Origin of the sequence: Pseudomonas sp. R1-1 (assembly GCF_051132135.1) — a bacterium.
Lineage (GTDB): Bacteria > Pseudomonadota > Gammaproteobacteria > Pseudomonadales > Pseudomonadaceae > Aquipseudomonas.
This window is the reverse complement of record NZ_CP071663.1, coordinates 2,013,931-2,071,601: the sequence shown is the minus strand read 5'-3', so window position 1 is coordinate 2,071,601 and position 57,671 is coordinate 2,013,931. Positions and strand designations below refer to the sequence as shown.

Genomic DNA, 57,671 nt, shown 5'->3' with positions numbered 1-57,671 from the left:
AGACTCGCCGACTTCGGCGTTGACAGCCTGATTACAGACTTTCCCGGTTTGGCCACTGCCACCCTTGAGAATTGCTGAAATCGGTCTCCCCGGCCGGCTCAGGCCACCGGCCGGAGCCCGTCAAAAAAGCCGGTTGAGGCCGTCGTACGCGGCTACCCGATAGGCTTCGGCCATGGTCGGGTAGTTGAACGTGGTGTTGACGAAATACTTCAGCGTGTTCAGTTCGCCCGGCTGGTTCATGATTGCCTGACCGATGTGGACGATCTCCGACGCCTGATAACCGAAGCAGTGCACGCCCAGCACCTCCAGGGTTTCGCGGTGGAAGAGGATCTTCAGCATGCCTTGCGGCTCGCCGGCGATCTGCGCGCGCGCCATGCTCTTGAAGAACGCCTTGCCGACTTCGTAGGGGACCTTGGCCTGGGTCAGCTCCTGCTCGTTCTTGCCGATCGAGCTGATCTCCGGAATGGTGTAGATGCCGGTCGGCACGTCATTGACGAAGCGCCAGCTGCCGTTGTCGACGATGCTGCCTGCCGCGGAACGGCCCTGGTCGTGAGCGGCACTGGCCAGGCTCGGCCAGCCGATCACGTCGCCGGCACCGTAGATGTTCTCTACACAGGTGCGATAGTTCTGGTCGACTTCGATCTGGCCACGGCTGTTGACCTTGACGCCGATGTTTTCCAGACCCAACTGATCGGTGTTGCCGGTACGGCCGTTGCACCAGAGCAAGGCGTCGGCCTTGATCTTCTTGCCCGACTTGAGGTGCAGGATCACGCCGTTGTCGACGCCTTCAACGCGGTCGTAGTCCTCGTTGTGGCGCACGGTGATGTTGTTGTTGCTGAAGTGGTAACTCAACGCCTGGGAGATTTCCGAGTCGAGGAAGCTCAGCAACTGCCCACGGTTGTCGACCAGCTCGACCAGCACACCCAGACCACTGAAGATCGAGGCGTATTCGCAGCCGATCACACCAGCGCCGTAAACGATCAGTTTGCGCGGAGTGTGGCCGAGGCTGAGGATGGTGTCGCTATCGTAGATACGCGGATGGTGGAAATCGATATCGGCCGGGCGATACGGGCGCGAGCCGGTGGCGATGATGATGTGCTTGGCGACCAGTTTTTCCACCACGCCATTGCCGCACACCACTTCGATGGTCTGCTCGTCGGCAAAGCTACCGGTGCCGAAGAACACGTCGACGCGGTTGCGGGCGTAGTAGCCGGTGCGCGAAGCGACTTGCTTGGAAATGACTTTTTCGGCGCTTTTCAACACGTCCGGGAAAGAGAACCAGCGTGGCTCACCGATCGCGCGGAACATCGGGTTGGTGTTGAACTGCATGATCTGCCGCACCGAGTGACGCAGTGCCTTGGACGGGATGGTGCCGAGGTGGGTGCAGTTGCCGCCGACCTGGCGACGGCTGTCGACCATCGCGACCTTGCGCCCCGCTTTGGCGGCGTTCATTGCCGCGCCTTCTCCCGCCGGGCCGGAACCCAGTACCACCACGTCGTAGTTGTAGACAGCCATGCGTACTCCTCAGAACAGGCCGCGGTGCCAGCAGCACCGGCGGCTAAATCACGCCGAACGGCGGCGCGAAGGAACAATTGGGGGCCAGTACAGAACCCGGACACAGTCTATAGAAGCGTCAACGCCGCGCACATTAACCCTTGGTCGCGTCGTAGGCTACTTTTGCCTGCACTACAACGCCAGCTTTCGTCTTGTCTTGAGTCAGTTTTTTGCGCCAACCAGCCGCTCGAACGCCGGACTGCTGCGGATGACAAAACCTGTATCGGCACGCTCGACAAAGAATGCAGCAATGTCATGCGTTTGGGCATAGTCCCGCGCCCTTTTCGGCCCGAGAATCAGCAACAGCGTCGATAGTCCATCGGCCATCAACGCTGAAGGATGAATCACCGTGACGGACGCCAGGTCGTGTAGGACGGGCGCACCGCTGCGGGCATCGAAGGTGTGGGAATAGCGCCGACCGTCCTGGAGAAAATAGTTGCGGTAGTCGCCAGAGGTCGAGACCGCGTATCCGTCGATTTCAATGACGCGCTCAGCGACCTGCTGATCATCGCGCGGAGCTTCCAGGGCAATGCGCCAGGGCGAACCGTCGGGTTTTCGGCCTTGTGCCTTCAGTTCGCCCGTGGCTTCGGCCAGGTAATTGTCGATGCCCATGGCGTGCAGCCTGGCGGCGATGTTATCGACCGCGTAACCCGCGGCGAGGCTGTTGAAATCGATTTCGGCGGCTGCGTCCTTGCACAACCGCTCGCCGTCGATGCGCAGATGCTGGTGGCCGACACGTTGCATCACCTCGGCGACGGCAGCGCTGGCAGGGATCTTTTCCTGCCGACCTTGCGGACCGAAGCCCCACAGATTCAGCAACGGCTCGACGGTGAGGTCGTAAGAACCTTCGCTTTCAACCGCAAGCTTTTCGCCGACACCAATCAATTCGAGCACCGACGCCGGCATGGTCTGACAACTGTTGGCCGGCAAAGCGTTGAAACGCTGGATGTCCGAATCATTGCGGTAAGTGGATAACTGACGGTCGACTTCGCCGAGGATAGATTCCACTTCGCGACGAACTTGCGCAGGATCGGCGAGCCCTGCGTGCCGCACGTATTTGACCGACCACGTGCTGCCCATGGACGCGCCGCCGACCACCTCCAGCGTGACGCCATTGCCGCAGCCGGCCAACACCGCCGCCAACATCACAAGCCCCGCCCAGCGTCCAGTTAACAAATCTTCATCTCTGCGCAAAACCATGGCGGCCATTATGAACTACAGCGCCCGCGCGCTCCTGCCGGGCGGCAAGCCTTTTTATAAAATTGAAACAGTGAGTAACCGACCATGTCCACCACCCCGGGCACCGGCAAAGCGATCTTTCGCGTTGTCAGCGGCAACTTCCTCGAGATGTTCGACTTCATGGTCTACGGCTTTTACGCCACGGCCATTGCCAAGACGTTCTTTCCCACCGACAGCGCCTTCGCGTCGCTGATGCTATCGCTGGCGACCTTCGGCGCCGGCTTCCTGATGCGCCCGCTCGGGGCGATCTTCCTTGGCGCTTACATCGACCGCCACGGTCGGCGCAAAGGCCTGATCATCACCCTGGCGATGATGGCCGCCGGTACGGTGCTGATCGCCTGTGTGCCGGGCTATGCGACACTCGGCGTTGCCGCGCCGCTGCTGGTGCTGCTCGGTCGTTTGCTGCAGGGCTTCTCGGCTGGCGTCGAGCTGGGCGGTGTCTCGGTGTACCTGGCGGAAATCTCCACGCCGGGCCGCAAGGGCTTCTTCGTCAGTTGGCAGTCCGCCAGCCAGCAAGCGGCGGTGGTCTTCGCCGGACTGCTCGGCGTCGGCCTCAACCACTGGCTGAGTCCAGAACAGATGGGCGACTGGGGCTGGCGCGTGCCGTTCCTGATCGGCTGCATGATCGTGCCGGTGATCTTCGTCATTCGCCGCTCGCTGGAGGAAACACCCGAGTTCCAGGCCAGAAAACATCGCCCTACCCTGCGCGAAATTGTCCGCTCGATCGGGCAGAACTTTGGCATCGTCATCGCCGGTATGGCGCTGGTAGTGATGACCACGGTGTCGTTCTACCTGATCACCGCCTACACGCCGACCTTCGGCAAGGCCGAACTGCACCTGTCCGATCTCGATGCGTTGCTGGTGACGGTGTGCATCGGCTTGTCGAACTTCTTCTGGCTGCCGGTGATGGGTTCGGTGTCCGACCGGATCGGGCGCAAGCCGCTGCTGCTCACGGCAACCATTCTGGCGATCCTGACCGCGTACCCGGCGCTGTCGTGGCTGGTGGCGAACCCGAGTTTCAGCCATTTGCTGATCGTCGAATTGTGGCTGTCGTTCCTCTACGGTTCGTACAACGGTGCGATGGTCGTGGCGCTGACCGAAATCATGCCGGTCGAAGTGCGCACCACCGGATTCTCGCTGGCCTACAGCCTGGCGACCGCGACGTTCGGCGGCTTCACCCCGGCGGCGTGCACTTACCTGATTCATGTGCTCGACAACAAGGCCGCGCCGGGGATCTGGCTCAGCGGCGCGGCGGTGTTGGGGTTGATCGCGACGCTGGTGTTGTTCCGTGGCAACAAGCATGAACTGCGCACTGCGCAGGCCGCGGTAGCAGGCGGCGTTCGATAGGACGTCATCGCTAGCAGGCTAGCTCCCACAAGGGATTTTCAGAGCGACGCAGATCCAATGTGGGAGCCAGCCTGCTGGCGATGAGGCCAGCTCTGCCACCACTATTCCAAAAAGGCACACAAACAAAAACGCCCCGACCAAAGTCGGGGCGTTTTCGTGTGCCGCTAAGGCTTAGCGCGGGAACGCTGGCGGATTTACATCAGCCATGTCTTCCATCACGCGAACCACCTGGCAGCTGTAGCCAAACTCGTTGTCGTACCAGACGTACAGCACAACGCGGTTGTCCTGAACGATGGTCGCTTCGGCGTCGACCACACCGGCGTGGCGCGAGCCAACGAAGTCGGTGGACACCACTTCCTGCGAATTGACGAAATCGATCTGCTTGTGCAACTCGGAGTGCAGTGCCATGTAGCGCAGGTACTCGTTCATCTCTTCACGGGTGGCGGCTTTCTCAAGGTTGAGGTTGAGAATGGCCATCGACACGTTTGGCGTCGGAACGCGGATCGCGTTACCGGTCAGCTTGCCGGCCAGTTCAGGCAGGGCCTTGGCAGCAGCGGTGGCAGCACCGGTCTCGGTGATCACCATGTTCAGCGCGGCGCTGCGGCCACGACGGTCGCCCTTGTGGAAGTTGTCGATCAGGTTCTGGTCGTTGGTGTACGAGTGAACGGTTTCGACGTGACCGTTGATGATGCCGAACTTGTCATTTACCGCTTTCAGCACCGGCACGATGGCGTTGGTGGTGCAGGAAGCCGCAGACACGATCTTGTCGTCAGCGGTGATTTCACCGTGGTTGATGCCGTGAACGATGTTCTTCAGCTTGCCCTTGCCAGGCGCGGTCAGAACAACGCGGTCGATACCCGGGCACGCCAGGTGCTGACCGAGGCCATCGGCATCACGCCATACGCCGGTGTTGTCCACCAGCAGCGCGTCTTTGATGCCGTACTGGGTGTAATCCACCTCGGTCGGGTTCTTCGCGTAGATCACCTGGATCAGGTTACCGTTGGCGGTGATGGTGTTGTTTTCTTCGTCGATGGTAATGGTGCCGTTGAACGAACCGTGTACCGAATCGCGGCGCAGCAGGCTGGCGCGTTTGGTCAGGTCGTTTTCGGCGCCTTTGCGCACGACGATGGCGCGCAGACGCAGGCCGTCGCCACCACCGGTTTTCTCGATCAGGATGCGCGCCAGCAGGCGGCCGATACGACCGAAGCCGTACAGCACGACGTCGGTGCCTTTACGTGCGGAAGCGTTCTGCTGACCAACCACGTCAGCCATTTCTTCACGAACGAACTGCTCGGCGCTGCGGCCATTGACTTCGTTACGGAATTTGAACGCCAGCTTGCCCAGATCCACCGAAGCCGCGCCGAGCTTGAGCTCGCTCATGGCTTTGAGCAGCGGGAATGTTTCGTGGACGGAGAGTTCGCTGTCGTCGGAAGAACGGTGGCGAGCAAAGCGGTGGGCTTTGAGAATCGCGATGACAGACTGGTTGATCAGACTGCGGCCATAGATCGAGCTCACCACGTTGTTATTGCGGTAGAGCTGACCGATAAGCGGAATCATCGCTTCTGCGAGTGCTTCACGGTCGATCCATTCACCAAGACACTGGTCGGGCTTCTGAGTCACGGTAACCTTCCACATGTAGGGGCAGAAAAAAGGGGCTACATTATGCCGCCGACAACCTGCCGTAGCAATGCGCGCTTGTCGCGCAATCGGTAACAAATTTCCGTTCAAAAAAATTACGCCCCGCGCCAGCCCAGTAAATACGCGGCCTGCAGCGTAGTCAATTTTTCGACGAGTGTTAGACGATGTCTGTAACCCTCCGTAACACCACCCGGTTTCGGCACTACATAACCCTATAAAAACTGCTCGTTTTTATGGTTACCACTACATTTCGTCAAAACAGCGAAGATAGACGCAGTCTGCAACTGACAGCCGGCACCGGACGCCGCTACAATTACCGACTTTGTCGCAAAGCCTGGAGCTCAACCTTCCGTGCCTGTTCTGCGTCTACCGCTACTCCCTGCCGAGGCAGGCAAACAGCACTGGGGCAATCTGCCCGGTGCTGCCCTCAGTCTGGCGATTGCCGAGGCTGCCAGCGCTGCCAAGCGCTTCACCCTGCTACTGACCGCCGATAGCCAGAGCGCTGAACGGCTGGAACAGGAGCTGAGCTTCTTCGCCCCGGATTTGCCCGTTCTGCATTTCCCCGACTGGGAAACCCTGCCCTACGACCTGTTCTCGCCGCACCAGGACATCATCTCCCAGCGTATCGCCAGCTTGTACCGGCTGCCGGAACTGGCGCATGGCGTGCTGGTGGTGCCGATTACCACGGCCTTGCATCGTCTGGCGCCGACCCGGTTCCTGCTCGGCAGCAGTCTGGTGCTGGATATCGGCCAGAAGCTCGACGTCGAGCAGATGCGCGCGCGGCTTGAAGCCAGCGGCTATCGCTACGTCGACACGGTTTATGAGCACGGCGAATTCACCGTGCGTGGCGCCCTGATCGATCTGTTCCCGATGGGCAGCAAACTGCCCTATCGCATCGATCTGTTCGACGACGAAATCGAAACCCTGCGCACCTTCGATCCGGAAACCCAGCGTTCGATCGACAAGGTCGAGTCGGTCAAGCTGCTGCCGGCGCGGGAATTCCCGCTGCAGAAAGACGCGGTCACCCGCTTCAAGGCGCGCTTTCGTGAGCGCTTCGACGTCGACTTCCGCCGCTGCCCGATCTTTCAGGACCTGAGCAGCGGCATCACACCGGCCGGTATCGAGTACTACCTGCCGCTGTTTTTCGACGAAACCTCGACGCTGTTCGATTACTTGCCGCAGGACACCCAGGTGTTTTCGCTGCCGGGTATCGAGCAAGCCGCGGAGAATTTCTGGAACGACGTACGCAATCGTTATGAAGAACGCCGCGTCGATCCTTCGCGTCCTTTACTGCCACCGGCCGAATTGTTCCTGCCGGTCGAAGACTGCTTCGCGCGCCTGAAGAGCTGGCCGCGTGTGGTGGCCAGCCAGCAGGATGTGGAAACCGGTGTCGGCCGCGAACGCTTCCCGGCGCACGCGTTGCCCGATCTGGCGATCGAAGCCAAGGCTACACAACCGCTGGCCGCGCTCGCCGCGTTTCTCGACGAGTTCCCCGGTCGGGTGCTGTTCACCGCCGAATCCGCAGGCCGTCGCGAAGTGTTGCTGGAGTTGCTCGAACGCCTGAAGCTGCGGCCGAAAACCGTCGACAGCTGGCCGGACTTCGTGGCGAGCAAGGATCGGCTGGCGATCACCATTGCTCCCCTTGATGAAGGCATGGCGCTCGACGATCCGGCGCTGGCGCTGGTCGCGGAAAGTCCGCTGTTCGGTCAGCGCGTCATGCAGCGCCGGCGTCGTGAGAAACGCAGCGACGTCAGCAATGACGCGGTGATCAAAAACCTCACCGAACTGCGCGAAGGCGCGCCAGTGGTGCACATCGACCACGGTGTCGGCCGCTATCTGGGCCTGACAATTCTGGAAATCGACAATCAGGCTGCCGAATTCCTCACCCTGGAATACGCCGAGAACGCCAAGCTCTATGTGCCGGTGGCCAACCTGCACCTGATCGCGCGTTATACCGGAAGCGACGACTCGCTGGCGCCGCTGCATCGCCTCGGCTCGGAAACCTGGCAGAAAGCCAAGCGCAAAGCCGCCGAACAGGTGCGCGATGTCGCCGCCGAGCTGCTCGACATCTATGCCCGTCGCGCCGCCCGCGAAGGCTACGCGTTTGCCGACCCGAAAGCCGATTACGCAACGTTCAGCGCCGGCTTCCCGTTCGAAGAAACCCCCGATCAGCAATCGACCATCGAAGCGGTGCGCGAAGACATGCTCGCGCCGAAACCGATGGACCGACTGGTCTGCGGCGATGTCGGCTTCGGCAAGACCGAAGTGGCGATGCGCGCGGCGTTCATTGCCGTGCACGGCGGGCGGCAGGTGGCGATTCTGGTGCCGACCACCCTCCTCGCCCAGCAGCATTACAACAGCTTCCGCGACCGCTTCGCTGACTGGCCAGTGACCGTGGAAGTGATGAGCCGCTTCAAGTCCGCCAAGGAAGTGAATGCGGCCATCGCTGATCTGGCCGAGGGCAAGATCGACATCGTCATCGGCACGCACAAGCTGCTGTCCGACGATGTGAAGATCAAAAACCTCGGGCTGGTGATCATCGACGAAGAACACCGTTTCGGGGTGCGCCAGAAAGAACAGCTCAAGGCCCTGCGCAGCGAAGTCGACATCCTGACCCTGACCGCGACGCCAATCCCGCGCACGCTGAACATGGCGGTGTCGGGCATGCGTGACCTGTCGATTATCGCCACGCCGCCAGCGCGACGCCTTTCGGTGCGCACCTTCGTCATGGAGCAGAACAAGAGCACGGTCAAGGAAGCTCTGCTGCGTGAGCTGCTGCGTGGCGGTCAGGTCTACTACCTGCACAACGATGTGAAGACCATCGAGAAATGCGCCGCCGACCTCGCCGAACTGGTACCGGAAGCCCGTATCGGTATCGGCCACGGGCAGATGCGCGAGCGCGAACTCGAGCAGGTGATGAGCGATTTCTATCACAAGCGTTTCAACGTGCTGATCGCCTCGACCATCATCGAGACCGGTATCGACGTGCCGAGCGCCAACACCATCATCATCGAACGCGCCGACAAGTTCGGCCTGGCGCAACTGCACCAGTTGCGTGGCCGCGTCGGCCGCAGTCACCACCAGGCTTACGCCTATCTACTGACCCCGCCGCGCCAGCAAATCACCTCGGACGCGGAAAAGCGCCTCGAAGCGATCGCCAACACGCAGGATCTCGGCGCTGGTTTTGTGCTGGCGACCAACGACCTGGAAATCCGTGGCGCCGGCGAATTGCTCGGCGATGGCCAGAGCGGACAGATTCAGGCCGTGGGCTTCACGCTGTACATGGAAATGCTCGAACGCGCGGTGAAGTCGATTCGCAAGGGCGAGCAGCCGAACCTCGATCAACCACTTGGCGGCGGTCCGGAAGTCAACCTGCGGGTGCCGGCGCTGATTCCGGAAGATTATCTGCCGGATGTCCATGCACGTCTGATTCTTTATAAACGCATCGCCTCGGCCACCGACGAGGAAGGCCTGAAAGATCTGCAAGTCGAGATGATCGACCGTTTCGGCCTGCTGCCGGAGCCGACCAAGAATCTGGTGCGCATCACCGCACTGAAATTGCAGGCGGAAAAGCTCGGCATCAAGAAAGTCGACGGCGGCCCGCAAGGTGGCCGAATCGAGTTCGAGGCGCAGACGCCGGTGGACCCGATGACGTTGATCAAGCTGATCCAGACGCAACCCAAACGCTACAAATTCGAAGGCGCGACGATGTTCAAGTTCCAAGTGCCGATGGAACGCCCGGAAGAGCGCTTTAATACTGTAGAGGCGCTGTTTGAGCGCCTCCTCCCGAAAACTGTTTAAGGACGCCCAATGCGCCTGTTTCGCTCGCTGACTTTGCTACTGGCTTTGGTAGCACCTGCGGCATTTGCCGACGATACCTATCAGGTCGAAATGATTCTGGTCCGCCAGAATGCCGTACCCGCCATCGTCAGTCGCGCCGCGCCGGAAGACTGGGCCGCTGGCGCGCAGCGCCTGAGCAATGACAGCCAGCGCACGCCAGCGCTGAACGACGTGGTCAGCAAACTCGGCGCCAGCGGCGACTACACCGTACTGATGCACAAAGCCTGGCAGCAGACGCTGGGCGAAACGCCGGCGAAAGTGGCGGTCAGCGACGGGCAGGAGCAATTCGGTCAGTTCCCGATCGAGGGCACGCTGGAAATGAAACTCGGCCGCTTCACTGATGTGAGTGCCGATTTCTGGGTCAATCAGATCGACGCCAATGGCCTGGTCACCGCCAGTGAGCGCCTGAAACAGGACAGCCACACCAAGAATGGCCAGCTCAATTACCTCGACAACGGCCACCTGGCCCTGCTGATCAAGATCACTTCCCTGACCGCACCTGCGCCACGGGAAGCGCCTGAAGTCGTACCGGACTGATCGAAGTCCCTATGTCACCGCCCCTGAGCAAACCGTTGGCACCCTCGTGGGTCAGCCGGTTCAAGGAACAGAGCCTGGAGCGCGGCCGCCGCTATGCCCTGGAAAACCGCGTGCGCATCGCCCAGGTCGGCGATGCGACCATCACCGCCAGTTGCGAAGGCTCTGGCGGCAGTGTCTACCGTCAGACCATTCACTTGCGCGAGTCGGCCAAAGGCACCTTGTTGCTGGTCGACGCCGGTTGCACCTGCCCCGTTCGCAACAACTGCAAACACTGCGCGGCGGTGCTGCTGAAAGTCCAGGACACCCTCGACTACCCCGCCGCCGCCAAAGACGCCGAGTTGCTTGAAAAGCTCCAGGCAGTGCTGGAAAACCGCGGCCCGAAAGCGCCGCCACAAGTGCTGGTCGACAACGTGCAACCGTTGCCACGCCTGTGGCTGGCCAGCGTCGAGTTCAGCGCCTTCGAACCACGCAACGGGCGCATGCAGCGCTATATCCAGCACCGCGCGGCGCTGTCGTTCAGCTATCTGGACGAGTACGTCAGCGGGCAGAAAAACAGCGACATCCTGATCCGTCAGGAGACCCAGACCCTGCGCGTCAAACGCCACCCCGACGTCGAGCAGTCCTACCGCGAGCAGTTGCGCATCCTCGGCTTCCGCATCGCCACAAGGCAGAGCAAAGCCCTGCCGGAAAGCGCTGGCGAACTGTATGAAATGGTCAACGACAGCGCTTGGCTGACCTTCACCCTCAACGACCTGCCGAAGTTGCGCAGTCAGGGCTGGGAACTGCAGATCGACGAAGAATTCGGCTTCGACCTGACCGCCGTGGATGACTGGTACGCCACCGTCGAACAGGCGCCGGAGCGCGACTGGTTCGATCTGGAACTGGGCATCATCGTCAACGGTGAGCGCCTGAGCCTGCTGCCGATATTGCTGAACCTGATGCGCTCGCACGCGGAAATCCTCAACCCGGAACGCCTGGCCCGGCGTCGCGATGACGAGCTGATTCTGGTCAACATTCCACAACGCAACAGCGAACACGGGCCGCTGCAAGTGGCGCTGCCGCTCGGCCGTTTGAAACCGGTGTTGATGACGCTGGGCGAGTTCTATTTACAGGAGCCGGGCGAAACCACCCTGCGCCTGAGCAAGGCGGATGCCACGCGCCTCAATTCGCTGGAAGGCATTCCACTTCTGTGGGAGGGTGGCGAGCAAATCCGCACGTTCGCCCAGCGCTTGCGCGACATCCGCGACTTCAGCGCCGAAGCGCCAGAGGGTCTGAACGCAACCTTGCGCCCTTATCAGCTCGAGGGCTTGAGCTGGATGCAATCGCTGCGGCAACTGGAAGTCGGCGGGATTCTCGCGGATGACATGGGTCTGGGCAAAACCCTACAGACCCTGGCGCATATTCTCAGCGAGAAAAACACCGGGCGCCTTGATCGGCCGTGCATGGTGGTGATGCCGACCAGCCTGATTCCGAACTGGCTCGACGAAGCCGCGCACTTCACGCCGCAATTGAAAGTGGTCGCGCTGTACGGCGCCACTCGCAAAAAGCACTTTGACCACCTCGCGGATTTCGACCTGATCCTGACCACCTATGCGCTACTGCCCAAGGACGTCGAGCGTCTGGCGAAACAGCCGCTGCACGTATTGGTGCTGGATGAGGCGCAATACATCAAGAATCCCAACAGCAAAGCCGCCCAAGCCGCGCGCGAGTTGAACGCGCGCCAACGCCTGTGTCTGAGCGGCACGCCGCTGGAAAACCATCTGGGCGAACTGTGGTCGCTGTTCCACTTCCTGCTGCCGGGCTGGCTCGGCGACGTGAAAAGCTTCAACGCCGATTACCGTGTGCCGATTGAAAAGCGCGGCAGTGAAGTCAGGCTTCAGCACCTCAACGGTCGGATCAAACCGTTTCTGCTGCGCCGCACCAAAGAGCAGGTGGCGACCGAGTTACCGCCGAAAACCGAGATCATCCATTGGGTCGATCTCAACGAAGCGCAACGCGACGTCTACGAAACCATGCGCCTGGCCATGGACAAAAAAGTCCGCGACGAGATCACCCGCAAAGGCGTGGCGCGCAGCCAGATCATCATTCTTGAGGCACTGCTCAAACTACGTCAGGTTTGCTGCGATCTGCGCCTGGTCAATGACGCCACCCTGCCCGCCCGCGGCAGCACCTCAGGCAAGCTCGACAGCCTGATGGAAATGCTCGAAGAGTTGTTTGAGGAAGGCCGGCGGATTTTGCTGTTTTCCCAGTTCACCTCGATGCTCGCGCTGATCGAAGACGAACTGAAAAAACGCAAAATCGCCTACGCACTGCTGACCGGTCAGACCCGTGATCGGCGCACGCCGGTGAAGGAATTTCAGAGCGGCAAGCGTCAGATCTTTCTGATCAGTCTGAAGGCCGGCGGTGTGGGCTTGAACCTGACCGAGGCGGACACGGTGATCCACTACGACCCGTGGTGGAACCCGGCGACCGAGAATCAGGCAACAGACCGGGCGTATCGGATCGGCCAGGAAAAACCGGTATTCGTCTATAAGATGATTGCCCGCGGCACGGTGGAAGAGAAGATTCAGCACCTGCAAAAGGAAAAATCCGACCTCGCAGCGGGCGTGCTCGACGGACGCAAGGCCGGGGACTGGAAGTTGCAGAGTGATGATATTGAAGCGCTGTTTGCGCCGTTGCCGGACAAAATCGACAAGCGATGAGATTTGCATCGCTGATTAGATAGCTTTCGCTGGCAAGCCAGCTCCCACAGGGTTATGAGCTGTACACAAAATTGTGATTCAACTCGATACCTGTGGGAGCTGGCTTGCCAGCGATGGGGCCATCCGATATTGCGCAATCACTCAGGGCTCAACCCTTGGAAACAGGCAACGGCGCAAACAGCGCCTCGATATCGCCCTGCTCCAATTTGAAACCACCCGTCGTTCCACCTTCCAGCACCGCCCCGGCCAGCGCGGCTTTCTCCTGCTGCAATGCCTGGATCTTTTCCTCAACGGTGCCTTTGGCAATCAGCTTGTAGACGAACACCGGGTTGTTCTGCCCGATTCGATACGCCCGATCGGTAGCCTGATTTTCCACCGCCGGGTTCCACCACGGATCAAAATGAATCACCGTGTCGGCGGCGGTCAGGTTCAAACCAGTGCCACCGGCCTTGAGGCTGATCAGAAACAGCGGCACCTTGCCGCCCTGAAAATCCTTCACAGGTGTGCGCCGATCAGTGGTATCGCCGGTCAGCAGGGAATAGCCGATCCCGCGCTGCTGCAACTCCTGCTCGATCAACGCCAGCATTGAAGTGAACTGCGAGAACAGCAGAATCCGCCGCCCTTCGCCGAGCAACTCTTCGAGCATTTCCATCAGACTGACCAGTTTGCCGCTGCCGGAACGCAGCGCCTTGGCCGTCAGCGGCGTGTTGATCAGCCGCAAGTCGCAACACACCTGACGCAACTTCAGCAGCGCATCGAGAATGATGATCTGGCTGCGCGCAACGCCACTGCGGGCGATTTCGTCGCGGACCTTTTTGTCCATGGCCACGCGCACGGTTTCATAGACATCGCGCTGACCATCGCTGAGTTCGACCCAATGCACGATTTCGGTTTTCGGCGGCAGCTCGGTAGCGACCTGATCTTTCTTGCGGCGCAACAGGAACGGTTTTATCCGCGCGGTCAGGTGCTGCATGCGCCCGGCATTGCCGTGTTTTTCGATCGGCGTGCGGTAGTCGCGATTGAAGGTTTTACTGTCGCCCAGCCAACCCGGCATCAGGAAGTGGAACTGCGACCACAGCTCGCCCAAGTGGTTTTCCAGCGGCGTGCCACTCAGGCACAGGCGCTGCCCGGCCTGCAATTCGCGGGCAGCCTGAGCGGCCTTGCTCACCGGGTTCTTGATGTTCTGCGCTTCATCGAGAATCAGCACACTCCACGGCTGCGGTTGCAGCACTTCCAGATCCCGTGGCAGCAACGCATAGGTGGTCAACACCAGATCGTATTCGCTCAGGCTGGCGAAGTCTTTTTGCCGGGCCGATCCGTGCAGCGCCAGCACCTTCAATTGCGGGGTGAACCGCTGCGCCTCGTCCAGCCAGTTGGGAATCAGGCTGGTGGGCATGACCGCCAAGGCCGGTTGTTCAAGGCGCCCGGCCTGTTTTTCCGTCAGCAAATGCGCCAGGGTCTGCAGGGTTTTGCCCAGCCCCATGTCATCGCCGAGAATACCGCCCACCCCCAGCTCGCGCAGGGTCTGCATCCAGTTCAGGCCTTCGAGCTGATACGGACGCAACTGCGCGTTGAGGCCGGCGGGTGCAGCGACCGGCGTGTAAGTCGATTCGCGCAGGCGTTGGGCGAAACTGCGCAGGCGTTCGCCGCCCTGCCAGGTCAGCGGCACCCCGTCGAGCAGCGTCAGACGCGCCGCATCCGGAGGGCTCAAGCGCAAGCTTTCAACGCGATGGCCGCCCAGATACAACTCACTGAGCGTGGCCATCAGCGGTTTGACCCGGCCGTAAGGCAGTGCGACTTTGCCACCGTCGGCAGCATCAATCCGTCCGCCCCTCAACTCAACCAACAACAGCTCATCGTCACCACGCTCTGCCAAGGAAACGGGATCGAGCAGCTGCGGCTGGCTACGCAGCAGATGCAGAAGTATCGGCAACAGGCTGTGGCGCTCGCCATTGACGACGATACCCAACTGCAGATCGAACCACTGCCGACCGGCATCCTCTTCGATCTCGGCGTACCAGTCTTCGACCGGCTCCACGTTGAAATGGAAATTGCTGCTGACATCGATCTCCCAGCCAGCATCGTGCAAGACCGGGATACCCTGCTGGGCAAAGGTCAGCCACGCAGAATCATCGGCCAGCGTGAACATCTCACCGGGAAGATCAATGCTGCTTTTGCGCGAGGCTTTCTTGAAACCGTGTTTTTGCAGTTGTTGACGCAAGGCTTTTTCGGCGGCCGGTTGACGCTGAATCCGCTGGGTTTCGGCACCCGACAGGATCATGACTTCCGGGTTGCGATCTTGCGCCGGATGGCCGTCGTAGGTGAACAGCAAAGCAGCACGGTGCTCTGGCTCGTATTCCCAGCGCGTGTAGCGTTTGCCGCTCGCCAGGATCAGATAACCCTGGGGAGCCACATCCTCGACGATCCGTTCCGTCAGCTTGTGCGGTGGCGCCACTTTGGTCGCAGCGCTCATGCGATGACTGAATTGCAACGCCTGATGCGCCGGGATCTCCGGTGCCAAGGCCAGGTGGCAGGCCAGCTTCTCATCGAGATCATTGAGTAACAGACCGATCTGGCGCTGCTCACGATCCAGATAATAAAGCGGCTCCAATGCGAGCACGTTTTCCACCGGCGCCTCGGCACTTGTCCATTGCGGGCGATAACTGCCGTCAGCCTGCTCAGCCCAGGCAAACTGCGCACTGCGGCTGGCGCCCGCCGTCAGCGGCTGCAAGGTTTGAAAATCAAGAAACAGCCGCGATGTGCGCAGGAGCATTTCCAGCAGTTCGGCACCACTGCTGCCCTCCAGCGGATAGCCGCTGTAATAGGCGTGATGGGAGTGCATCGCCACCAGCAACCGGGCAATGCGCAGATCCTGCTCGGTCAGGTAACCGGGCTGGCGCATCAGCAGGTCCGACAGCGAATATAACGGTTTGACGTCGCGCAGCTCGCCGTTCTTGAGCTGATAAACCTTGAAAATATCCAGCTGCCACTTGCCGGCAACCGGTGAGGCCTTCAGCTGATAAAACAACCGCGTGCTCGCCGCTTGCGAAGTTTTTTCCTCTGCAGGCTGGACGGCCACCGGGATCGTCGAAAGCCAATGCTCGAGTGAGCGACCGAGCTCAACCGTAGCCTGCTGCCCGGAGGCTTCGCGGACATTCATATCCAGACAATAAAGCACCGCCGCACAATGCTTGCAGTCAAAGCCGACCGGACAGGAGCAATAGCAAAGCAGCCCGCCCGCGCCTCGGTGCCTGGCTATGGAGAGGGTTTGCTCATAAGCTGTCTGATTGGACCCGACGCAAAATGCTGTGATTTGCCTGTCATTGACTTCGAGGATCTCGACGCGATCCTCGAGCGCATAAGCGCGAGCCTTGGCCAGCGCATTGCTAGTGAACGTGTCGGTCCACGGCAGCGAAAGGATCTCCTCGATAAGTGCGCTCATGAACAGTCCTTAGCCGGCCAATACCCGCGCCAACGTCGATTTGACCTTGCCCATGCCAGCGTGCAGCGCCTGCTCGATCTCGGCCATGGTGATCACTTCGGTCGTGTTGCCCGCCGCCGGGTTCACAACCAATGCCAGACAGGCGTAATCCAGGTCCAGTTCTCGCGCCAGCGCGGCTTCCGGCATGCCGGTCATGCCAACGATGTCGCAGCCGTCACGCTCCAGACGCACGATCTCGGCGACCGTTTCCAGACGCGGGCCTTGCGTGCAAGCATAAACGCCCTGGTCGCTGTACTCGCAACCTTCGGCGGCGACGGCGGCGATCAAGCGCTGGCGCAGCGCTTCGCTGTAGGGAAAGCTGAAGTCGATGTGGGTGACGTGTTCCAGGTCATCGGCGAAAAAGGTGTGCTCGCGCCCGCTGGTGTAATCGACGATCTGGTGCGGCACGCAGAAATGCCCGGTACCCATGGCCGGATGAATCCCGCCCACCGCATTCACTGCGATGATCGCTTCGGCGCCGGCTTGCTGCAACGCCCAGAGGTTGGCGCGGTAGTTGACCTTGTGTGGCGGGAAGCGATGCGGATGGCCGTGACGGGCGAGGAACAGCACTTCCTTGCCGGCGTACTCGCCAATCTGCACCTCGGCCGACGGCGCGCCATACGGGGTGTCCACCGCCAGCGACTGGCGAATGCTCAAGCCTTCGAGCTGGGTCAGCCCGGTGCCACCGATGATTGCGTAAACGGTCATAGCGAAAATCCTTAATCGATCAGTTGAGCGTCTTTGAGCGCGCCGATGGCGGTGAGCCAACGCGGATCCTGACGATAATCGGTGCTGGCGAAGGCCTGCCCGCGCATGCGCGCAATACGCGCTGACGGCTTGACCTTCATGCGCTGCGCGGCGCTGAGCGCGAGTTCGGCGGCGGCGCGATCATTGCACACCAGGCCCATGTCGCATCCGGCAGTGAGCGCGGCTTCGATGCGGCTGGCGGCATCGCCGACCACGTGAGCGCCGGCCATCGACAGGTCATCGCTGAAGATCACCCCGTCAAACTGCAATTCGCCGCGCAGGATGTCCTGCAACCAGCGGCGAGAGAAACCGGCCGGTTGCGCATCGACTTGCGGGTAAATGACGTGAGCCGGCATTACCGCAGCCAGCTGTTTGCTGAGCCTGGCGAAGGGCACAAGGTCGTTGGCGCGGATCTCTTCCAGGCTGCGCTCGTCGTTCGGGATCGCCACATGCGAATCCGCCTCGGCCCAACCGTGGCCGGGGAAATGCTTGCCGGTGGCGGCCATGCCAGCGCTGTTCATGCCGCGAATGAAGGCTCCGGCGAGCACCGCGGCGCGGGCCGGGTCGCCTTCGAACGAACGGGTGCCGACCACGGCGCTGCGCTGATAGTCCAGATCGAGCACCGGAGCAAAACTCAGGTCAAGACCGACCGCCAGCACTTCGGTCGCCATGATCCAGCCGCACTGCTCGGCCAGGTATTCGGCGTTCGGATTATCGGCAATGGCGCGCATCGCCGGCAAACGCACGAAGCCTTGACGCAAACGCTGCACCCGACCGCCTTCCTGATCCACTGCCAGCAACAGATCCGGGCGAACCGCGCGAATCGCCGCACTGAGCTCACGCACCTGACGTGCATGCTCAATGTTGCGGGCAAAAATGATTAGGCCGCCCACTTCGGGCTGGCGTAACAATTGGCGATCTTCGGCCGTCAGCCAGGTACCGGCGACGTCCACCATCAACGAGCCTTGCAGGCCAGCAGTCATAAAAATTCCTTGGAAACAGAAAACCCGATCGACAGCCAGTCGCTGCCGTGAGCAGCGCTCGGCAGGTCAGTGACTTTTCTGTTGATCGGGTTCAGAACGAGAATCGGCATGGGCGGCTAGCTTAGCGGATCCCCGCTGCCGCGCCCACCCGTGTGCGGTCAAACCTTGGCGGCGACCGGGGTCGATTTGCTGCGCGGACGCAACTGCGCAGTGGCCATGGCAGCATCAGTGACGCCGGTTTCAGCGCGCATGCCGGCGGCGAGGAATGGCACCATCAGGCGCATCACTTGCTCGATCGAGGTATTGACGCCGAAATCGGTCTCGGCAATCGCCCGCAAGGCTTTGATACCGGACATGCTGAACGCGGCCGCGCCGAGCATGAAGTGCACGCGCCAGAACAACTCGATCGGTGGAATGCGCGGTGCCGCTTCATTAACAAGCAACATGTAGCGACGAAATACCTTGCCGTACATGTCTTCGAGATAACGCCGCAAGTGGCCTTGGCTCTGACTGAAGGCAAGGCCGAGCAAACGCATGAAGATCGACAGGTCGTTGCCGCTGCGCGGTTGAACCACCAGCGCCTGCTCGACGAGAATTTCCAGCAGCTCTTCTAAGGTCGGCTTGTTGTCAGGCTTGGCCTGACGCCGCTCCAGCTCTTTGTCGAGGCTGATGCAGAACGGCCCGAGGAATCGCGAGAACACGGCCTGGATCAGCGCTTTCTTCGAGCCGAAGTGATAGTTAACCGCTGCCAGGTTGACGCCGGCCTTGCTGGTAATCAAACGCAATGAGGTTTCTGCGAAACCTTTCTCCGCGAACAATTGCTCGGCAGCATCAAGAATGCGTTCAACGGTTTCCGACTGGGCCATGGCTACTCCGCCTGACAAACACTTGTTTGAAACATACGTTTCAGCCTATGCAATGTCAAGCCTGCCGGTTCGTTTTGGGAATGGTCGGTCAGCTATTTAACCACACAAGCCCGGCGCTTTAAAAAGCGTGCCTGTCGACCGTCCGGCGGCGTGCCGAAAAACGGCGATTGCCAAGATCGCTTCACTGTATATAATCCCAGTCACTGTATAAAAAGACAGAGCGATCATTATGCTAAAGCTGACGCCACGCCAAGCCGAGATTCTGGCCTTTATCAAACGCTGCCTCGAAGACAACGGCTATCCGCCAACCCGCGCGGAAATCGCTCAGGAGCTGGGCTTCAAATCGCCCAATGCCGCTGAAGAACACCTCAAGGCGCTGGCCCGCAAAGGCGCCATCGAGATGACGCCAGGCGCTTCTCGCGGGATCCGCATTCCCGGCTTCGAAGCCAAACCCGACGACTCCACCCTGCCGATCATTGGCCGGGTCGCCGCCGGTGCGCCGATTCTGGCCCAGCAGCACATCGAAGAATCCTGCAATATCAATCCGGCCTTCTTCCATCCCCGTGCCGACTACCTTTTACGCGTCCACGGCATGAGCATGAAGGACATCGGCATTTTCGACGGCGACCTGCTGGCAGTCCACACCACGCGCGAAGCACGCAACGGTCAGGTCGTCGTGGCCCGTATCGGCGATGAAGTGACGGTCAAACGCTTCAAGCGTGAAGGCAGCAAGGTCTGGCTGATTGCCGAAAACCCTGAGTTCGCCCCCATCGAAGTCGACCTGAAGGATCAGGAACTGGTGATCGAAGGCTTGAGTGTCGGCGTCATCCGCCGCTAATAGGAGGCTTTATGCAGTTCCCACATACCCCTCAGCAAACCCAACTGCCTTTGTTCGAAGCGTTTCTTGCGCAACCGTTGGCGCCGATCCTGAAAGACGTGGTCGAGCGCCCATGGACTGCCGAACCTGAAGTATTCAGCGAGCTGTCACTGCGTGGTGCTGCCGGGAACTGTCTGAACCTGCTCGCTCCGATCCTTCGCGAACTCAGCGAAGATCAGGATGCGCGCTGGCTGACGCTGATCGCGCCACCCGCCAGCCTGACCCAAACCTGGCTGCGGGACGCCGGCCTGAACCGCGAACGCATTCTGCTATTGCAACCGCGGGGTGCGCAAAGCGCTCAGCAACTGGCGTGCGAAGCGTTGCGGCTGGGTCGCAGCCACACTGTCGTGACCTGGCTCAATCCGCTGAACGCAAGTTTGCGCCAGCAATTGATCAGCGCCGCCCGTACAGGCGATGCTCAGAGCTTGAATATTCGATTGGGTTGACGGCTGTAACACGCGCTGTGTGAAGCGCAGGGCTTCTCCATGGACAGAGAAGCCGATCTGAAGCGGTAATGCCTGATTATGAAAACAGGCCAGGATCAATGAAGAACCCGCGGCCCCTCTTCCTTATCAAACTCGCCTTCGACCATGCGGCCGGCCATCTGCACGCCGACACTCAGCATCGCCTTGGCGATTTCGACATGCTGACCCTGCAGGAACGCTTTGGCATCCTCGGAGAAATCGAGTGTCACCAAAGAACCTTCGTCCTCAGCCCTGCGCAGTTCGATTCGGCCGTCTGGTAACTCGACAATTTCTAGAAAGGACGTTGGCATAAAGGTCTGTTCTCCACGAAAGGCAGGCATTATATAGACATCATTCGGGCTTCGCTCAGGATCTTGACCAGTAGCATGTTTCAGATTGCCACCGCGCCAATCAATCGCCCTCAGCATTCATTCAGGCCTTCGCGGAACCGGATGGCCAAGCCTTTCAGATTCTGCCGCCAGCTCTCCAGCTCCTCACGACTCAACTCCTCCGGCGCCTGCGCTTCATCCAGATTGATCGCCTGAATCAACGGCTGCGTCACGTCGCCCTTGGGTTTGTGCGGCACTCGCGGTGGCTGAAACAACGCCGAATGCGCAGCCAGCAGTTTTGCCAGCCAGGTTTCCGGATTACCCGCCAACTCGACCATTTCCGCCAGCTCAGGAATCACAATCGACTCCAGCACTTCACGGGTCAGCAACATTTCTGCACGCGGTGCACTTGCCTGCGGCAGGCGATAAAACCCGCCGATCTCATGGCAAAGCCCCAGCAAGGCACCGTAGAGGTGAAAGAGCGTCGATTCACGCCCGGCCTGGATCAGCGCCAGCGAATTCATTGCCCGGCCTTCCTCGGCGCGAGCCAGGGCTTCCAGCGACAGGCCGGCGAAATAGATCTTCTGGTTGGTGCGGGTATAAAGTTCGTGAGCCATGACGGCAGCCTCCACGACGAAATAATTGCTTCACACAGGCCGGACAGTGTCATGGATCAGCCGATCCGACCGCAAGTACAAAACAAAAAGGCCGCCTGTAAACCCGAGGGTTCACAGGCGGCCTTTTCAGTGCCGGACTAACGCTTACTCAGCCTTGGCTTTCGCGCTGCGCTTGTCTTCCACCGTCCACTTGCCACCGTCGTAATACGCTTTCCAACCGGTCGGCTTGCCGTCGACCTCGGTCTGCACGTATTGCTCCTTGGTCTTGCGGCTGTAGCGGATCACTGCTGGCAGGCCATCAGGATCCTTCTGTGGTGCTTCACAGAGGAAGTGATACTTCGGATCGATCTCGTCCTTGTGCGGCAGAATCTCGATCACCAGCGGAGCACGGGTCTCGCGGTTTTTCGGGAACTGACTGGCCGCCAGGAACAGGCCGGATGCACCGTCACGCAGGATGTAGGTGTCGTTGACCTTTTCGCATTTCAGCTCAGGCATCTTCACCGGGTCCATCTTCGGCGGCGCCGCATCACCGCTTTTCAGCAATTTGCGGGTGTTCTTGCAGGTCGGGTTGGTGCAACCGAAGAACTTGCCGAAACGGCCGGTCTTGAGCTGCATCTCGCTGCCGCACTTGTCGCATTCCAGGCTCGGACCTTCGTAGCCCTTGATCCGGTAGCTGCCTTCTTCGATTTCGTAGCCGGCGCAATCCGGGTTGTTACCGCAGATGTGCAGCTTGCGCTTTTCATCGAGCAGGTAGGCATCCATCGCCGTGCTGCAAATCGGGCAGCGATGCTTGCCGCGCAGCACCAGCGATTCCGATTCACCCTCGTCGTCCGCAGCGATCTCGTCGCCGGGAACCAGATTGACGGTGGCCTTGCAACGCTCTTTCGGCGGCAGGCTGTAACCCGAGCAACCGAGGAACACACCGGTTGACGCGGTACGGATCTGCATCGGACGGCCGCACGTGGTACACGGAATGTCGGTCATGACCGGCTGGTTGGCACGCATGCCGTTGTCCGGGTTTTCGGCTACTTCGAGTTTCTTTTTAAAGTCGCCATAGAACTCGTCCAGCACGCTTTTCCAGTCGCGCTCGCCTTGGGCCACGTCATCGAGGTTCTCTTCCATGCCGGCGGTGAAGCCGTAGTCCATCAGGTTCGAGAAGCTTTCGGACAGACGCTCGGTGACGATGTCGCCCATCTTTTCCGAATAAAAACGGCGGTTGTGCAGAGTCACATAACCACGGTCCTGAATGGTCGAAATGATCGCGGCATAAGTCGAAGGACGACCGATGCCACGTTTTTCCATTTCCTTGACCAGACTGGCTTCCGAATAACGCGCCGGCGGCTTGGTGAAGTGCTGCGACGGATCGAGCTTGATCAGCTTCATCACGTCGCCCTGCGCCATATCGGGCAGCACGTCGTCATCGCCAGGCTTGGCAATCTGCGGCATGACGCGGGTGTAGCCGTCGAACTTGAGGATGCGGCCCTTGGCACGCAGCTCGAAGTCGCCAGCGCCGACGCTGACGGTGGTCGACAGGTATTGCGCCGGCAGCATCTGGCAAGCGAGGAACTGGCGCCAGATCAATTCGTAGAGACGCTCGGCATCACGCTCCATGCCCGCCAGCTTGCTCGGAATGGTGTTGGCGTCAGACGGACGAATCGCTTCGTGAGCCTCTTGCGCGCCTTCCTTGCTGCTGTAGACATTCGGCGTTTCCGGCAGGTACTTCTTGCCGAACTCTTCCTCGATATAAGTTCGCGCCATCGCCACGGCATCAGCCGAGAGGTTGGTCGAGTCGGTACGCATATAAGTGATGTAGCCGGCTTCATATAGACGCTGGGCCATCATCATGGTTTTCTTCACGCCGAAGCCCAGGCGGTTGCTCGCCGCCTGTTGCAACGTGGACGTGATGAAGGGGGCCGACGGCTTGCTGCTGGTCGGTTTGTCTTCGCGCTTGACGATGCTGTAGCTGGATGCCTTGAGCTTTTCCAGCGCAGCCATCGCCTGGGCTTCGTTCAGCGGCTTGAAGGCTTCACCCTTCTCGCGAGCGACTTCGAAACGCACGGTCGAGCCTTTGGTGGTGCCGAGGTCGGCATGCACTTCCCAGTACTCTTCCGGGTTGAACGCACGAATTTCCCGTTCGCGCTCGACCACCAGTTTCACCGCAACCGATTGCACACGGCCGGCGGACAGGCCGCGGGCGATTTTTGCCCAGAGCAGTGGCGAGACCATGTAGCCGACGACGCGGTCAAGGAAGCGGCGCGCCTGCTGCGCGTTGACCCGATCGATGTCCAGTTCGCCCGGTTCGGAGAAGGCTTCCTGAATCGCTTTCTTGGTAATTTCGTTGAACACCACGCGCTTGTAGCGGCTGTCATCACCACCGATGGCTTCGCGCAGGTGCCAGGCAATGGCTTCCCCCTCGCGATCCAAGTCGGTTGCGAGATAGATGGTGTCAGCATCCTTGGCGAGCCGGCGCAGCTCTTCGATGACCTTCTCTTTACCCGGAAGGATCTCGTACTGGGCCTTCCAGCCATGCTCGGGATCGACACCCATACGCGAGACCAGTTGCTTGCGCGCTTTCTCTTTCGGCGTGAGTACCGGAGCTTCACCCGCGGCAGCCTTGCCACGCTTGGCGGCTGGCTCTTTGCTGGCGCTAGCCGAACCGCTGGTGGGCAGGTCTCGGATATGGCCGATACTCGACTTCACCACGTATTGGTTACCCAGATACTTGTTGATGGTCTTGGCCTTAGCCGGGGATTCCACAATGACCAGCGATTTGCCCATGGATCAGAAAATTCCTGAATTCTAGAAGTGAAAGGCGGTTGGCGCCTGACGCGGCACCGCTATATATAGTTGATACAAGGTGAGGTCAAGCACAGGGTTGTCTGCGCCCTTGCCTCATGCCTTGTCAAAAACGCTCGGTTCGACCTGCACCAAAGCAAAGCGTGGCACCTGTTCGCCGTCAACCTCGACCGACTCGAGAAACATGCTCAGCGGGCGTACCCAAAAGCCGTAATCGCCATACAGGGCTTGGTAGAAGACCACTTCTTCTTCGGTCTCGGAGTGCCGCGCAACACTGAACACACGGTACTGCGGACCTTTGTAATGTTGGTAGAGCCCAGGTTGTATCGGCATGCTTCGGCCCTCACTGAAATTTTTTCAAAATAAAATAAAAAAACCCAAAAACAAAAACCGGGGCACTGGGCCCCGGCTTCCATCGACGAGACGCTTAAACGCGTTCGAAGACGGTGGAGATGCCTTGGCCGAGACCAATGCACATAGTGGCCACCCCGAAGGTACCGCTATTCTGCTTCATCACGTTCAGCAAGGTGCCGGAAATACGTGCACCAGAGCAACCGAACGGGTGACCCAGGGCGATCGCGCCGCCGTGCAGGTTAACCTTCTCGTTCATCTTGTCGAGTACTTTCAGATCTTTCAGCACTGGCAGAGCCTGTGCAGCGAAAGCTTCGTTGAGCTCGAAGAAGTCGATATCGTTGATGCCAAGGCCCGCACGCTTCAGGGCTTTTTGTGTCGCCGGCACAGGACCATAGCCCATGATTGCCGGATCCACACCCGCCACTGCCATCGAACGGATCACTGCCATTGGCTGGATCCCCAGGTCCTGTGCACGCTGCGCCGACATCACGATCATGCACGAAGCACCGTCAGTAATCTGCGACGAAGTACCGGCAGTCACGGTGCCGCCCTTCGGATTGAAGGCCGGCTTGAGCGCCGCCAGACTTTCCAGGGTGGTTTCCGGACGAATGGTTTCGTCGTAGTCGAACAGTTTCAGGAAACCGTTCTCGTCGTAGCCCTGCATCGGGATGATTTCGTCTTTGAACTTGCCTTCCACGGTGGCCTTGTGGGCCAACTGGTGGGAACGCACGCCGAAGGCGTCCTGCTGCTCGCGAGTGATGCCATGCATTTTGCCGAGCATTTCCGCGGTCAGACCCATCATGCCCGAGGCTTTCGCCGCGTACAGCGACATGTGCGGGTTCGGATCGACACCGTGCATCATGCTTACGTGGCCCATGTGCTCGACGCCACCGACGACGAACACGTCACCGTTACCGGTCATGATCGCTTGCGCGGCGGTGTGCAGCGCACTCATCGACGAGCCACACAGACGGCTGACGGTCTGGCCGGCCGAGGTGTGCGGAATCTGGGTCATCAGCGACGCCATGCGCGCAATGTTCCAGCCCTGCTCCAGGGTCTGGTTAACGCAGCCCCAGATCACGTCCTCGACTTCCGCCGGATCGACCTTGGCGTTGCGTTCCAGCAATTTGCTGATCAGGTGCGCCGACATGTCTTCAGCGCGGGTGTTGCGGTGCATGCCGCCCTTGGAGCGGCCCATCGGAGTACGACCGAAGTCGACAATCACGACGTCTCTAGGATTCAAGCTCATAAGTTCACTCTCACTCTAGTTGGGGGCGCTTAACCGAAGAAGCTCTGGCCGTTCTTGGCCATTTCGCGCAGCTTCGCGGTCGGGTGATACAGCGCGCCCAAATCAGCGTACTGGTCAGCCAGGGCAACGAACTCGGCGACACCGATCGAATCGATATAGCGCAGCGCACCGCCACGGAATGGAGGGAAACCGATACCGTAGACCAGACCCATGTCGGCTTCGGCGGCGGTTTCGACGATGCCGTCTTCCAGGCAACGCACGGTTTCCAGGCACAGCGGGATCATCATCCAGTTGATGATGTCTTCGTCAGTGACTTCGCGCTGCTCGTAAACGATTGGCTTGAGCACTTCGAGCACCGACGGATCGGCAACTTTCTTCTGCTTGCCTTTCTTGTCGGCCTCGTAGGCATAGAAGCCCTTGCCGTTCTTCTGGCCCAGACGCTTGGCTTCGTACAGCACGTCGATGGCCGAGCGACGGTCATCCTTCATGCGGTCCGGGAAACCTTCCGCCATCACGTCACGACCGTGGTGGCCGGTGTCGATGCCGACCACGTCCATCAGATAGGCCGGGCCCATCGGCCAGCCGAATTTTTCCATGACCTTGTCGATACGGACGAAGTCGACACCGGCGCTGACCAGCTTGGCGAAACCGCCGAAATACGGGAACAGCACGCGGTTGACCAGGAAACCCGGGCAGTCGTTGACGACGATCGGGTTCTTGCCCATTTTCTTGGCGTAGGCAACCGTGGTGGCAACGGCCAGCTCACTGGACTCCTCGCCACGGATCACTTCCACCAGCGGCATCATGTGCACCGGATTGAAGAAGTGCATGCCGACGAAGTTTTCCGGACGCTTGAGCGCTTTCGCCAGCAGGCTGATGGAAATGGTCGAGGTGTTGGACGCGAGGATGGTGTCCTCTTTGACCTGACCTTCGACTTCAGCCAATACGGCTTGCTTGACCTTCGGGTTCTCGACGACCGCTTCGACAACCAGATCCACATGGCCGAAATCACCGTAGGACAGGGTCGGACGAATGCCGTTGAGCACTTCCGCCATTTTCGCGGCGGTCATGCGACCTTTGTCAACGCGGCCAACCAGCAGCTTGGCGGCTTCGGCCAGGCCTTGCTCGATACCGTGCTCGTTGATGTCCTTCATCAGGATCGGCGTGCCTTTGGACGCCGACTGATAGGCGATACCGCCACCCATGATGCCGGCGCCGAGTACGGCAGCCTGCTTCACGTCCTTGGCGATTTCGTCGTAGGCCTTGGCCTTTTTCTTCAGTTCCTGATCGTTCAGGAACAGACCGATCAAGCTCTGCGCGGCAGAGGTCTTGGCCAGTTTGACGAAACCGGCAGCTTCGACTTCCAGCGCCTTGTCACGACCGAAGTTCGCGGCTTTCTGGATGGTCTTGATCGCTTCGACCGGCGCCGGGTAGTTCGGGCCAGCCTGACCGGCCACGAAACCTTTGGCCGTTTCGAAAGCCATCATTTGCTCAATGGCGTTCAACTTGAGTTTTTCAAGTTTCGGCTGACGCTTGGCCTTGTAATCGAACTCGCCGGAGATGGCGCGCTTGATCAGTTCAAGGGCCGCTTCCTGCAGTTTCTCAGGGGCAACCACGGCGTCGACGGCGCCGACTTTCAGAGCGTCTTCAGGGCGGTTTTCCTTGCCGGCGGCAATCCACTCGATCGCGTTGTCGACACCGATCAGGCGCGGCAGACGCACGGTACCGCCGAAGCCCGGGTAGATGCCCAGTTTGACTTCCGGCAGGCCGATCCTGGCTTTGGTCGACATGACGCGATAGTCAGCCGCCAGGCACATTTCCAGACCGCCGCCGAGGGCGATGCCGTTGATGGCCGCTACGGTTGGCACGTTGAGGTCTTCGAAATCGCTGAAGATCTTGTTGGCTTCGAGATTGCCAGCAACCAGCTCGGCATCCGGCAGCTTGAAGTTGTCGACAAATTCGGTGATGTCGGCGCCGACGATGAACACGTCCTTGCCGCTGCTGACGATCACGCCCTTGATCGAAGCATCTGCCTTGATGGTGTCTACGGCCTGACGCAGTTCGTTCAGGGTTAGACGGTTGAACTTGTTGACGGACTCACCCTTGAGGTCGAATTTCAATTCGACGATGCCACTTTCAAGAGCGTTAACCGTGATGGCTTTACCTTCGTAAATCATCAACTGATCTCCACGATATGGAAGCTGAACAGTACACGTCGGACGCAGGCGAATGGCTCGGCAGGACGCTTTTTTCGTCAATGCTAACGCCAATCCACCCGGCACACCCGCCAACGCGATAGTCGGGATTCTGTAGGAGCAGTCTGTAAGACAAACGCTCAATTCATACGCCCGTTTGATTTGGGTACGTCACCTTCTCGGAATTCCCGGCAATTGTCAATCGCCCAAAATACCGGTTGAAATGCGACTTTGCGGTCATTTCCGTAGGACGTAGACCTGCAACACGCACTTGCATGTCCAGCCATTCATAGAATCAATAATTAGAAAAATCGCCCTAATCCATCGCAGCCTTTGTTTAAAGGGCTACGCTGGTGGGACTACAGAGAAATGCACAGTGCGCTTGAAACCGCGTCAGCAGAAAAAACTATTTCCGGCCTGCCTGGCCAACCCCGCCCGATGAATCATGTCGGGCTTTTTAATGCGCGTCTGCCGGACTTTTCACACCGTTGCAGTGCGAAAAGTCCGCAGTTCATGCCAGCGCTTTCAGTGTTGCGTCAATATCCTGCAAAACCGCAGCGTCGCCCTTCTCGCCCCAATACAGCGCGATCATCTGCTTGTCGGCGTCGACCTTGAAGACGTTACCCGGCAATTTTTCGAAATGATTGAGCAGTGCACGGTCCTCGCAGACTTCCTGCCACTGATTAACCCACACACCCGGCGATTTCTGCCAGTACGTCCAGCACGCAGGCTGATTGCCGCGACGCGGCCGATAGTATTGCGCACACGGGTTTGGCGGCTGCTGCGTCAGCCAGTGCGGCCATTCCTGGGGCGCCAGTTGCATGGCCAGACCAATGCGTCGCGCTTCGGCGCGCAATGCGATACGCCCGCTTTGCGCGCGCGAAGGGCGCAGCCAGGCCAGCGGACTTAAAACCACCAGCAGGATTGACACCACCAACCAGACCGTCATATCTCTATTCCCCATTCTCGGTGAGCGCCATGTGTCACTTTGGAACCATTGCGCTCGAAACCAGCCATACTTACCACTATTGAAACCTCAGGAGAGCACCTCATGCCCTACCACCACATCCTGGTCGCCGTAGACCTGACCGAAGAGTGCGACCCTGTCATCCACCGCGCCCGTGAGCTTTCGGTCAGCAACGGCGCCAAACTGTCGCTGGTGCATATCGTCGAGCCGATGGCCATGGCGTTCGGCGGCGACGTGCCGATGGATCTGTCACAACTGCAACAACAGCAGTTCGATCAGGCCAAAGAACGCCTCGAGAAGCTGAAATCGAAATATCCCGAGCTCGAAGGCGCCAATTGTCATTTGACCTACGGCCAGCCACGCCAGGAAATTCATCACTTTGCCAAGGATCAGCAATGCGATCTGATTGTGGTCGGCAGCCATGGCCGCCACGGCCTGGCGCTGTTGCTTGGCTCGACGGCCAACGACGTACTGCACGGCGCGCCGTGCGATGTGCTGGCGGTGCACCTGACGAAGCGCTGAAATGCGGTCCCATGTAGGAGTGAGCCTGCTCGCGATAGCGTCCTGTCAGCGACGAAGGTGTCGAATTTCAGGACGCTATCGCGAGCAGGCTCACTCCTACAAGGGAACTGCGCTTACATATGAAAAGCCCGGCGCTCATCCCTGAGCGCCGGGCTTTTTTACATCTGCATCAATCAGGCATCCAGCTCGGCCCAACGCTCCACCAGTGCATCCAGCTCAGCCTGCAATTGCTCCAGCGAAGCGATGACCTTAGCGGTTTCCGCCGGCGGACGCTGATAGAAACCAGCCTCGGCCATTTCCGCTTCGACCACCGCGATCTGCTGTTCCTTGGCGTCGATGTCGCCCGGCAAGGCTTCCAGCTCGCGTTGCAGCTTGTAGCTGAGCTTCTTCTTCGCCGCTGGAGCCGCAGCGGCAGGCGCCGCCACCGATGCCGGCTCAGCGGTGACCACCGCCGAGTTCAAGTCAGCCTTGCCCGATTTGCTTTCGGTCACGCCCAGCAGACGTGGTGAGCCACCCTGACGGATCCAGTCCTGATAGCCACCGACGTATTCACGCACCTTGCCTTCACCTTCGAAGACCAGGGTACTGGTGACCACGTTGTCGAGGAATGCCCGGTCGTGGCTGACCATGAGGACCGTGCCGTTGAAGGTCAGCAGCACTTCTTCGAGCAGTTCGAGGGTTTCGACGTCGAGGTCGTTGGTCGGTTCGTCGAGCACCAGCAGGTTCGCCGGCTTGCTGAACAGCTTGGCCAGCAACAGACGCGCCCGCTCACCACCCGACAGCGCCTTGACCGGCGTGCGCGCACGCTGCGGGCTGAACAGGAAGTCACCGAGGTAACTCAGGACATGCCGGCTCTGGCCGTCGATGTCGATGAAGTCGCGGCCTTCGGCAACGTTGTCGATCACGGTTTTTTCCAGATCCAGCTGATGGCGCAACTGGTCGAAATAGGCCACGTCGATGCGCGTGCCCTCTTCCACTTTGCCGCTGGTCGGTTGCAGGCCGCTGAGCATCAGTTTCAGCAGGGTTGTCTTGCCGGTACCGTTGGCGCCGAGCAGACCGATACGGTCGCCACGCTGCAACACCATCGAGAAATCCTTGATCAGGAACGGTCCGCCCGGGTGAGCAAAACTCACATTCTCGAGCACCATCACCTGCTTGCCGGACTTGTCCGCGGTTTCCAGCTGAATGTTGGCTTTGCCGGTACGCTCGCGACGCTCGCTGCGTTCCACACGCAAGGCTTTCAGCGCACGTACGCGGCCTTCATTGCGGGTGCGACGAGCCTTGATACCCTGACGGATCCACACTTCTTCCTGAGCCAGACGCTTGTCGAACAGCGCGTTGGCGGTTTCTTCAGCGGCCAGTGCAGCTTCTTTATGCACGAGGAAACTGGCGTAGTCGCCGTTCCAGTCAATCAGGCCGCCGCGGTCCAGTTCGAGAATGCGCGTGGCAAGGTTCTGCAGGAAGGAACGGTCGTGCGTGATGAACAGTACGGCGCCCTGGAAATCCTTCAGCGCTTCTTCGAGCCAGGCAATCGCCCCGATATCCAGGTGGTTGGTCGGTTCGTCGAGCAGCAGCAGATCCGGCTCGGAGACCAGCGCCTGTGCCAGCAGCACGCGACGACGCCAGCCGCCGGACAATTCGGCGAGGGTCTTGTCGGCCGGCAGCTGCAGGCGGCTGAGGGTGCTGTCGACCAACGTCTGCAAGCGCCAGCCATCGCGGGCTTCGAGGTCGTGCTGGACATGCATGAGCTTGTCCAGATCGGCGTCGGTGACGATGTTCTGGCTCAGGTGATGATATTCGGCGAGCAATGCACCGACGCCATCGAGGCCTTCGGCAACCACGTCAAACACGGTCCGCTCGTCGGCCACCGGCAATTCTTGCGGCAATTCGCCGATTTTCAGACCGGGGGCACGCCACACCGAGCCGTCATCGGGCTTCTGGTCGCCCTTGACCAGTTTCATCATGCTGGACTTGCCAGTGCCGTTGCGGCCGATGATGCACACCCGCTCACCACGGGCGATCTGCCAGGACACCTTGTCCAACAACGGCATAGCGCCGAACGCAAGGGACACATCGCTGAATTTGAGCAGGGTCATGAGCTTCTCCAAAAACCGGGCGCGTATTCTACCTGAACCAGCGCTCGCGCAGGCCGGCAATTTGTCTGTGGAAGCACTCTGCACAACATTTGTTGCGAACTTGTGCTGCGAGCCCTGCAAAGCTTTCGCCGCTTGCTGGCAAAAGGCTAAGCTACAGACAATTCAGTGCCGACCGAGGTCGGCACTTGTCATGATTTCTCTGCCCGGATGTCTCATGCGCAGTCGCCTTTTCAGTGTTTTGTCCTGTTTGTTTTTCACCGCCGCTGCCGCTCAATCCGCCCAGGCGGTGGACCTGTCCACCCAACGCCAGTATTACGATGAAGCCAAGCGCGCGCTGGCCAAGGGCGATACCGGCCCGTATTTCCGTTACAGCCAGGCGCTGGCCGATTATCCGCTGGAGCCGTATCTGGCTTATGACGAACTGACCGCGCGCCTGAAATCCGCGAGTAACGCCGAGATCGAGAAGTTTCTCGCCGAGCACGGCGATCTGCCCCAGGCCAACTGGATGAAACTGCGCTGGTTGCGCTGGCTCGCCGACCGCGGCGACTGGGCAACCTTCGTCAAGTATTACGACCCGAAACTCAATTTCACCGAACTCGACTGCCTGAATGCGCAATACCAGATCAGCCACGACAAGAAAGCCGAGGGTTACGCCAACGCGGAAAAACTCTGGCTGACCGGCAAATCTCAACCGGCGGCGTGTGACGCGCTGTTTGGCATTTGGGCAGCGGACGGCCAGCTCACCGAACAGAAACGCTGGGAACGCACCAAACTGGCCGCGCAAGCGCGTAATTATCCGCTGGCGAACAGCCTGATCAACGGCTTGACCACCCTCGCCCCGCGCGGTCGTTTGCTGGTCGATGTGGCGCAAAAACCCGAGCTGCTCAATCAACCGTCGCGCTTCACCCCGGCCGATGAACCGATGTCCGACGTGGTCAGCCTCGGCCTGCGCCGCCTCGCCCGTCAGGACCCCGACAAGGCCATGGCCCTGCTCGACGGTTACGCCAGCAGCATGCATTTCTCCCGCGATGAAAAAGTCGCGATCGCCCGCGAAATCGGCCTGACCCTGGCCCGCCGCTTCGACAGCCGCGCCCTCGATGTGATGACCAAGTACGACCCGGAGCTGCGCGACAATACCGTTTCCGAATGGCGCTTGCGTCTGCTGTTGCGTCTGGCCCGCTGGGATGACGCCTATGAACTGACCAAACGTCTGCCGCAGGATCTGGCCACCACCAACCGCTGGCGCTACTGGCAGGCGCGCAGCCTTGAACTGGCCCAGCCACAGAATCCACAAGCCCAGACGCTGTACAAGAACCTTGCGCGCGAGCGTGACTTCTATGGCTTCCTCGCCGCCGATCGTTCGCAGTCGCCATACTCGCTGAACAACAAGCCGCTGGTGCTCAGCCAGGCCTTGATCAACAAGGTGCGCAACACGCCAGGCGTGCGTCGCGCGCTGGAATTCCATGCGCGTGGGCAGATCGTCGACGGTCGCCGCGAGTGGTATCACGTCAGCCGCCATTTCAACCGTGACGAAATGGTCGCCCAGGCCAAACTCGCCTATGACCTGAAGTGGTATTTCCCGGCCATTCGCACCATCAGCCAGGCGCAGTACTGGGACGATCTCGACATTCGCTTCCCGATGGCCCACCGCGACACGCTGGTACGCGAAGCCAAGGTGCGCGGCCTGCATTCCAGCTGGGTGTTCGCTATCACTCGCCAGGAAAGCGCCTTCATGGACGACGCCCGCTCCGGCGTAGGCGCCAGCGGCCTGATGCAATTGATGCCCGGCACGGCCAAGGAAACCGCGCGCAAGTTCAGCATCCCGCTGGCCTCGCCGCAGCAGGTGCTCGACCCGGACAAGAATATCCAGCTCGGCGCCGCTTATCTGAGCCAGGTGCACAGCCAGTTCAACGGCAACCGCGTCCTCGCCTCGGCCGCCTACAACGCCGGCCCCGGCCGCGTGCGCCAATGGCTGCGTGGCGCCGATCACCTGAGTTTCGACGTCTGGGTGGAAAGCATCCCGTTCGACGAAACCCGCCAGTACGTGCAGAACGTGCTGTCGTACTCGGTGATCTACGGCCAGAAGCTCAACTCGCCACAACCGCTGGTGGATTGGCATGAGCGGTATTTCGACGATCAGTGAGAACGAGCTGACACCGAGCCATAAAAAATGCCCGTATCGTTAGATACGGGCATTTTTTATGGTCGGTTACTGGGTCGGTTACTAGGTCGGTGCTTCATCGGTTGAGACCGACCGACCATCATTGAACTGCAACGCCGCCAACCGCGCATACAGCGCATTGCTGGCAATCAGTTCCTGATGCGTACCTATCGCCACAAGCCTGCCCTGATCCATCACCGCAATCCGGTCGGCATTCTTGACCGTGGCCAGACGATGGGCGATCACCAGCGTGGTGCGGTTGTGCATCAGGCTGGGCAGGGCTTGCTGGATCAGGTGCTCGCTCTGCGCGTCGAGGGCGCTGGTGGCTTCGTCCAGCAACAGGATCGGCGCGTCGACCAGCAACGCCCGGGCGATGGCCAGACGCTGGCGCTGGCCGCCGGAGAGTCCGAGGCCGCCATCGCCCAGATGCGTCTGGTAGCCGTCAGGCATCTGCTCGATAAAGTCGTGGGCGTGGGCGATGCGGGCGGCTTCCTTGACCTGTTCCAGCGTCGCCGTCGGGCACCCATAGCGAATGTTCTCCTCAACAGTGCCGAAGAACAACGCAGGCGTTTGTGAGACAAGGGCAAAGCAACGGCGCAAATCCAGCGGATCAAGACTTTTCAGTGGTACGCCGTCGAGAAAAATCTGTCCCGCATGCGGATCGTAGAAACGCAGCAACAGGTCATACACCGTGGACTTGCCCGCACCGGACGGCCCGACCAATGCGAGGGTTTCGCCCGCGTTCACCGTCAGATTCAAGCCATCGACCGCATAGCTTTCTGGACGCGACGGGTAGGAAAACCGCACATCCTTGAGTTCGAGTTCACCTTTGACCCGGGCCGGCAAGGTCACCAGCCCAGTGGTGGGTGGCTGGATGATGTTCTCCGAGCGCAGCAGTTCGGCGATACGTTCAGCGGCACCGGCCGCGCGTTGCAGTTCACCGATGACTTCGCTCAAGGTGCCGAATGCGCTGCCGACGATCAGACTGTAGAAAACGAATGCCGCCAGCTCACCTGCGGAAATCCGCCCGGCCATGACGTCCATGCCGCCGACCCACAACATCACTGCCACCGCGCCGAGCACCAGCACGATCACCAGGGTGATCAGCCATGCGCGCTGAAAAATCCGTTTACGCGCAGTCTCGAACGCCTGCTCGACCGTCGAGGCAAAGCGCTGCTCGTCCTGGACTTGATGGTTATAGGCTTGCACGGTTTTGATCTGCCCAAGGGTTTCGGAAACGTAGCTGCCAATGTCAGCGATCCGGTCCTGGCTCAGGCGCGACAGATTGCGCACGCGTCGGCCGAACAGCAGAATCGGCGCGATCACCAGCGGCAGTGCGATCACCACGATGCTGGTGAGCTTGGGGTTGGTTATGAACAGCAGCACGACGCCGCCGATCACCATCAGCAGGTTGCGCAAAAACAGCGACAGCGAAGAGCCGATCACCGATTGCAGCAGCGTGGTGTCAGCGGTGAGGCGCGACTGGATTTCCGAGCTGCGGTTGTCCTCGTAAAAACCCGGATGCAGATACACCAGATGGTTGAACACCTGGCGGCGAATGTCGGCGACCACACGCTCGCCGATCCACGACACTAGATAGAAACGCGCGAACGTGCCCACGGCCAAGCCTAGCACCAGCAGCATGAAAATCCCGATGGACTGGTTGAGCAGTTGCGGCGAGCGGGTCATGAAGCCCTGATCCACCAGTAATTTGATGCCCTGCCCCATCGACAAGGTAATGCCGGCGGTCACGATCAGTGCGAGCAGCGCGCCAAAGGCGTGCCAGCGATACGGCAGGAGAAAATGACTGGTCAGACGCAAAGCGCGCCGGTGCCGGGAAGAAAGCATCGAAATCATGGAATTCACGTCTGCGCTGGGTGAATAGGGCCTGCCTGTTGACTCAGATGGGGTGGAACTCTGTAAATCACAATGAGTCAGGTTAAATATGCCCGTGATCACAAGATGCTAGAAACGATTGGTCTAAGGTTGCGGTTGAGACGAGCGGCCATTTCTGTTTGAGTAAAGATGCCGTTCGCCGACCGACCACAGGGAGTTGTCACAGCCCGGTCACGCGGCGGTTTTAATCTAGGCGCACAACCTGATGAGGAGACAGGCCATGTCCTTGCAACACACTAGCGAAGACAAGATTCAAGTGATTCGCACCAAGCCCGATCAGTCTCTGGGTTGCTCGATTATCGATAAGGACGGGCGTGAAGTACCGATCACTGAAGGCATGATCCAGAATGCGTGCCGCGAACTGGACAAGCGATTGGTCAAGCCTGCCAAACAAAAATGATATAGCCACCGTCTTCCTGACCCGGCCGTGTTTGCCGGGTTTTTTATGGGTGCAATCCAGGACCGGTGTTGCGGCCTTCGCGAGCCTGCTCCCACAGAGGATCTACCGCGCACGCAAAACCTGTGGGAGCGAGCCTGCTCGCGAAAGCGTCGCCGCGGTTTTCTAGACTGCCACAGCCCCCAGCGCCGCGACGATCTGCGCCAATGCCGGCGCCTCCCCTTCGATCCGCACCTGCAAACCTTCAATCTCGCGCCGCACCGGATACTGCTTGCGCAGCACATCAAACGCCGCACGCTGCTCAGCGACATTGCCTACAAGGCTGCGGCGAAAATCCGCATCGTCGCGGCGTGGGTCATATACGCCACGACACAACATCGCCAGCGCCCACGCCGGATCGCTGTCGGCGTGCAGCGAGACTTGCGACAACCACGGCGCCGGCAGCAGATCAGCGAGCTGAATGCTCGCGGGTTGGCCGATGAAGGCGCAATACGCCTGATAAATCTGCGCCGTGCCGCGCTGCTTGCCATCGAGGCTGTAACCGGCGATGTGCGGGGTCGCCAGCACGCAGAGATCCGCCAAGGCAACGTCGACTTCGGGCTCGGCCTCCCAGACATCGAGCACGGCCTGCAGATCTTCGCGCTCCTGCAGCACCTGACGCAGCGCGGCGTTATCCACCACCGGGCCGCGTGCGGCGTTGATCAACCATGCGCCGCGCTTGAGCTGGCGCAAGCGCTGCTGATCAAACAGATGCCAGGTCACCTCGTCACCGCTGCGGGTCAACGGCGTGTGCAGGCTGATCACATCGCACTGCTCGATGATCTGCTCCAGGCTTACATAATCGCCGCCTTCGGCAGCCTGCCGCGGCGGGTCGAAGACTTTCACCTCCCAGCCCAGGCCTTTGAGCACCTTGATCAAGCGCCCACCGACCTCACCCGCACCAACGACGCCGTAGGTGCGCTGGGCCAGATCGACACCTTCGATTTCAGCGAGGGTCATCAGGCTGCCCAACACATAATCGACCACGCCACGGGCATTGCAGCCCGGCGCACTAGACCAGGTAATGCCGGCCTGATCGAAGTACTCCAGATCCAGATGATCGGTGCCGATCGTGCAGGTGCCGACAAAGCGTACCTTGCTGCCCTCCAGCAACGCACGGTTGACCGGAGTCACCGAGCGTACAAGCAGCACGTCGGCCTGCTCGACCGTTGCACGGTCCATAGCGCGGCCGGGCACTCGGCGGATTTCGCCGAAACCGGCAAAAAAGGCATCGAGCAGCGGGATATTTTCGTCGGCAACAATCAGCATGGCGGGCTCCTTGGGCGGATCGGCAGTTTAGGTGCAGATCGACCGTCGGGCCAGCAGCCTTTGCGCTTACAAATCCGTAACGAGGATTTTTCCTGACTGCAATGTCAGCGGCGTAGAATGCGGCGCCTTGCGCATCAACACCTGTGGACGTTTTGCCTGTGAATTCCGTAACTGATCAACCTGTCGCCGTTTGCCTTTCTCGCCCCGCGCGGATTCGCCTGGAGCTGAAAACCCTGCTCGCCCTGGCGTTGCCGATCATCATCGCGCAACTGGCGACCACCGCCATGGGCTTTGTCGACGCGGTGATGGCCGGGCGTGTCGGGCCGAAGGACCTGGCGGCAGTGGCGCTGGGCAACTCGATCTGGGTGCCGGTGTTTCTGCTGATGACCGGCACGCTGCTGGCGACCACGCCGAAAGTCGCCCAGCGCTTTGGCGCGGGCACGCACAGCGAGATCGGCCCGATTGTCCGTCAGGCTCTATGGCTGGCGTTGGTGGTCGGTCTGATCGCCACGGCGATGCTGCTCGCTGCCGAGCCCGTTCTGCACTTGATGAACGTCGATCCGGAATTGATTGGCCCGTGCATGCAGTATCTGCACGGCATCGCCAGCGGGCTGCCAGCGGTGGCGTTCTACCATGTGCTGCGCTGCTTCAGCGATGGCCTGGGGCGCACACGGCCGGCGATGGTGTTGGGCCTGTGCGGTCTGGCGCTGAACATTCCGCTGAACTACATCTTCATCTATGGTCATTTCGGCGTGCCGGCCATGGGCGGCGTCGGCTGCGGTTGGGCCACGGCGATTGTGATGTGGGTGATGGCACTCGGTCTGGCCGGCTACGAGCGCTGGGCTCCGGCGTATCGCTCAAGCGAGCTGTTCAGCCGTTTCGACTGGCCACAGTGGGCGGTGATCAAGCGGCTGCTGGCGATCGGTCTGCCAATCGGTATTGCGGTGTTTGCCGAGTCGAGCATTTTTGCGGTGATCGCCCTGCTGATCGGCAGCCTCGGCGCCACAGTGGTCGCCGGGCATCAGATTGCCCTCAACGTCAGTTCGCTGGTGTTCATGATCCCCTACTCGCTGGGCATGGCCGTCACCGTGCGCGTCGGGCAGGCGCTGGGTCGTGAGGAGCCGCGTGAGGCGCGTTTTGCCGCCGGTGTCGGCATGGCCACGGCGCTGGCCTATGCCTGTCTGTCAGCGAGCATGATGCTGGTACTGCGTGAGCCGATTGCGGCGATCTACACGGCTGATCCGACAGTGATCCACATTGCTGCGATGCTGATCGTCTATTCGGCGCTGTTCCAGTTTTCCGATGCGATCCAGGTCACCGCCGCCGGCGCCCTGCGCGGTTATCAGGACACGCGGGTGACGATGATTCTGACCCTGTTCGCCTATTGGGGCATCGGCTTGCCGGTGGGTTACGCCCTCGGCCTGACCGACTGGCTCGGCGAGCCACGCGGCCCGAGCGGTCTGTGGCAGGGTCTGATTGTCGGCTTGAGCTGTGCGGCGCTGATGCTGTCGATCCGCCTGACCCGCAGTGCGCGCAAACGCATTCGCATCAGTCGCTCGGCTGGCTGAGCAGTTTCTACCGCAGCAAAAAAATGTGGGAGCCAGACTGCTGGCTCCCACAATTGTTTAAGCGTTGGCCTCGGACTCAGGCGTGTTTCTTGCGAATCCAGTACAGGTAAGTACCGGCCTCTTCGCGCTTGCCGACCAGTTCATGGTCGAGGAACACGCAGAATTTGGGGATATCGCGCTGGGTCGACGGATCGGTGGCGATGACCTTGAGCAGGCCGCCAGGCACCAGGTCACGGATGTGCTGGTGCAGCATCATCACCGGCTCAGGGCAATTTAGGCCGGTGGCGTCGAGGGTGCCGTCGACCGGGGTATCGAACATTTCACTCATGGTTCACTCCTGAAACTGGCCGACATTGTCGCGCATTGCCGGGGGGGCGGTCACCTGTGGTGTTACGCCACACACGCCTGTGTGCGAGCCTGCTCGCGAAGGCAATCTGTCCATTGGCTGACCCAGCGCTTTCGCGAGCAGGCTCGCTCCCACAGGGTTTCGTGTTGTGTCAGCGCGATCTGGCTTTCTTTGTGTCATGCCGGCGCAAATGGCAGGTCACTTCTTCGCGGTCGTGATACAGCTGCTTGCAGCCAATATCGACTTTGATCCCGCGCGCCTTGAAGCCGTCGGCGATGCGTTCGAGCAAACGCTTCACTTCGGCATAACGCTGTTTCATCGGCAGCTTCAGATTGACTACCGCCTCACGACAATGGCCCTCGCCGATCCACTCTTCGAGCATCGCCGCGTTACGCGCCGGTTTCTCGACGATGTCACAGACCATCCAGTCCACCGGTTGCTTGGGCTTGAAGGTAAAGCCGTCAGCCATCAAATGCTGAACCAGCCCCGTGTCCATCAGGCTTTCGGCCATCGGGCCGTTGTCAATGGCGGTCACCAGCATGCCGCGATTGACCAGTTGCCACGTCCAGCCGCCGGGAGCGGCGCCTAGATCGACGCCGGTCATGTCGCTGTGCAGACGATCTTCCCATTGATCACGTGGAATGAAATGGTGCCACGCTTCTTCCAGTTTCAGCGTCGAACGGCTCGGCGCCTCGCGGGGAAATTTCAACCGGGGAATGCCCATTGGCCACATCGCCGAGTTACCAGCGTCGGCCATGCCGAGAAACACTTCGCGGCCACTTTTAAACGTCAGCAGCAGGCGCGGCTTGCTGACGTCGTCCACCAGTTTGCCGGCAGCGGTCAGGGCTTTGCGCAGCGGGCCTTCGAACTTCTTGCAGAAGTTCGACAGCTCCTTGCCGTCGTTGGTGTCGACTACTTCCAGCCACAGGCTGCCGCAGAGCGGGAACTCGGCCATGTGCGCGAGGATCACGCTGATACGGTCGGTTTCCGGCAAATCGATGAAGAAGCCGCGCGCCCATTGCCGCGGGAAAATCAGCTCGGCGAAACGCTGACCGCGCATCAGGCGCTCGGCGCCGTCTGCTTCGGTGCAGACAAACTCGGCGTACGCTGTGGCCGCTTTAGCCTTGGCGTAACCGGCCACGTTCAGTTGGGCGGCAAGGTCGGAAATCTCCGAACAGACTTCGCCTTCGAAGCCTGGCCGGCAATGCATGAATAGGGTGTTCATTGTTACTCCTGGGCAAAGGACGAGGATTGGTCCCCTGCGCGCTGCTCAAGCCTTGCCTCACAGCAAAGCCTGTCACGAAAACCGGCGCATGATAGCCGATGTTGGAACCTTGGTTCTCGCCACAGAGTCCAGTTAATAGCCAGCTATTCAAAACAGGGCTAGGTTTAATGCTCTGTCCGTTTCCTCAGTCCGTAGCCGTGCGGACTCAAAGGAGTGCTCGTAATGCCGTCCCTCGATAGCCTGAAAACGCTCAAAACCCTACAAATCGACGACCAGACCTACCACTACTTCAGCCTGCCAGACGCCGCCAAGAGCCTGGGCGACCTCGACAAACTGCCAATGTCGCTGAAAGTGCTGCTGGAAAACCTGCTGCGCTGGGAGGACGAAAAAACTGTCACCGGCGCTGATCTCAAGGCCATCGCCGCATGGCTCAAGGAACGCCGCTCCGACCGCGAAATCCAGTACCGCCCGGCCCGCGTACTGATGCAGGATTTTACTGGCGTACCCGCTGTGGTCGACCTCGCCGCCATGCGCGCGGCGATGGCCAAGGCCGGCGGCGATCCGCAGCGTATCAATCCGTTGTCGCCGGTGGATCTGGTGATTGACCACTCGGTGATGGTCGACAAATTCGCCTCGGCCAGCGCGTTCGAACAAAACGTCGATATCGAAATGCAGCGCAACGGCGAGCGTTACGCCTTTCTGCGCTGGGGCCAGAGCGCTTTCGATAATTTCAGCGTGGTGCCGCCGGGAACCGGGATCTGTCACCAGGTCAACCTCGAATACCTCGGGCGCACGGTGTGGACCAAGGACGAAGACGGGCGCACCTATGCCTTTCCCGATACGTTGGTCGGCACTGACTCGCACACGACCATGATCAACGGCCTCGGCGTGCTCGGCTGGGGCGTTGGCGGGATAGAAGCGGAAGCAGCAATGCTCGGGCAACCGGTGTCGATGCTGATTCCGGAAGTGATTGGTTTCAAACTCACCGGCAAGCTCAAGGAAGGCATCACCGCCACTGACCTGGTACTGACCGTCACGCAGATGCTGCGCAAGAAAGGCGTGGTGGGCAAGTTTGTTGAATTTTACGGTGATGGCCTCGCTGACCTGCCGCTGGCCGACCGTGCGACCATCGCCAACATGGCCCCGGAATATGGGGCGACGTGCGGGTTCTTCCCGGTCGATGAGGTCACGCTGGACTACCTGCGCCTGTCCGGGCGGCCGCCGGCCGTGGTCAAACTGGTCGAGGCGTATACCAAGGCGCAGGGGCTGTGGCGTCTGCCCGGTCAGGAGCCGCTGTTCACTGACAGCCTGGCGCTGGACATGGGCAGCGTCGAAGCCAGCCTCGCCGGGCCGAAACGGCCGCAGGACCGCGTTTCGCTGCCCAATGTTGCGCAGGCGTTCAGTGATTTTCTCGATCTGCAGTTCAAACCTACCAGCAAGGAAGAAGGCCGCCTGGAAAGCGAGGGCGGCGGTGGTGTTGCGGTGGGCAATGCCGATCTGGTCGGTGAAGCGGATTACGAATACGAGGGCCACACCTATCGGCTGAAAAATGGCGCCGTGGTCATCGCAGCGATCACCTCGTGCACCAACACCTCCAACCCGAGCGTAATGATGGCTGCCGGGTTGCTGGCGAAAAAAGCCGTAGAGAAAGGCCTGACCCGTAAACCGTGGGTGAAGAGTTCGCTGGCGCCGGGTTCGAAAGTGGTTACCGACTACTACAAGGCCGCCGGGCTGACGCAATACCTCGATCAGCTCGGGTTTTCCCTGGTCGGCTACGGCTGCACCACCTGCATCGGCAACTCCGGGCCACTGCCTGAGCCGATCGAGAAAGCCATCCAGAAAGCCGACCTCACCGTGGCCTCGGTGTTGTCCGGCAATCGCAACTTCGAGGGCCGCGTGCATCCGCTGGTAAAAACCAACTGGCTGGCCTCACCGCCGCTGGTCGTCGCCTATGCGCTGGCCGGCAGCGTGCGCAGCGACATCAGCAGCGAACCGCTGGGGCAAGACCAACAAGGCAATCCGGTGTACCTGCGCGACATCTGGCCGAGCAGCCAGGAAATCGCCGACGCGGTGAATCAGGTCAACACCGCCATGTTTCACAAGGAATACGCGGAGGTGTTCGCCGGCGACGAGCAGTGGCAGGCAATCGAAGTGCCTCAAGCGGCCACGTACGTGTGGCAGGACGATTCGACCTACATTCAACATCCGCCGTTCTTCGACGATATCTCCGGCCCGCTGCCGCAAATCGAGGATGTCAAAGGTGCGCGCGTACTGGCACTGCTCGGCGATTCGGTGACCACCGACCACATTTCCCCTGCCGGCAACATCAAGGCTGACAGCCCTGCGGGGCGTTACCTGCGCGAGAAAGGCGTGGAGCCGCGCGACTTCAACTCCTACGGCTCACGGCGCGGTAACCACGAAGTGATGATGCGCGGCACGTTTGCCAACATCCGGATCCGCAACGAAATGCTTGGCGGCGAGGAAGGCGGCAACACGATCTACATTCCGACCGCTGAGAAACTGGCGATCTACGACGCGGCCATGAAATACCAGGCGTCGGGTACGCCGCTGGTGGTGATTGCGGGCCAGGAATACGGCACCGGCTCCAGTCGCGACTGGGCGGCCAAGGGCACCAATCTGCTCGGCGTCAAAGCGGTGATTGCGGAAAGCTTCGAGCGCATCCACCGCTCGAATCTGGTAGGCATGGGCGTGCTGCCGCTGCAATTCAAGCTCGACCAAAATCGCAAGAGCCTCAACCTGACCGGTAAGGAAACCTTTGAAATCCAAGGACTGAGCGGGGTCGAGCTGACGCCGAGAATGAATCTGCCGCTGGTGATCACCCGTGAGGATGGGCGCCAGGAAAAAATCGAGGTGCTGTGCCGCATCGATACCTTGAATGAGGTGGAGTACTTCAAGGCTGGCGGGATTCTGCATTACGTATTGCGGCAGTTGATTGCTTCGTAATATTTGCAGAAACAGAAACACCGCCATCTGGCGGTGTTTCCCTTTGCGCGCAGCACTTTTCCACAGGCGAAAAAAAACCCGCCGAAGCGGGTTTTTCCCAAGACCATTATCGACTCCCTGTCGGCAGCGATCCTTGCAATGGTCGATCGTCCTTGATCCTGAAACACTCCCTGTGTCTCAGTTGATGTGTGTAGATTACCCAGTGGATCCAATCGGAAATAGTCGTAAAAGCTACCAGAGCGTGTAAGACATTCGCCATAGGAGCCCTTCCGAAAACCCTTAGCCGTGTCAGGCACCACCACTTTCACGGGCCTTGGCGCTCTCTGCGAGGAAATGCTCGAGTCTGCTCAGTTGCTCTTCCCAGCCGCGACTGTCCATGTAGTACGCCTCTTTCTGGCGAATATCGGGAATATGGGCAAATCCGGATTCAGAGACTTTCAAGAGGGTGCCATCCTCGAAATCCTGCAGCTCAAACCTGACCAGCGTGGTCGGCTCCTGGGAGTAATCGATCTTCGGGTTGACTGCATACGGATGCCAGCGGAACGAAAACAACTGCTGCGGCTCGACCCGCTCGATCAGCACATTCCATAAAACGTGTTCATAACCCGGATAAGTGACCTGCCCTTGCGTCCATTCACCGGCAATGAACCGACGGCCCTCCAGCGCCACGCCAAACCACTGGCCAAACGCCTCGGCATCAACCAAGGCACGCCAGACATGCGAACGCGGCGCCTTGAGCGTGATCTTGCGTTCGAAACTATTGGGTACTGGCTTCATACGTCACCTCCTGTTCTGAACACTAGGCTTGTATGACCACATGTCCAATGTGAAGTTGTATCAAAGCGGTGCAGCCACTTCCGAAAGGAAACATCCTGCTGCCATTTTTTGCCGGTGCCACGATGGATGCCGATCCCCTCTCGCAGCGAAGCTGGTACCTTTGCCAGCGACATGAATGAAAAGGATTGCGTCATGCTGCCATCCCTTGCCGATCGTTATCGCGGTGCCCTTCTCGGTCTGGCGTGCGGCGACGCCGTAGGCACTACGGTTGAGTTCAAACCACGCGGATCATTCCAACCGTTGACCGACATGGTTGGTGGTGGCCCCTTCCACCTCGAACCCGGGCAATGGACCGATGACACTTCGATGGCGCTGTGTCTGGCGGAAAGTCTGCTGACCAAAAATGGCTTCAATGCGGTTGATCAGATGGGCCGCTATCTCAATTGGTGGAAGTGGGGTTATCTCAGCTCGACAGGTGAGTGTTTCGATATCGGCACGAACGTCAGTCAGGCGCTGGCACACTATCAGCAAACCGCTGACCCTTTTGCCGGCTCGACCGACCCATACAGCGCTGGTAACGGTTCGCTGATGCGCCTGGCTCCGGTGGTGCTGTTTTACTTTCCCGATCTCCAGCAGATCCACACCTTTGCCGCCGACAGTTCGCGAACTACCCACGCCGCCCCGGAAGCCATCGAGTGTTGCCAGTTGCTGGCTGGCTTGATCGCCAAAGCCCTTGCAGGCGCAAGCAAAGCAGAGCTGCGCCGGCTGTCATCCGCCAGCTTCTCGCAGCCCAAGGTCGCGGCCATTGCCCGTGGCGATTACCTCAGCCTGTCCGAGGCAGATATCAAAGGCAGCGGCTACAGCGTGCAGTCGCTGGAAGCAGCGCTGTGGTGCTTTCAGCGTACGAACAGCTTTGCAGCAGCGATATTGCAAGCGGCCAATCTGGGCGATGACGCCGATACCACTGGTGCAATTACCGGTCAGTTGGCCGGCGCCTATTACGGCGTACAGGGCATTCCTGCGCATTGGCTCGCTACCCTGCACGACGGTGCAGAGATTGCGGCTATCGCCGACCGTTTGCTCGCAGCTTCCCGAATGCGCCCGACTGAATAAACGCAGCGCAAACGCTACACTGCTCGGCACCTGACCTTCAATACAGCGAGATCTGACCATGTCCCCGCGCCTGCTTTTGGCTCTGTCGCCGTTTCTGTTCTCCCCGCTCCTCCATGCCGCCGTTGACTGCGCGAATGCCAGCGATCAGGCGACAATGAATCAGTGTGCAGGCCAGGATTTCAAAGCGGCGGACAAGGAACTGAACACGGTGTATCAGCAGATCACGGCACGGTTGAAGGACAACCCGGATGGCAAGAAACTGTTAATCAGCGCGCAGCGCGCGTGGATCGGGTTTCGCGATACCGAGTGCAAGTTCTCCGCCTCGGGCGTCGCGGGTGGAAGCGTCTATCCGCTGATTTACAGCAACTGCATGACCAGCATGACGAAAACCCGGATTGAATCGTTGAAACAGTATCTGAAGTGCGAAGAAGGTGACATGAGCTGCCCGGTGCCGGGCGCCTGACACAGCTCTGAACCACAGACCCGCTCCCCAGTTGAAAGGCTTCCACTGGAGCGAGCCTGCTCGCAAAGCTGTCAGCCAGACACTGACCACTGAACGATCAAACGTGCGGATCCCCCGGTGCCTTGCTCGGCACCGCGTACTGCGGCTTGAGATGACCGTCCTGATCAAGCAACCAGGCATCCATGATCTGCCGCACCACTGGCCCGGCGACACGACCGCCGGCCTCGCCGTTTTCGATCATTACCGAAATGGCAATCTTCGGATGTTCGGCCGGGGCGAAACCGACGAACAAGGCGTTGTCGCGGTGGCGCTCGAGGGTTTTCTCGCGGTTGTAGCGCTCGCCCTGCTTGATCGCCACCACCTGCGCCGTACCGCTCTTGCCAGCGATGCGGTATTGCGCACCCGCCGCGGCCGCGCGGGCGATACCTCGGGCGTCGTGCATGACCATCTGCATGCCATGGTTGACCTGTTCCCAATCGCGCGGATCCCTGAGCAGGATGTTCGGCATCGGGTGCTCATCGACCGGCGCGACGCCATCGACCGTCTTGGCCAGGTGCGGACGGTTCCACACTCCTTTGTTGGCGATCAACGCCGTGGCCTGAGCCAGTTGCAGCGGCGTGACCTGCATATAACCCTGACCAATGCCGAGGATCACGGTTTCGCCCGGGAACCAGGCTTGGCGCCGTGTGGCACGCTTCCAGGCTTGCGACGGCATGAGGCCGGGTGACTCTTCAAACATGTCCAGCGAGACTTTCTCACCGAGGCCGAACATCGCCATGTAATCGTGCAAGCGATCGATACCGAGCTTGTGGGCCAGATCATAGAAGTAAGTGTCGTTGGAGCGCATGATTGCTGCATCCATGTCCACCCACCCATCGCCGCTGTGGTTCCAGTTGCGATACTTGTGATCGAAATCAGGGAGCTGGTAGTAACCGGGGTCAAAGACGCGGGTCTGCGGTGTCACGACGCCGGCATCGAGGCCAGCAATCGCCACTTCCGGCTTGATCGTCGATCCCGGCGCGTAGAGCCCGCGCAGCACACGGTTGAACAGCGGTCGGTCAATCGAGTCGCGCAGGGCCGAGTATTCCTTGGAGCTGATGCCGGTCACAAACAGATTCGGGTCGAAGCTCGGATTGCTGACCATCGCCAATACTTCGCCTGTCGACGGATCAAGCGCTACCACCGAACCACGACGATCACCCAGGGCGGCCTCTGCCGCTTCCTGCAGTTTGACGTCGAGGCTGAGCACGATGTTTTTACCCGGCACCGGATCGGTGTGTCTAAGCACCCGAAGTACCCGACCCTGAGCGTTGGTTTCGACTTCCTCATAACCGACATGGCCATGTAACTGCGCTTCGTAAAATCGCTCAATGCCGGTTTTACCAATGGATTGAGTGCCGCGGTACTCGACCGAATCCAAGGTTTTGGCTTCTTTTTCATTGATCCGGCCAACGTAGCCGATTGAATGGGCAAAATGCGCCCCGAGCGGATAATCGCGAACAAATTGCGGCTCGACATCAATGCCCGGCAAACGAAACTCGTTGACGGCCAATACGGCGATTTGCTCTTCGGTCAGCTCGTAGAACAGAGTCACCGGGGTAAACGGGTGATGGGATTGCTTCATCGCCTTGTCGAAAACCGCGCGATCCTCCGGGGGCAAATGCAGGAGGTTGATGACCTCCTCGAGCTCTTGATTGACGTCGCTGGCGCGTTCGCGGGTGATGGTCAGGTTGAAGCTGGGACGATTATCGGCGAGTACCACGCCATTGCGGTCGTAGATCAGCCCGCGCGTCGGCGGGATTGGCAAGACGTGAACGCGATTGTTTTCCGAGATGGTCGAGTGGTAGTCGAACTCCACTACTTGCAGGATGTACAGGCGCACGACAAGGGCGCAGCTGATGGCAAAGACGAACAAGGCGCAGGCAATCAACCGTTTGTTGACCAGACGCGTCTCTTTTTCGTGGTCCTTGATCGGGATGGCTTCAGGCATTTCTACAGCAACTCTTTAACATAAATGAATGCCGATCCGTGGGCATGGCAGCAGTCCGTAAAAACGAGCTGCACCATACCAAAAACTGCCCGGGCACTTCAGGACGTTTTTTTAATGACGACGGTTGAAGCGAATTGATGCATGGGCGAAACTTTTTCGCAGGCAAAACAAAACCCCAACTGCTTTCGCAATTGGGGTTTCGGAATTTAATCTTGACGATGACCTACTCTCACATGGGGAAACCCCACACTACCATCGGCGATGCATCGTTTCACTGCTGAGTTCGGGATGGGATCAGGTGGTTCCAACGCTCTATGGTCGTCAAGAAATTCGGGTACTGAGTCGTGACCAGATGGCCTCGCTTCAGCAAATTGGGTATGTGACAGCTGGTGTTTGTGCGTTTCGAACTTTCGGTTCGTTTCGTCTTCACACACCGCAATCTGTGTCTGTTCGACGCAAATTGCTTGGGTGTTATATGGTCAAGCCTCACGGGCAATTAGTATTGGTTAGCTCAACGCCTCACAGCGCTTACACACCCAACCTATCAACGTCGTAGTCTTCGACGGCCCTTCAGGGAACTCAAGGTTCCAGTGAGATCTCATCTTGAGGCAAGTTTCCCGCTTAGATGCTTTCAGCGGTTATCTTTCCCGAACATAGCTACCCGGCAATGCCACTGGCGTGACAACCGGAACACCAGAGGTTCGTCCACTCCGGTCCTCTCGTACTAGGAGCAGCCCCTCTCAAATCTCAAACGTCCACGGCAGATAGGGACCGAACTGTCTCACGACGTTCTAAACCCAGCTCGCGTACCACTTTAAATGGCGAACAGCCATACCCTTGGGACCGGCTTCAGCCCCAGGATGTGATGAGCCGACATCGAGGTGCCAAACACCGCCGTCGATATGAACTCTTGGGCGGTATCAGCCTGTTATCCCCGGAGTACCTTTTATCCGTTGAGCGATGGCCCTTCCATACAGAACCACCGGATCACTAAGACCTACTTTCGTACCTGCTCGACGTGTCTGTCTCGCAGTCAAGCGCGCTTTTGCCTTTATACTCTACGACCGATTTCCGACCGGTCTGAGCGCACCTTCGTACTCCTCCGTTACTCTTTAGGAGGAGACCGCCCCAGTCAAACTACCCACCATACACTGTCCTCGATCCGGATAACGGACCTGAGTTAGAACCTCAAAGTTGCCAGGGTGGTATTTCAAGGATGGCTCCACGCGAACTGGCGTCCACGCTTCAAAGCCTCCCACCTATCCTACACAAGCAAATTCAAAGTCCAGTGCAAAGCTATAGTAAAGGTTCACGGGGTCTTTCCGTCTAGCCGCGGATACACTGCATCTTCACAGCGATTTCAATTTCACTGAGTCTCGGGTGGAGACAGCGCCGCCATCGTTACGCCATTCGTGCAGGTCGGAACTTACCCGACAAGGAATTTCGCTACCTTAGGACCGTTATAGTTACGGCCGCCGTTTACCGGGGCTTCGATCAAGAGCTTCGCGTTAGCTAACCCCATCAATTAACCTTCCGGCACCGGGCAGGCGTCACACCCTATACGTCCACTTTCGTGTTTGCAGAGTGCTGTGTTTTTAATAAACAGTCGCAGCGGCCTGGTATCTTCGACCGGCATGAGCTTACGGAGCAAGTCCTTCACCCTCACCGGCGCACCTTCTCCCGAAGTTACGGTGCCATTTTGCCTAGTTCCTTCACCCGAGTTCTCTCAAGCGCCTTGGTATTCTCTACCCAACCACCTGTGTCGGTTTGGGGTACGGTTCCTGGTTACCTGAAGCTTAGAAGCTTTTCTTGGAAGCATGGCATCAACCACTTCGTCACCCAAAGGGTAACTCGTCATCAGCTCTCGGCCTTAAGATCCCGGATTTACCTAAGATCTCAGCCTACCACCTTAAACTTGGACAACCAACGCCAAGCTGGCCTAGCCTTCTCCGTCCCTCCATCGCAATAACCAGAAGTACAGGAATATTAACCTGTTTTCCATCGACTACGCTTTTCAGCCTCGCCTTAGGGACCGACTAACCCTGCGTCGATTAACGTTGCGCAGGAAACCTTGGTCTTTCGGCGTGGGTGTTTTTCACACCCATTGTCGTTACTCATGTCAGCATTCGCACTTCTGATACCTCCAGCAAGCTTCTCAACTCACCTTCACAGGCTTACAGAACGCTCCTCTACCGCATCACCCGAAGGTGATACCCGTAGCTTCGGTGTATGGTTTGAGCCCCGTTACATCTTCCGCGCAGGCCGACTCGACTAGTGAGCTATTACGCTTTCTTTAAAGGGTGGCTGCTTCTAAGCCAACCTCCTAGCTGTCTAAGCCTTCCCACATCGTTTCCCACTTAACCATAACTTTGGGACCTTAGCTGACGGTCTGGGTTGTTTCCCTTTTCACGACGGACGTTAGCACCCGCCGTGTGTCTCCCATGCTCGGCACTTGTAGGTATTCGGAGTTTGCATCGGTTTGGTAAGTCGGGATGACCCCCTAGCCGAAACAGTGCTCTACCCCCTACAGTGATACATGAGGCGCTACCTAAATAGCTTTCGAGGAGAACCAGCTATCTCCGAGCTTGATTAGCCTTTCACTCCGATCCACAGGTCATCCGCTAACTTTTCAACGGTAGTCGGTTCGGTCCTCCAGTCAGTGTTACCTAACCTTCAACCTGCCCATGGATAGATCGCCCGGTTTCGGGTCTATTCCCAGCGACTAGACGCCCTATTAAGACTCGCTTTCGCTACGCCTCCCCTATTCGGTTAAGCTCGCCACTGAAAATAAGTCGCTGACCCATTATACAAAAGGTACGCAGTCACCCAACAAAGTGGGCTCCCACTGCTTGTACGCATACGGTTTCAGGATCTATTTCACTCCCCTCTCCGGGGTTCTTTTCGCCTTTCCCTCACGGTACTAGTTCACTATCGGTCAGTCAGTAGTATTTAGCCTTGGAGGATGGTCCCCCCATATTCAGACAAAGTTTCTCGTGCTCCGTCCTACTCGATTTCATTGACAAGAGATTTTCGCGTACAGGGCTATCACCCACTATGGCCGCACTTTCCAGAGCGTTCCGCTAATCTCAAATCAACTTAAGGGCTAGTCCCCGTTCGCTCGCCACTACTAAGGGAATCTCGGTTGATTTCTTTTCCTCAGGGTACTTAGATGTTTCAGTTCCCCTGGTTCGCCTCTTGCACCTATGTATTCAGTACAAGATAACCATCTTGTGATGGCTGGGTTCCCCCATTCAGACATCTCCGGATCAAAGTCTGTTTGCCGACTCCCCGAAGCTTTTCGCAGGCTACCACGTCTTTCATCGCCTCTGACTGCCAAGGCATCCACCGTATGCGCTTCTTCACTTGACCATATAACCCCAAGCAATCTGGTTATACTGTGAAGACGACATTCGCCGAAAATTCGAATTTCTCAATTAAGAGAACTCACAAATTTTACCTTAGCCTGATCCGTTACCAGTGAAAGTAACGTTCAGTCTATCTTTCTATCACATACCCAAATTTTTAAAGAACGATCTAATCAAAAGACTAGAAATCAATATTCGCACCGAATATTCATTTCTAAGCTTTCAGAAGCAGTTTATATGGTGGAGCCAAGCGGGATCGAACCGCTGACCTCCTGCGTGCAAGGCAGGCGCTCTCCCAGCTGAGCTATGGCCCCATAACAAAATTGGTGGGTCTGGGCAGATTCGAACTGCCGACCTCACCCTTATCAGGGGTGCGCTCTAACCAACTGAGCTACAGACCCAATTTCGAGCGCGTAACTGTTAGCCTGGAGCTATCAGCTTGGAGCTTAAAGCTGCTTCTATCGTCTTCTTCAATGAATCAAGCAATTCGTGTGGGAGCTCATGGAGCAGCTGATGTCGTCGATTAAGGAGGTGATCCAGCCGCAGGTTCCCCTACGGCTACCTTGTTACGACTTCACCCCAGTCATGAATCACACCGTGGTAACCGTCCTCCCGAAGGTTAGACTAGCTACTTCTGGTGCAACCCACTCCCATGGTGTGACGGGCGGTGTGTACAAGGCCCGGGAACGTATTCACCGTGACATTCTGATTCACGATTACTAGCGATTCCGACTTCACGCAGTCGAGTTGCAGACTGCGATCCGGACTACGATCGGTTTTATGGGATTAGCTCCACCTCGCGGCTTGGCAACCCTTTGTACCGACCATTGTAGCACGTGTGTAGCCCAGGCCGTAAGGGCCATGATGACTTGACGTCATCCCCACCTTCCTCCGGTTTGTCACCGGCAGTCTCCTTAGAGTGCCCACCATAACGTGCTGGTAACTAAGGACAAGGGTTGCGCTCGTTACGGGACTTAACCCAACATCTCACGACACGAGCTGACGACAGCCATGCAGCACCTGTCTCAATGTTCCCGAAGGCACCAATCCATCTCTGGAAAGTTCATTGGATGTCAAGGCCTGGTAAGGTTCTTCGCGTTGCTTCGAATTAAACCACATGCTCCACCGCTTGTGCGGGCCCCCGTCAATTCATTTGAGTTTTAACCTTGCGGCCGTACTCCCCAGGCGGTCAACTTAATGCGTTAGCTGCGCCACTAAGAGCTCAAGGCTCCCAACGGCTAGTTGACATCGTTTACGGCGTGGACTACCAGGGTATCTAATCCTGTTTGCTCCCCACGCTTTCGCACCTCAGTGTCAGTATCAGTCCAGGTGGTCGCCTTCGCCACTGGTGTTCCTTCCTATATCTACGCATTTCACCGCTACACAGGAAATTCCACCACCCTCTACCATACTCTAGCTCGACAGTTTTGAATGCAGTTCCCAGGTTGAGCCCGGGGATTTCACATCCAACTTAACGAACCACCTACGCGCGCTTTACGCCCAGTAATTCCGATTAACGCTTGCACCCTCTGTATTACCGCGGCTGCTGGCACAGAGTTAGCCGGTGCTTATTCTGTCGGTAACGTCAAAATTGCAGAGTATTAATCTACAACCCTTCCTCCCAACTTAAAGTGCTTTACAATCCGAAGACCTTCTTCACACACGCGGCATGGCTGGATCAGGCTTTCGCCCATTGTCCAATATTCCCCACTGCTGCCTCCCGTAGGAGTCTGGACCGTGTCTCAGTTCCAGTGTGACTGATCATCCTCTCAGACCAGTTACGGATCGTCGCCTTGGTGAGCCATTACCTCACCAACTAGCTAATCCGACCTAGGCTCATCTGATAGCGCAAGGCCCGAAGGTCCCCTGCTTTCTCCCGTAGGACGTATGCGGTATTAGCGTTCCTTTCGAAACGTTGTCCCCCACTACCAGGCAGATTCCTAGGCATTACTCACCCGTCCGCCGCTGAATCCAGGAGCAAGCTCCTTTCATCCGCTCGACTTGCATGTGTTAGGCCTGCCGCCAGCGTTCAATCTGAGCCATGATCAAACTCTTCAGTTCAAACATCTTTGGGTTTTTAAGAAACCCTAAACTTGGCTCAGCAATCGTTGGTTACATCTTTGATTTCTCGCGGAGTAACTTGTGATGCTGATAATCTTGTTGACTATCAGCCTGACTCCACAAGCACCCACACGAATTGCTTGATTCAGTTGTTAAAGAGCGGTTGGCTAAGATCTTTCGTCTCAACCGAGGCGCGCATTCTACAGCAGCCTCATTTGCTGTCAAGTGATTATTTTCAGAAGCTTTCGAAGATTTCTTCAACAACAACCACTTGCGCTTCCGATCTCTCGTCAGCGGGAGGCGAATTCTACAGCGTTACACGCTGCTGTCAACACCTCTTTTTCAACCTCCTTTCGGGCTTCGATGAACTGAAGCCGCTTACTGCCGAAACCTCTTAACTCGTTGAATCTCAAGGAGTTTTCCGTTTCGACTGCGCCGGAAGTGGGGCGAATTATAGACAGATCCGATCCACCGTCAAGCAGTAATTTCGTATTTCTATCCAAACGGCTAAAAACGCCATCTGTATATAGACGTAATGAAAACCAATGCGCAGTATATTGCCCAATACCAACAATAACCCCCTTCTGCTCTTACTTTGGACGATGCCGCGCAATGAATGACCAACCACGATCGCTTGCCTCTCTGCTGTTTCCGGTTGGCCTGCTATTAATAGCCATGGCATCGATCCAGTCCGGTGCCTCCCTGGCGAAAAGCATGTTCCCCATTGTTGGTGCTCAGGGCACCACCACGCTGCGCCTTGTGTTTGCCAGTGTGATCATGTTGCTGATACTGCGCCCCTGGCGGGCCAGGCTGACGGCCAGATCGCTGCGCACCGTGATCGTCTACGGAATGGCACTGGGCGGCATGAACTTTCTCTTCTATATGTCATTGCGCACGGTCCCGCTGGGCATTGCCGTTGCCCTCGAATTCACCGGCCCGCTCGCCGTAGCGATTTATGCATCCCGCCGGGCAATCGATTTTCTGTGGATAGCCCTCGCTGCGGTTGGTTTGTTCCTGTTGATCCCCAGCGGAGCCACCGGCGCCGGGATTGACCTGGTGGGCGCCGGCTATGCACTGGGCGCAGGCGTCTGCTGGGCGCTGTACATTCTGTTCGGACAAAAAGCCGGGGCGGATAATGGCGTCACGACTGCCGCGCTTGGGGTGATGATCGCCGCGCTGTTTGTAGCGCCGATCGGCATCGTCCATGCCGGTGCCGCCCTGCTGACTCCCTCGTTGATCCCGATCGCCATCGGTGTAGCTATCCTGTCCACCGCCCTGCCCTACACACTGGAAATGGTTGCACTCACACGCATGCCGGCGCGGACGTTTGGCACATTGATGAGCATCGAGCCGGCCTTTGGCGCGCTGTCCGGCCTGTTGTTCCTGCAGGAATTCCTCACGCTGTCACAATGGATGGCCATTCTGTGCATTATCCTGGCTTCCGTCGGCGCCACCATGACCATGGGCAGCGCCGCAAAACCGGCAATCGCGGCCGATTGAATGCGCAAGTGACGAAGGTCTGGCAATTGCAGCGCATTTAGGCCATGTTTAGCCGTGTAAACCAATGCCAGACATGGATTTTTTCACACAGGGATGGACAACGCTCAACGCGTAGCGAACACAGGCAGACCCGAGCGACAGACTCGTGGCCGCTATAAGGACGGTAATGAAACGAATTTTGCTACTGATCGCCATCCTGGCAATTGCGGGTTGTGCGGCGACTTCGGAAACACAGGTCAAGCGCGGGAAAAAAGGGCTGCATATCAACTGTTCAGGGCTGTCGTCCTCCTGGGACAAGTGCTACGCCAGTGCCGCCAATGCCTGTTTGCCGAAAGGCTACAAGGTGATTGCCAAATCCGGTGACGCCGTCGAAGAGCCCGGCGACTATCCGTTCGGTCTCAACCCAGCCGGCTACACCAGCCGCAGCATGATCGTCATCTGCAAATAACTCAGCGTGGTTCGGCCATCTGACGGCCGATCTCGTCATGACTGGACTTCAGCACCGCTTGCTGAATGTCCGGCGTGACCAGCATGCGTGCCACCACCAGTGCGCCGACGCATTGCGACAGAACCGACCATGCCAGGCTGTCGCTTTCCAATACCTGAGCCCAGCGCTCATGCAACCGACAAATCCACAATTGCGCTTGTTCGCGCACCTGCACATCCGAGCGGGCGATTTCCGCGCCAAGCGCCGGCAACGCGCAACCGAGTTCCGGCTGTTCGACGTGGGTCATGCTCAAATAGTGTTTGAGACAGCGCTGCAGCCTCTTGCGATCCTGCTCGCCCTCCCCGCCTCCGCCCAGCCGCTCAAGACTCTGGCTCAGCTCGCGCTCGACAATCGCCGTGAACAGTTGATCTTTCGATGAGAAGTGGCTGTAGAACGCCGCGCCGCTCAAGCCGATCGCTTTCATCAACGCATCGACGCCGACCGTTGAAAACCCCGAGCGTTTTGCCGACAGCGCGCTGCTCTGCAATAACTTTTCTCGGGTTTCCAGCTTGTGACTGGCGGAATAGCGCATGAGCCTGACCTCGAATCGATGACCTTGACGTTGCCGAAACCCTAGCATAACGTTCGTTCAGTTAACGATCGTTTAATAAAGGGATTCACCCATGAATAACAAGAAGGTCGTACTGGTGGTTGGCGCTGGAGACTCAACGGGCGGAGCGATTGCCAAGCGATTTGCCCGGGAGGGATTCGTCGCTTGCGTTACCCGGCGTAGCGCCGACAAACTGCAACCGCTGGTTGACGCGATCAACGCTGAAGGCGGCGAAGCCCACGGTTTCGCCTGCGACGCGCGCAAAGAAGATGACGTGATCGCGCTGATAGAAGACATCGAAACCCGCCTCGGGCCGATCGAAGCCTTTGTCTTCAATATCGGCGCCAACGTGCCGTGCAGCATTCTCGACGAAACCGCGCGCAAATATTTCAAGATCTGGGAAATGGCCTGCTTCTCGGGTTTCCTCAATGCCCGCGAAGTGGCCAAACGCATGGTCACCCGTCAGCGCGGCACGATTCTGTTCACCGGGGCAACCGCCGGGCTGCGTGGCGCTGCGGGGTTCGCTGCGTTCGCCGGGGCCAAACACGGTATTCGCGCGCTGGCGCAAAGCATGGCGCGGGAGTTGGGACCGATGAACGTCCATGTCGCCCACATTGTGGTCGATGGGGCTATCGACACTGATTTCATTCGCACCAGTTTTCCCGAGAAGTACGCCACCAAGGATCAGGACGGCATACTCAACCCCGAACACATTGCCGACAACTATTGGTTTCTGCACAGTCAGCCAAGGGACGCATGGACCTTCGAACTGGATCTGCGCCCATGGAATGAACGCTGGTAAGCCTTCGCCATAACCACTCGCCATAACAATAAGCAGAGAGACGCGATAATGAGCAAAGCAGTAGAGTTCTATTTCGACCTCGGCAGCCCTGCCACTTATCTGGCCTACACCCAGTTACCAAAGATCTGCGCCGAAACCGACAGTGAGTTGCGCTACATTCCGATGCTGCTCGGTGGCGTGTTCAAGGCGACCGGCAATGCCTCACCGGCGATGATTCCGGCGAAGGGGCGCTACATGTTTCAGGATCTGGACCGCTATGCAAAACGCTACGCAGTGCCGCTGAAATTCAATCCGCACTTTCCGATCAATACGCTGATGCTGATGCGCGCGGTGACGGGCATTCAGCTTCATCATCCCGAACGCTTTCAGGCTTTTATCGACTGCCTGTTCAAAGCGCTTTGGGTTGAAGGACGCAGCTTGAATGAGCCAGAAACCGTAGCGGCCGTATTGAGTGAGCACGGTTTCGACCCGCAGACAGTGATGGCGTTGGTCAACGACGAAACAGTCAAAGCAGCCCTCAAGGACAATACCGAAACCGCCGTTAAACGCGGTGTTTTCGGCGCACCGAGCATGTTTGTCGACAACCAGTTGTTCTTCGGACAGGATCGATTGGATTTTGTCGAAGCGGCGTTGCGCCAGCTCTAAAGCAAAGCAAACACCCGGGCGCTGGCAGCAGCGCCCGGGTATCAATCGCTTAAATGGCTGCGGTTCGCGTGTTCAGCCATTCCAATGCAGCGCCTTCCAGCAATGGGCTTAAACGTTCACGCACCTCGGCGTGATAAGCGTTGAACCATTGTTTCTCGTCTTGTGTAAGCAGAGCAGGCAACAAGCAACGCGTGTCGATCGGGCACAGCGTCAAAGTCTCGAACTCGAGAAATTCACCGAACTCGCTGCTGCCTGCCTCGCGGTTCATCGCCAGGTTTTCAATGCGCACACCCCAACGACCCGGACGATAAGTGCCCGGCTCGATCGAAGTGATCATTCCCGGTTGCATGGCAGTTTGCGGCGCAGGTGCGGCCTGGTAGGCAATCACCTGTGGACCTTCGTGGACATTAAGGAAATAGCCAACGCCGTGGCCAGTGCCATGACCGTAATCAACGTTGTCCGCCCAGATCGGCGCCCGCGCGATGGCGTCCAGCAATGGCGAAAGAATGCCTTTGGGGAAGCGTGCCCGCGACAGCGCAATCACGCCTTTCAACACCCGTGTACAGTCGCGTTTCTGCTCTTCAGTCGGCGTACCGACGGGCACCATCCGCGTGATATCGGTGGTCCCGCCCAGATATTGGCCGCCGGAGTCG

41 protein-coding genes, 2 tRNA genes and 3 rRNA genes (2 of these 46 only partly in view) are annotated in these 57,671 nt (G+C 58.9%); 18 read left to right on the top strand and 28 right to left on the bottom strand.

All coding sequences use genetic code 11. The annotated features are described in order from the left end of the window. Positions 1-78 carry the 3' portion of a glycerophosphodiester phosphodiesterase gene (locus tag J3P75_RS09465; RefSeq protein WP_090284724.1) on the top strand. It extends 645 nt beyond the left edge of the window, so the window shows 78 of its 723 coding nt (coding positions 646-723); the start codon falls outside the window, past its left edge; its stop codon occupies positions 76-78. Positions 79-120: 42 nt separating this feature from the next. Here J3P75_RS09465 and sthA read toward each other — a convergent pair whose 3' ends face one another. Together sthA and J3P75_RS09455 are read right to left on the bottom strand one after the other, a co-directional pair. Beyond that, positions 121-1,515: a Si-specific NAD(P)(+) transhydrogenase gene (sthA, locus tag J3P75_RS09460; protein WP_090284726.1), complete on the bottom strand. Its 1,395-nt coding sequence runs from the start codon at positions 1,513-1,515 to the stop codon at positions 121-123. A 201-nt stretch (positions 1,516-1,716) separates the two neighbouring features. Then, on the bottom strand, positions 1,717-2,763 hold the full coding sequence (locus tag J3P75_RS09455; RefSeq protein ID WP_434710027.1) for an FAD:protein FMN transferase: 1,047 nt from the start codon (positions 2,761-2,763) through the stop codon (positions 1,717-1,719). Between the two features lie 75 nt (positions 2,764-2,838). On the opposite strand from J3P75_RS09455, the gene J3P75_RS09450 reads away from it, so the two are divergent. After that, on the top strand, positions 2,839-4,140 hold the full coding sequence (locus J3P75_RS09450) for an MFS transporter (protein WP_434710026.1): 1,302 nt from the start codon (positions 2,839-2,841) through the stop codon (positions 4,138-4,140). A 171-nt stretch (positions 4,141-4,311) separates the two neighbouring features. On the opposite strand, the gene J3P75_RS09445 is transcribed toward J3P75_RS09450, so the two are convergent. Further along, the gene (locus J3P75_RS09445) at positions 4,312-5,775 is read right to left on the bottom strand and encodes a glyceraldehyde-3-phosphate dehydrogenase (RefSeq protein WP_434710025.1); all 1,464 of its coding nucleotides are present in this window, start codon (positions 5,773-5,775) and stop codon (positions 4,312-4,314) included. 354 nt (positions 5,776-6,129) lie between these two features. On the opposite strand from J3P75_RS09445, the gene mfd reads away from it, so the two are divergent. The 3 genes from mfd to J3P75_RS09430 are packed head-to-tail and all read left to right on the top strand — an operon-like array spanning position 6,130 to position 12,857. Further along, the gene (mfd, locus tag J3P75_RS09440; protein WP_434710024.1) at positions 6,130-9,579 is read left to right on the top strand and encodes a transcription-repair coupling factor; all 3,450 of its coding nucleotides are present in this window, start codon (positions 6,130-6,132) and stop codon (positions 9,577-9,579) included. A 9-nt stretch (positions 9,580-9,588) separates the two neighbouring features. Next, on the top strand, positions 9,589-10,155 hold the full coding sequence (locus tag J3P75_RS09435) for a CsiV family protein (protein ID WP_434710023.1): 567 nt from the start codon (positions 9,589-9,591) through the stop codon (positions 10,153-10,155). An 11-nt stretch (positions 10,156-10,166) separates the two neighbouring features. Then, positions 10,167-12,857 (top strand): SNF2-related protein, encoded by a 2,691-nt coding sequence (locus J3P75_RS09430; protein WP_434710022.1) that lies wholly within the window; start codon positions 10,167-10,169, stop codon positions 12,855-12,857. A 148-nt stretch (positions 12,858-13,005) separates the two neighbouring features. Here J3P75_RS09430 and J3P75_RS09425 read toward each other — a convergent pair whose 3' ends face one another. The 4 genes from J3P75_RS09425 to J3P75_RS09410 all read right to left on the bottom strand — a co-directional run bounded on the left by J3P75_RS09425 (position 13,006) and on the right by J3P75_RS09410 (position 18,934). Then, positions 13,006-16,299 (bottom strand): SNF2-related protein, encoded by a 3,294-nt coding sequence (locus J3P75_RS09425; RefSeq protein WP_434710021.1) that lies wholly within the window; start codon positions 16,297-16,299, stop codon positions 13,006-13,008. 9 nt (positions 16,300-16,308) lie between these two features. Beyond that, positions 16,309-17,046: an S-methyl-5'-thioinosine phosphorylase gene (locus tag J3P75_RS09420; protein WP_434710020.1), complete on the bottom strand. Its 738-nt coding sequence runs from the start codon at positions 17,044-17,046 to the stop codon at positions 16,309-16,311. Positions 17,047-17,057: 11 nt separating this feature from the next. Beyond that, the gene (nagZ, locus tag J3P75_RS09415; RefSeq protein WP_434710019.1) at positions 17,058-18,068 is read right to left on the bottom strand and encodes a beta-N-acetylhexosaminidase; all 1,011 of its coding nucleotides are present in this window, start codon (positions 18,066-18,068) and stop codon (positions 17,058-17,060) included. Between the two features lie 158 nt (positions 18,069-18,226). After that, positions 18,227-18,934 carry a TetR/AcrR family transcriptional regulator gene (locus J3P75_RS09410; protein WP_090284742.1) on the bottom strand — a complete coding sequence of 236 codons (708 nt, stop codon included), beginning with the start codon at positions 18,932-18,934 and terminating at the stop codon, positions 18,227-18,229. 229 nt (positions 18,935-19,163) lie between these two features. On the opposite strand from J3P75_RS09410, the gene lexA reads away from it, so the two are divergent. Further along, the gene (lexA, locus tag J3P75_RS09405; protein ID WP_090284744.1) at positions 19,164-19,772 is read left to right on the top strand and encodes a transcriptional repressor LexA; all 609 of its coding nucleotides are present in this window, start codon (positions 19,164-19,166) and stop codon (positions 19,770-19,772) included. Between the two features lie 11 nt (positions 19,773-19,783). Beyond that, entirely contained in the window at positions 19,784-20,257 is a 474-nt protein-coding gene (sulA, locus tag J3P75_RS09400; protein WP_090284746.1) for an SOS-induced cell division inhibitor SulA, read from the top strand. A 95-nt stretch (positions 20,258-20,352) separates the two neighbouring features. On the opposite strand, the gene J3P75_RS09395 is transcribed toward sulA, so the two are convergent. The 7 genes from J3P75_RS09395 to J3P75_RS09365 form a co-directional block, all read right to left on the bottom strand. After that, positions 20,353-20,586: a hypothetical protein gene (locus J3P75_RS09395; RefSeq protein WP_003226592.1), complete on the bottom strand. Its 234-nt coding sequence runs from the start codon at positions 20,584-20,586 to the stop codon at positions 20,353-20,355. Positions 20,587-20,696: 110 nt separating this feature from the next. Next, the gene (locus J3P75_RS09390; protein WP_434710018.1) at positions 20,697-21,221 is read right to left on the bottom strand and encodes a DUF6586 family protein; all 525 of its coding nucleotides are present in this window, start codon (positions 21,219-21,221) and stop codon (positions 20,697-20,699) included. Between the two features lie 144 nt (positions 21,222-21,365). Then, positions 21,366-23,999 carry a type I DNA topoisomerase gene (gene topA, locus J3P75_RS09385; protein WP_093099869.1) on the bottom strand — a complete coding sequence of 878 codons (2,634 nt, stop codon included), beginning with the start codon at positions 23,997-23,999 and terminating at the stop codon, positions 21,366-21,368. Between the two features lie 114 nt (positions 24,000-24,113). Beyond that, positions 24,114-24,350, bottom strand: a complete 237-nt coding sequence (locus J3P75_RS09380) for a DUF1653 domain-containing protein (protein ID WP_093099868.1) — start codon at positions 24,348-24,350, stop codon at positions 24,114-24,116. Positions 24,351-24,444: 94 nt separating this feature from the next. Next, positions 24,445-25,620 carry an acetyl-CoA C-acyltransferase FadA gene (fadA, locus tag J3P75_RS09375; protein WP_007910465.1) on the bottom strand — a complete coding sequence of 392 codons (1,176 nt, stop codon included), beginning with the start codon at positions 25,618-25,620 and terminating at the stop codon, positions 24,445-24,447. Positions 25,621-25,649: 29 nt separating this feature from the next. After that, a complete protein-coding gene (gene fadB / locus J3P75_RS09370; protein WP_434710017.1) occupies positions 25,650-27,797 on the bottom strand; it encodes a fatty acid oxidation complex subunit alpha FadB in 2,148 nt (715 codons plus the stop codon). Between the two features lie 529 nt (positions 27,798-28,326). Then, the gene (locus J3P75_RS09365) at positions 28,327-28,764 is read right to left on the bottom strand and encodes a hypothetical protein (RefSeq protein ID WP_434710016.1); all 438 of its coding nucleotides are present in this window, start codon (positions 28,762-28,764) and stop codon (positions 28,327-28,329) included. 102 nt (positions 28,765-28,866) lie between these two features. Here J3P75_RS09365 and J3P75_RS09360 point away from each other — a divergent pair, with 102 nt between their 5' ends. Continuing rightward, positions 28,867-29,304, top strand: a complete 438-nt coding sequence (locus tag J3P75_RS09360) for a universal stress protein (RefSeq protein ID WP_434710015.1) — start codon at positions 28,867-28,869, stop codon at positions 29,302-29,304. A gap of 173 nt (positions 29,305-29,477) precedes the next feature. Here the strand turns inward: J3P75_RS09360 and J3P75_RS09355 are convergent, their stop codons facing one another. Further along, positions 29,478-31,400, bottom strand: coding sequence for an ATP-binding cassette domain-containing protein (locus tag J3P75_RS09355; protein ID WP_434710014.1), 1,923 nt, complete (start codon positions 31,398-31,400; stop codon positions 29,478-29,480). A 214-nt stretch (positions 31,401-31,614) separates the two neighbouring features. On the opposite strand from J3P75_RS09355, the gene J3P75_RS09350 reads away from it, so the two are divergent. Further along, the gene (locus J3P75_RS09350) at positions 31,615-33,543 is read left to right on the top strand and encodes a transglycosylase SLT domain-containing protein (protein ID WP_093099865.1); all 1,929 of its coding nucleotides are present in this window, start codon (positions 31,615-31,617) and stop codon (positions 33,541-33,543) included. 81 nt (positions 33,544-33,624) lie between these two features. Here the strand turns inward: J3P75_RS09350 and J3P75_RS09345 are convergent, their stop codons facing one another. Beyond that, on the bottom strand, positions 33,625-35,418 hold the full coding sequence (locus J3P75_RS09345; protein WP_434710013.1) for an ABC transporter transmembrane domain-containing protein: 1,794 nt from the start codon (positions 35,416-35,418) through the stop codon (positions 33,625-33,627). A 259-nt stretch (positions 35,419-35,677) separates the two neighbouring features. On the opposite strand from J3P75_RS09345, the gene J3P75_RS09340 reads away from it, so the two are divergent. Continuing rightward, positions 35,678-35,857 (top strand): PA1571 family protein, encoded by a 180-nt coding sequence (locus J3P75_RS09340; RefSeq protein WP_434596748.1) that lies wholly within the window; start codon positions 35,678-35,680, stop codon positions 35,855-35,857. Between the two features lie 162 nt (positions 35,858-36,019). On the opposite strand, the gene pdxB is transcribed toward J3P75_RS09340, so the two are convergent. After that, on the bottom strand, positions 36,020-37,162 hold the full coding sequence (pdxB, locus tag J3P75_RS09335) for a 4-phosphoerythronate dehydrogenase PdxB (RefSeq protein WP_434710012.1): 1,143 nt from the start codon (positions 37,160-37,162) through the stop codon (positions 36,020-36,022). Positions 37,163-37,320: 158 nt separating this feature from the next. Here pdxB and J3P75_RS09330 point away from each other — a divergent pair, with 158 nt between their 5' ends. Then, complete coding sequence (locus tag J3P75_RS09330; RefSeq protein WP_434710011.1) at positions 37,321-38,730, top strand: MATE family efflux transporter; 1,410 nt, start codon at positions 37,321-37,323, stop codon at positions 38,728-38,730. Positions 38,731-38,806: 76 nt separating this feature from the next. Here the strand turns inward: J3P75_RS09330 and tusA are convergent, their stop codons facing one another. Continuing rightward, positions 38,807-39,058 (bottom strand): sulfurtransferase TusA, encoded by a 252-nt coding sequence (gene tusA / locus J3P75_RS09325; RefSeq protein WP_434596741.1) that lies wholly within the window; start codon positions 39,056-39,058, stop codon positions 38,807-38,809. 169 nt (positions 39,059-39,227) lie between these two features. After that, positions 39,228-40,301 (bottom strand): 23S rRNA (cytidine(2498)-2'-O)-methyltransferase RlmM, encoded by a 1,074-nt coding sequence (gene rlmM, locus J3P75_RS09320; RefSeq protein WP_434710010.1) that lies wholly within the window; start codon positions 40,299-40,301, stop codon positions 39,228-39,230. Positions 40,302-40,523: 222 nt separating this feature from the next. Here rlmM and acnA point away from each other — a divergent pair, with 222 nt between their 5' ends. Beyond that, positions 40,524-43,265 (top strand): aconitate hydratase AcnA, encoded by a 2,742-nt coding sequence (gene acnA, locus J3P75_RS09315; RefSeq protein ID WP_434710009.1) that lies wholly within the window; start codon positions 40,524-40,526, stop codon positions 43,263-43,265. A gap of 288 nt (positions 43,266-43,553) precedes the next feature. On the opposite strand, the gene J3P75_RS09310 is transcribed toward acnA, so the two are convergent. Further along, entirely contained in the window at positions 43,554-44,042 is a 489-nt protein-coding gene (locus tag J3P75_RS09310; RefSeq protein WP_090284776.1) for an SRPBCC family protein, read from the bottom strand. Between the two features lie 192 nt (positions 44,043-44,234). On the opposite strand from J3P75_RS09310, the gene J3P75_RS09305 reads away from it, so the two are divergent. Further along, on the top strand, positions 44,235-45,155 hold the full coding sequence (locus J3P75_RS09305) for an ADP-ribosylglycohydrolase family protein (RefSeq protein WP_434710008.1): 921 nt from the start codon (positions 44,235-44,237) through the stop codon (positions 45,153-45,155). A gap of 58 nt (positions 45,156-45,213) precedes the next feature. After that, entirely contained in the window at positions 45,214-45,618 is a 405-nt protein-coding gene (locus J3P75_RS09300) for a lysozyme inhibitor LprI family protein (protein WP_434710007.1), read from the top strand. Positions 45,619-45,715: 97 nt separating this feature from the next. Here J3P75_RS09300 and mrdA read toward each other — a convergent pair whose 3' ends face one another. The 6 genes from mrdA to J3P75_RS09270 form a co-directional block, all read right to left on the bottom strand. Continuing rightward, the gene (gene mrdA / locus J3P75_RS09295; protein WP_434710006.1) at positions 45,716-47,608 is read right to left on the bottom strand and encodes a penicillin-binding protein 2; all 1,893 of its coding nucleotides are present in this window, start codon (positions 47,606-47,608) and stop codon (positions 45,716-45,718) included. A gap of 210 nt (positions 47,609-47,818) precedes the next feature. After that, positions 47,819-47,934, bottom strand: a 5S ribosomal RNA gene (gene rrf, locus J3P75_RS09290). A 149-nt stretch (positions 47,935-48,083) separates the two neighbouring features. After that, positions 48,084-50,977, bottom strand: a 23S ribosomal RNA gene (locus J3P75_RS09285). Positions 50,978-51,211: 234 nt separating this feature from the next. Further along, positions 51,212-51,287: transfer RNA gene (locus J3P75_RS09280), tRNA-Ala, on the bottom strand. Positions 51,288-51,297: 10 nt separating this feature from the next. Continuing rightward, positions 51,298-51,374 (bottom strand) — tRNA-Ile (locus tag J3P75_RS09275). 123 nt (positions 51,375-51,497) lie between these two features. Further along, a 16S ribosomal RNA gene (locus tag J3P75_RS09270) occupies positions 51,498-53,034 on the bottom strand. The 16S, 23S and 5S rRNA genes sit together here with 2 tRNA genes alongside, the layout of an rRNA operon. Before the next feature lie 612 nt (positions 53,035-53,646). Here J3P75_RS09270 and rhtA point away from each other — a divergent pair. Together rhtA and J3P75_RS09260 are read left to right on the top strand one after the other, a co-directional pair. Continuing rightward, the gene (rhtA, locus tag J3P75_RS09265; protein WP_434710005.1) at positions 53,647-54,534 is read left to right on the top strand and encodes a threonine/homoserine exporter RhtA; all 888 of its coding nucleotides are present in this window, start codon (positions 53,647-53,649) and stop codon (positions 54,532-54,534) included. A 166-nt stretch (positions 54,535-54,700) separates the two neighbouring features. Beyond that, positions 54,701-54,982 carry a hypothetical protein gene (locus J3P75_RS09260; protein WP_090284785.1) on the top strand — a complete coding sequence of 94 codons (282 nt, stop codon included), beginning with the start codon at positions 54,701-54,703 and terminating at the stop codon, positions 54,980-54,982. Position 54,983: 1 nt separating this feature from the next. On the opposite strand, the gene J3P75_RS09255 is transcribed toward J3P75_RS09260, so the two are convergent. Continuing rightward, a complete protein-coding gene (locus J3P75_RS09255) occupies positions 54,984-55,553 on the bottom strand; it encodes a TetR/AcrR family transcriptional regulator (protein WP_434710004.1) in 570 nt (189 codons plus the stop codon). A 91-nt stretch (positions 55,554-55,644) separates the two neighbouring features. Here J3P75_RS09255 and J3P75_RS09250 point away from each other — a divergent pair, with 91 nt between their 5' ends. Together J3P75_RS09250 and J3P75_RS09245 are read left to right on the top strand one after the other, a co-directional pair. Beyond that, a complete protein-coding gene (locus J3P75_RS09250) occupies positions 55,645-56,373 on the top strand; it encodes an SDR family oxidoreductase (RefSeq protein WP_434710003.1) in 729 nt (242 codons plus the stop codon). Positions 56,374-56,421: 48 nt separating this feature from the next. After that, complete coding sequence (locus J3P75_RS09245) at positions 56,422-57,018, top strand: 2-hydroxychromene-2-carboxylate isomerase (RefSeq protein WP_434710002.1); 597 nt, start codon at positions 56,422-56,424, stop codon at positions 57,016-57,018. A 49-nt stretch (positions 57,019-57,067) separates the two neighbouring features. Here the strand turns inward: J3P75_RS09245 and J3P75_RS09240 are convergent, their stop codons facing one another. After that, on the bottom strand, positions 57,068-57,671 hold the final stretch of the coding sequence (locus tag J3P75_RS09240; RefSeq protein WP_434710001.1) for an aminopeptidase P family protein. 1,205 nt of this gene lie beyond the right edge of the window; only the last 604 of its 1,809 coding nucleotides appear in the window; its start codon lies off the right edge, out of view — the gene reads right to left on this strand; the stop codon is at positions 57,068-57,070.

What these genes read in the sequence shown, in the direction of transcription:
- sthA (WP_090284726.1), bottom strand. Translation starts at nt 1,515, where the DNA reads ATGGCTGTCTACAACTACGACGTGGTGGTACTGGGTTCCGGCCCGGCG.
- J3P75_RS09455 (WP_434710027.1), bottom strand. Translation starts at nt 2,763, where the DNA reads ATGGCCGCCATGGTTTTGCGCAGAGATGAAGATTTGTTAACTGGACGC.
- J3P75_RS09450 (WP_434710026.1), top strand. Translation starts at nt 2,839, where the DNA reads ATGTCCACCACCCCGGGCACCGGCAAAGCGATCTTTCGCGTTGTCAGC.
- J3P75_RS09445 (WP_434710025.1), bottom strand. Translation starts at nt 5,775, where the DNA reads ATGTGGAAGGTTACCGTGACTCAGAAGCCCGACCAGTGTCTTGGTGAA.
- J3P75_RS09435 (WP_434710023.1), top strand. Translation starts at nt 9,589, where the DNA reads ATGCGCCTGTTTCGCTCGCTGACTTTGCTACTGGCTTTGGTAGCACCT.
- J3P75_RS09430 (WP_434710022.1), top strand. Translation starts at nt 10,167, where the DNA reads ATGTCACCGCCCCTGAGCAAACCGTTGGCACCCTCGTGGGTCAGCCGG.
- J3P75_RS09425 (WP_434710021.1), bottom strand. Translation starts at nt 16,299, where the DNA reads ATGAGCGCACTTATCGAGGAGATCCTTTCGCTGCCGTGGACCGACACG.
- J3P75_RS09420 (WP_434710020.1), bottom strand. Translation starts at nt 17,046, where the DNA reads ATGACCGTTTACGCAATCATCGGTGGCACCGGGCTGACCCAGCTCGAA.
- nagZ (WP_434710019.1), bottom strand. Translation starts at nt 18,068, where the DNA reads ATGACTGCTGGCCTGCAAGGCTCGTTGATGGTGGACGTCGCCGGTACC.
- J3P75_RS09410 (WP_090284742.1), bottom strand. Translation starts at nt 18,934, where the DNA reads ATGGCCCAGTCGGAAACCGTTGAACGCATTCTTGATGCTGCCGAGCAA.
- lexA (WP_090284744.1), top strand. Translation starts at nt 19,164, where the DNA reads ATGCTAAAGCTGACGCCACGCCAAGCCGAGATTCTGGCCTTTATCAAA.
- sulA (WP_090284746.1), top strand. Translation starts at nt 19,784, where the DNA reads ATGCAGTTCCCACATACCCCTCAGCAAACCCAACTGCCTTTGTTCGAA.
- J3P75_RS09395 (WP_003226592.1), bottom strand. Translation starts at nt 20,586, where the DNA reads ATGCCAACGTCCTTTCTAGAAATTGTCGAGTTACCAGACGGCCGAATC.
- J3P75_RS09390 (WP_434710018.1), bottom strand. Translation starts at nt 21,221, where the DNA reads ATGGCTCACGAACTTTATACCCGCACCAACCAGAAGATCTATTTCGCC.
- topA (WP_093099869.1), bottom strand. Translation starts at nt 23,999, where the DNA reads ATGGGCAAATCGCTGGTCATTGTGGAATCCCCGGCTAAGGCCAAGACC.
- J3P75_RS09380 (WP_093099868.1), bottom strand. Translation starts at nt 24,350, where the DNA reads ATGCCGATACAACCTGGGCTCTACCAACATTACAAAGGTCCGCAGTAC.
- fadA (WP_007910465.1), bottom strand. Translation starts at nt 25,620, where the DNA reads ATGAGCTTGAATCCTAGAGACGTCGTGATTGTCGACTTCGGTCGTACT.
- fadB (WP_434710017.1), bottom strand. Translation starts at nt 27,797, where the DNA reads ATGATTTACGAAGGTAAAGCCATCACGGTTAACGCTCTTGAAAGTGGC.
- J3P75_RS09365 (WP_434710016.1), bottom strand. Translation starts at nt 28,764, where the DNA reads ATGACGGTCTGGTTGGTGGTGTCAATCCTGCTGGTGGTTTTAAGTCCG.
- J3P75_RS09360 (WP_434710015.1), top strand. Translation starts at nt 28,867, where the DNA reads ATGCCCTACCACCACATCCTGGTCGCCGTAGACCTGACCGAAGAGTGC.
- J3P75_RS09355 (WP_434710014.1), bottom strand. Translation starts at nt 31,400, where the DNA reads ATGACCCTGCTCAAATTCAGCGATGTGTCCCTTGCGTTCGGCGCTATG.
- J3P75_RS09350 (WP_093099865.1), top strand. Translation starts at nt 31,615, where the DNA reads ATGCGCAGTCGCCTTTTCAGTGTTTTGTCCTGTTTGTTTTTCACCGCC.
- J3P75_RS09345 (WP_434710013.1), bottom strand. Translation starts at nt 35,418, where the DNA reads ATGATTTCGATGCTTTCTTCCCGGCACCGGCGCGCTTTGCGTCTGACC.
- J3P75_RS09340 (WP_434596748.1), top strand. Translation starts at nt 35,678, where the DNA reads ATGTCCTTGCAACACACTAGCGAAGACAAGATTCAAGTGATTCGCACC.
- pdxB (WP_434710012.1), bottom strand. Translation starts at nt 37,162, where the DNA reads ATGCTGATTGTTGCCGACGAAAATATCCCGCTGCTCGATGCCTTTTTT.
- tusA (WP_434596741.1), bottom strand. Translation starts at nt 39,058, where the DNA reads ATGAGTGAAATGTTCGATACCCCGGTCGACGGCACCCTCGACGCCACC.
- rlmM (WP_434710010.1), bottom strand. Translation starts at nt 40,301, where the DNA reads ATGAACACCCTATTCATGCATTGCCGGCCAGGCTTCGAAGGCGAAGTC.
- acnA (WP_434710009.1), top strand. Translation starts at nt 40,524, where the DNA reads ATGCCGTCCCTCGATAGCCTGAAAACGCTCAAAACCCTACAAATCGAC.
- J3P75_RS09310 (WP_090284776.1), bottom strand. Translation starts at nt 44,042, where the DNA reads ATGAAGCCAGTACCCAATAGTTTCGAACGCAAGATCACGCTCAAGGCG.
- J3P75_RS09305 (WP_434710008.1), top strand. Translation starts at nt 44,235, where the DNA reads ATGCTGCCATCCCTTGCCGATCGTTATCGCGGTGCCCTTCTCGGTCTG.
- J3P75_RS09300 (WP_434710007.1), top strand. Translation starts at nt 45,214, where the DNA reads ATGTCCCCGCGCCTGCTTTTGGCTCTGTCGCCGTTTCTGTTCTCCCCG.
- mrdA (WP_434710006.1), bottom strand. Translation starts at nt 47,608, where the DNA reads ATGCCTGAAGCCATCCCGATCAAGGACCACGAAAAAGAGACGCGTCTG.
- rhtA (WP_434710005.1), top strand. Translation starts at nt 53,647, where the DNA reads ATGAATGACCAACCACGATCGCTTGCCTCTCTGCTGTTTCCGGTTGGC.
- J3P75_RS09260 (WP_090284785.1), top strand. Translation starts at nt 54,701, where the DNA reads ATGAAACGAATTTTGCTACTGATCGCCATCCTGGCAATTGCGGGTTGT.
- J3P75_RS09255 (WP_434710004.1), bottom strand. Translation starts at nt 55,553, where the DNA reads ATGCGCTATTCCGCCAGTCACAAGCTGGAAACCCGAGAAAAGTTATTG.
- J3P75_RS09250 (WP_434710003.1), top strand. Translation starts at nt 55,645, where the DNA reads ATGAATAACAAGAAGGTCGTACTGGTGGTTGGCGCTGGAGACTCAACG.
- J3P75_RS09245 (WP_434710002.1), top strand. Translation starts at nt 56,422, where the DNA reads ATGAGCAAAGCAGTAGAGTTCTATTTCGACCTCGGCAGCCCTGCCACT.